The following is a 44,337-nucleotide window of genomic DNA, read 5'->3' as shown; positions in this document are numbered from 1 at the left end:
GGACCAATTGGCGTTGGAACTTTATTAACCGTTTGTTTAGGGGACTGATACTTAATTGCTTTATGTCATTTACTAAAAAAGTGTTGGACCGCATATTAGCACACTCCAGTACCTCACCAAATTATGATGAAAAGAAAAAGTATTCTATATAGAATGTTTTTCTTTTTCAGCTAATGCTGCCCCTATTGTTTTAAAAAATCCTGCAAAAACAGGATTTTAGATACACTGTTAAACGAGAATAGATAGATGTGTTAAGTCTCAATAAAGTTATTTAACTTTTATTCAAAAAATATAGTAGCCTTCTGTCTATTTGAATGACAGAAGGCTTTTAAAGTTATTTAAAAATCTAGTTGTATGATAGAAAATATATTTCATAGTGGATAATAAAGTTGTTTACTTCTTCTTCAACTAAGGTACTCGTTACTTTAAGTACATTATTTTACAATCTATTAGTAGGACACTCTAAAACACTATCTAAAGAAATTTTTAATTGCATCCATGCGTATTTTATGACTACAATCTTCGCAACAAAAAAACCTAGTCCTTCTTTCCTTAAATTGTTTAAATTTTAATGAACCTTCGTATACCTTGAATTTTCTTTTACAACTATAACAAAGTACCTCATAGTGAAACATTGTTATCCTCCTAAGTGACACATTACTCATGTATTTATTTTAGTACAAACGATTCAAACCAAAAAACCATTTTGATGAAGATTCTCTAAATAGTTTATGAATACCTTTATACTGTGAAATAACAATAAAGTTATTTAATTTTAAAAGCTCAAACAAGCATAACCCCGTTCAAAATTTAGGACGGGGTTAAAAATATAGTTGTTTAATTTTTGATGTAAGATACTTCACTATACTAAAAAGTATAACAATAAAGTCGTTTAAAAATCTAAGTTTTATTCAACAATCGCGCCCTTTTCTTGAATAAGTAATCTGGATTATTCTACCTTTACGATATGGTGGTCTAATTTAATTGCTTACATCGCTCTTACTCCAGACTATCAACAGATTTAGGTCACTATCTTAAAGATGAAACGAAAACTGTACCGTCTCCGAATCATCCCCACCAATTTTATTGTAGAATTCAATAGCATGTTGGTCTTCCACATCAGCTTGAACAAATAAACCCTTTATATCTTTTGATCTGCAATAATCCATTAATTCACCAACTAAATTACTTCCAATTCCACGACGCTGATAGTTCTTATCGACCGCCAAGTCATATAAATACATCGAAGAACCCTCCTGGTCATACATCAGTAATTCGTAACCAGTTAAACCACCAACAACTTCATCACCAATAAAAGCAACAAAACAAATAAAATCGGGTTTAGCTATAAGATTTCTTATGTTCTTATCGTTTACGTAGTTCAAATCTTGTGACTCAAATTCTTTGTTAAACAATAATACTAATTTAGAAAAACTACTCTTATCACCGATTGCTAGTTTTCTATATTCGACTACTTTTTCCACTCTATTTTTTCTCCGATCTAGTCAGGTGTATAGATGGTTAATTTTCACAATAACTGTTCTGCAGGTATTTCTTATAATATTTCTACATTCACTATACAGCACCAATAACCTAATAAATCTCGCCCCGATCATCACGATGACAAGCACAAGAGACGTACCTACTACGATACGACGCCACCGATAGCCAGCAATCAGCACGAGAGCTGCCCTAAAAAACAATAATTTGGCCCGTTAATGGAATAAAATGATTGAAACAACTTAATTGTCAAACAACATGGTCAATCTAATTGTATTAAACTCTTTTATAAATTATCGGACTTTATTCCAAATGATCATTCTTTATTATAAATTATCGAACTTTATTTCAAAGCTACAATTTGAGCTATATATCTTTATTTAAAATATTGTAAAATTTCCCCTTTACCGCTATCCGATTCAACTTCGGCATGCGCTCCATTTATTAATGTCATTTGTGGTGGAACATGACCACAATCAATGTCATATATAATAGGTATTTGAAGTTCTTCAGAAAGCTCTCTATAAACATCTTCAACTGTATAATTTCTAACAGGTGTATTAGCCGGACTTCTCCCGAACATAACACCTGAACAATTTTCAAACCATCCAGCCAATTTCATTTGCACGAGGGAACGACGCAAAGCGGTAGTGGATAACTCACAATTTTCGAAAAACCATATAACAGATTCACCTTTTATGTAATATTCTTTAAATTTTTTCACTTCCCCAAATGTTGTCCCAATTAAATGTCTGATAGTATCAATACATCCGCCAAGTAAACGACCCTGTATTTTAATTCTGTTATTTGAAATTGATTTCCATTCTGTTTTTTCTGTAAAATTAAAAACATATGGAGTTGGTTTATCAAACTGCCATTCCTTTTGATATTTGTCTGATGAACATTGTAGTATTGATTCACCCTTTTTTAGGGATAAAACTTTCTGCCACATTGCTGTCGTATCATCAGAATACTCTCCTCTTAAATCTACTAAATTCGTTCCATGTGCAGTAGCTATACCTGTTTTTAATGTGATAGCCAATAATAAAAGACTAATATCTGAGTAACCTAATACCCATTTGGTTTGGATATTTTCAAAGTCAATATATTCAAGCGTTTCAATAAGTAGTTCTCCACCCCAAGGCGGAATAATGATATGTATATCTTCATCGAGCATCATTTTATTAAACTCTTCTGCACGCTTCTTAGCAGATGCAGACCTTGCCTTGTCTTGAGTCCAAGCAGTATCACCACAGATGACCTTATAACCCTTCGTTTCCATACGACTACATGCAGCTTTCAACAATTCATGTAGTTCAGTGGGTACGCCAGATGAAGGCGCTGTAACTCCTATCGTCGTCCCTTTTTCTAAAAACGGATATTTTATCATGTGCAGCCCCCTTGCTTTTGTATTATTTTAACATAAATATCCATTTTTCAAAGAGGTTACTCAACAATCTGGCCCATTTGTTGAATAGGATGACTCACATTTTTTAAACAACTTTATTATTATTTAAACGACTTTATTGTAAATTAAATAAATTTATTATCTCTGTACAAGATGACAGGTTTTCTATGCTTTCCGTTAATACATATCGTCAAAAGCAATATAACAATACAGATAGCAGAAGCATACAAAACAATCAGAATAAAATTCAAAAAGAATCCTACAAGATGTAGCTTTGAAATAAAGTTTAATAAAAGTGAGGTCATAAACCTATATTTAACAACTACAAAAACTCCATTTTGAAAAAAGACTGATCAAAATGGAGGCGTTCTCTGTAGATACGTATGGGATTTTAAAAACAGTCGAAACTTTATTCGAATTTACAGTCGTTACCATCTTAACGAAGGAAACTTTATTGAGGCCCGTGTTGCTTATAGAATAGTGATTGGATGAAACTTCACTTTATATTGTATTTATTTCAATTTTACCGCTTCACCATCTGTCAGTGTTATCCCGTGGCATTTTATTAACAGTTCTTTTAATGAATCTGGTGTTCTCCCAGCATTATACGCACATACCGAAATAATCCCTTTTTCATTTGTTATTTTATCCACTTCTTTTTCATATTCCTCTATACATTGGTGAATTTCTTTATCTTCTCCCCATTCGATAAGTCCCCAAGTACAAATTGAAGCCCCTTCTTTTAGGAACGGTTCTATGTTTTCTAAGAAATGATTGACAATCGTATGAGGATTAAAATTCTTATTAAAATAGTAAAAATCATAATTATTCATAACATGCAAGAAGGTCCATTCTTTCTTACTCAGCACTTTTTCTAACCGCTTGTTTATAAGAAGAATATTTCTATCATTTTCGACAAGTAAAATGTGGTCACCGTTCCTAATCCCTGTAGCTATAAAGGAAACGACATTATTTATGTAAGTTATTTCATTACTATAGAAATAACAAATATGTCCCCTTTTCACTTTTTTCAAATCTTTGATTACTTCTATAATCGAGTTTTTCATTATAATCCCTCTATGTGTATTATTATTCATTGTAGCATTTTTACCTATTTATACAAAAATTCTATATCATATGTAAAGAGATAATAAAGTGATTTAATCTTGATATAAAAATATAAGAGCCATGTTACATTTTATGGGGACCGTCCCATCCCGCATCAAATTAATATTTATAGAGTCATAAATCGAATTATCATGTGGAATATAACCATGCAGCTCTTTTGATGTACTAATTAATTATCTTTTAAAACTTGATATCTTAAGGAATTGAAAAATTTCAAGAAATGCATGTAACCTTAAAGAAGTGAATACAAATATTAAAACTCTCTGCACTTCAAACAATTAGCCCCAATTTACAGTATTGAACCACGTTTACACCTAAGAATTTCATTTGTTTTTTACATCCCTGACATAATGCTGTCAGGGCACTTCTGTATAATACCCTTTATATATTAGCTTTACGGGAGTGGTTAATATGACTGAAAATCAATTTATTAAACTTGTTGGCTTAAGGGAAAATAACTTAAAAAATATAACACTAAATATTCCAAAAAGGAAAATCACTGTATTTACAGGGGTTTCTGGATCTGGAAAATCATCAATTGTATTCGACACAATAAGTAAGGAAGCCCAACGCCAGTTGAATCAGACTTTTACAACGTATATGCAAAACCGATTACCAACATACAGTCAACCAGATGCATTGTCCATTGAGAATCTTTCCCCCTCTGTGGTGATTGATCAAAGACGCTTAGGAGGAAATGTACGTTCAACGCTTGGTACGGTCACAGATATTTATTCATTATTGCGATTACTATTTTCTCGTATTGGAAAGCCCTTTATTGGCGAATCTGATGTTTTTTCTTTCAACAATCCGAAAGGGATGTGTCCGAAGTGTCAGGGAATTGGACGAAATATAGAGCCGAATATAGAGAAGTTATTCGATAGGACGAAATCGCTTAATGAAGGAGCCGTTTTGTTTTCCACTTTCGCTGCTGGTACTTGGTATTGGCAGAAACACTTGGTCTCAGGTATATTTGATCCGGATAAAAAGTTAATAAATTACACGGATACAGAGTGGCAAACGTTATTACATGGTAAGGACCAGAACCTCGTATTGCCCTTGAAAAATGAACCTATCAAGTATTTTGAAGGGGTTGTAGATAGGTTTAAGCGTATTTACTTAGAAAAAGAAACCAACCAATTATCAAATAATGTTAAGAATTTTATTACCTTAAAAGATTGTTTTGTATGCAACGGAACCCGGTTAAGTCAAGAAGTATTAAATTGCAAAATTAATGGTTATAACATTGCTCAATTTGCAGCGATGGAAGTAAGTGAATTGATGAAAATAATAGAAATGATCAAGAATCCAATTGTAGAACCAATCATTTCAAATATGGCAAGAAGGTTGAAATCTCTCGTGGACATGGGGATCGATTATCTTACGCTAAATCGTGAAACATCGACCTTGTCTGGGGAGAATCACAACGTGTAAAGATGATACGACATCTTAATAGCAGTTTAACGGATATGATGTATATTTTTGATGAACCAAGCACTGGATTACACCCCCGTGATGTACACAAACTCAATCGGATGCTGCAAAAACTCCGAGACAAAGGAAACACTGTTATAGTGGTTGAACATGACAAAGATGTTATTAAAATTGCTGATCATATTGTCGATGTTGGACCGGGTGCAGGTACAAATGGCGGTGAAATTGTCTATGAAGGAAATCTTCTTGGATTATACGACGCTGATACACTAACTGGAAGATATATGAGGACTAAACAATCATTTAAAAAAGAAACCCGTAATTTTAACGGATACCTTTCCGTAGTCGAAGCCTCCAAACATAACCTAAAGAATGTTACTGTTCATATTCCTTGTGGTGTTCTTACTGTAATCACTGGCGTAGCTGGATCAGGGAAAAGTACATTGATTTTTGACGAACTTTTAGAACAGCATCCAGATGCTATTGTTATCGACCAAAAGTCAGTGAGCACCTCGATTCGGTCTACTCCAGCGACTTATACGGGTATGATGGATGCAATTCGAAATTCCTTTGCATCTGCTAACAAAGTAAGTAAGTCACTTTTTAGTTTTAACTCGACAGGTGCCTGCTCCGAATGCCAAGGAAGCGGATTTATTAATACAGACCTTGCATTTCTTGAGAGTATTAGAACGACTTGTGAAACATGTAATGGGAAACGGTTCAAAGATGAAGTTCTTCAGTATAAGTTAGATGGGAAATCTATTTCAGATGTATTAGACATGACAGTATTAGAGGCACTTCAATTTTTTAGGGGGAAAGAAGTGGTTTCCACTTTAAAAGTATTATCAGAAGTAGGATTAGACTATATAACATTAGGTCAGCCGTTAAATACATTATCGGGTGGGGAATGTCAAAGAATTAAATTAGCTGGCGAGCTGCACCGATCTGGTAACATTTATGTTCTGGACGAGCCGACAACTGGACTTCACATGTCCGATGTTAGACATTTATCATCTCTCCTAAATCGTTTGGTTGATAACGGTAGCACTGTGATTGTAATTGAACACAATCTAGATATAATGAAACAAGCAGACTGGATTATTGATCTTGGACCTGGCGGCGGAAAAAAAGGAGGAGATATTATGTTCGCAGGTATACCACATGATTTTGTAACGAGTAGTAACTCCCTAACCGCACAATATCTACGAAACGATATACAGGAGGATGAACCTTGAAAATCGACCGGTTATTAGGGATCATTGTATTACTGATTCATAGGAAAAGAATAAAGGCCGTTGAATTATCGAGGTACTTTGAAGTATCGGAGAGAACGATATATAGAGATATCGATTCTCTTAATCGTGCAGGCATTCCCATTGTATCGCTTCCTGGACAAGAAGGCGGTTATGAATTAATGGATGGTTTCAAACTGGATAAAAAGTATCTAACTTTAGATGAATTACTTTCCATACAGTGGGCGTTGAAAAGCATTGAAAAGGCTACTGGATTTGAAGATATCAATGAATTGATTTCGAAAATAAATTATTTAATTGACTCAGTACCTACGCAAGATAAAAACATCCAGTTACAAATTTCACATTCGAATAATAGTTCGCAGCATATTCAAACAATATACAAGTCAATTCAAAATTGTAATGTAATTAAGATTCGCTATGTAGACCATAAAGGAAATGAAACAGAACGAGATATTGAACCGATGGGAGTTTTTTTAAAAGATTATCATTGGTACACTTGGGCTTATTGTTTATTACGAAATGAACTTAGAGTATTTAAATTAACTCGGATAATTGAAACATATAACATAAATCAATATTTTACCAGGCGTCCATATACGATTGAAAATATATACGAAAAAGAAGATGATAAACTTGGAAGTGGTATAAGGCCATTCACGGTTTGTCTCCAATTTAGCCGGGAGATGAGGGCACAGGTACTAGATAACTTTCAGGAAGATGAAACAGTCAATAATCCAGATGGAACAATCATCGTAAAAAAAGATTATTACACCATTGATCAAGCTATAGCACAAATTATGAGTTTTGGAAATAAGGTCCGTATTATCTATCCTAAAGAGTTAATTCTAAAATTTATTAAGTGTTTGGATGACACAAAAAAATTATACAAAGATTACAGGTGAAGAACGAAATAAGCAAAGTTTTATATTTTAAAACCAGTGGAATTGTAAGTGAATTTTTTAGTACCTTCATATTACCCTTTTTTGTACAGGGGTACCATCAGCAAAACGCAGATTTACAATGTTAAGGAAATTCCAATACTAAAAAGCCCAACTTCTCGTAAAATTATTGCCTTAAAATAAAGTTTGATCAAAAACATCTTACACCCCGTATTTTATGGTAAATAAGAAGAATCCATTTTGAAAAAAATTGATCAGATTCGATTCGTTTCTTTTTGAATGATCCTTTAGTTTTATAAAGAAGTTTGATTAAAACGTATTTAAAATTCTTTGGTTGAAGAGATAAAGCGTCGTGACTTTCTTTAAAACTTCAGGTCTTTCTTATAAACATCGTGATTTTATTTCAAATCCATATTTGCTTAACAGTAAACAAAAATCCATGTGTACAACGGTTTAACTTTCTTCAAAACAGTACAACTTTCTTTTAAATTTACAAAAGCTGCTGGATTTGAGTCAATAATTTGGACACAAAAAAGTTAAGTCTTAAGCTGTTCTTCTAATTTGATCCTCAATGGCTTGAGGTGTTTGATAGCCAATACCGCTGTGAATTCTCTTTCGGTTATACCAGCCTTCTATAAACTGAAATATGGCCAGCTTTGCAGCTAGATAGTCCGTGTATTGCGTATGATAAACTTCTTCTTTCTTTAATATAGCGTGAAATGACTCTATACAGACATTATCATAAGGACAGCCTTTCTGGCTGAAAGATTGCTTGATTCCTTGTTTTTGAACATGCTGAGTAAACTCACTGCTGGTATATTGCGAGCCAAGATCGGTATGAAGAATTAAGCCCTTTCGGGGCTTTTGAGAAAAACAGGCATTTTGAAGTGCTTCGATCACCAATTCGAACGTCATAGAATGAGAAAAAGAATAGCCAACGATTTTTTTCGGGTGCAGATCCAATACAGAGGCCAAATAGCACCCGCCATCTCTTGCCGTAGGGATATAGGTAATATCCGCCACCCATTTTTCATTGATTGTGCAGGTAGAGAAGTCTCGCTTTAAAAGATTGTCCAGCTGCACAACCTTTTCCTTTGAGGGATAGGGACGATACTTCTTCTTGGTAATTGAACGGATGTCGGCCTTTTTCATTAGGCGCTGGACGCGCTTTAGGTTTAGGAAAAACCCTCTGTTTAATAAGGTTTTATGAATTTTTGGAGCGCCATAACGAGCCTTACTTTCCAGGTGAATCCGTTGGATTTCCTTCGTGAGTTCCCGGTTTTCTATTTCACGTTTTGAGGTCGTTTTTTCAAGAGAATCATAGTAGCTACTTCTTGGCACGGCCAGTACTTCGCACATTTTCTGGATAGGGTATTGATCTTTGTGTTCCTCAATAAAATCGTTAAGCTCTGCTTCGGTTACTTTTTCGCGAATATGGCCATAGCCTTTTTTAAGATTCCTACTTCCTGTTTTAACCGAAGGTTTTCTTTCTGAATATCTGCTAACTCTTTCGGTGTCGGGGCCTCTTTCTCCGAACTGATAGGGGTAAAGTCTTTCACCCATTTATAAATCGTTACTTCTGATACGCCATATTCGCTGCTTAATTCTTTAACTGAGCTGCCGGAATGATATAAATCCAAAATCGTTTTCTTAAAGTCATCATTATATTTTTTGCCTGTAGGCTTACGTTCCAATTCGGACACATCCTCTCAAAATAATTGTAAGGACTTAATTAAACTGTGTCCATGAAACTATACTAACTCCAGATTAATGATAGCTTAGGGTCTCGAATGAGCGAGAAGGATATACAAAATACTAAAAGGCTTGTTGAATAAGGCGGCTAATACTGATTGCTTTATTCTATTAAAGGACGCTATTCCGAAGTAATGATAAAAGTCCAATTTCTCAATTTTAATGTTGAGAGATTGGGCTTTTTAGATTTACTAATAGTGCAAAATAGCACTTAAAATAGGCGCAAAATAACTCCTAAAGTGACATGTATTTTTCAGCTAAAGTAATCATTAGCCCCATAAACGGCCGTTTATGGTACTGTTTTTGTTGATCTATCGTACAGGAAAATTGATGGGTGCTCTTTTATTTCTGTTCCGCAATCGGGCCTTTAATTGAATAAGACTTTCAAACAAATACTGGATATTTGTGCTGATATGGGTATTGTGCAGGATTGTACTTAAAGTAACGAGGCAGTTTTATTATAGGAGGAAAATCTTGGTTATATATAGAAATTAGGTATATGTCTATTTTTATAAAGGAGATAACAAATTGTTGAAATATAAAGTGAAAACATATGAGGAAGCCATAGATGTAATAGGAGAGATTGGTTTACTTCCTCTAACCCCATTAATACCTGATTTCCCTTCTTTAAATACCATTACTTTATCAGAGTATTGGCATTCAGAAACAGAGTTTGATCCTTGGATTTGGAGGACAAAATTTTCAACTGACGGGGTTGCGGGATATGGTAAATTCATTAGGAAAAAATCGGTATTGGTTTCCCGTCAGCTTCTTCCATATGTAAAAAGGGTTTTAGGCTATGCTGAGTCCGTTGAGGAACGCTATTTTAACGGAAACGTATCGAAAGAAGCATTTGATATTTACAAAATAATTAGCCAAGAGGAAGGGATAGACACAAGGGCATTAAGAATAAAGGCAAGACTAAAGGAAAGTGATAAAAAAAGGATATTTGAGAACGCATTATTAGAATTACAAGGATCAATGGATATTGTAATTTCAGGCATACAGGAGAAAAAAAATGACGACAGTGAAAAGAACGGTTGGAGCAGTACAGCATTTGAGACTCATGATTCTTGGGCAAGGAGAAATAAAATTAACACTTTTAAGACAGATAAAGAAGAAGCAAAGAAATTTCTTATAGCTCATTTTTCAAATTTATGCAGTAATGAATCGGTAAAGAAACTTGAAAAAATATTTAAGTGAAGAATGAAATGGAGTGAATCGCTTGGAGCTAACACACACACGTTTATTAGTAGACAATTATAAAGAATGTTTCTTATTTTATAGAGATATTTTAGGTTTCGAAGTATCGTGGGGAGACGAAGAAACTTTATATGCAGATTTCAAGTTCAGTGGTTGTACTTTAGGGCTATTTGAACGAAAACAAATGCTTAAAGCTATAGGTGCAGAGAGTGTATCTTATATTCATAAGTCTGATAGAATTGCTTTAATTTTCAAGGTCGATAATGTTGAAGAAAAATATAAGGAATTAAAAGAAAAAGTGGAATTCATAACAAAGCCTACTGCACAAGAAGGATGGGGAATTAAAGTAGCTCATTTTAGAGATCCTGATGGTTCACTAATTGAAATCTATGAGAGTATTGGATAATTTTATTTTCACATCTAAGTGTTTATTGCAAAACCCAGCTAATATCATGGCGAGATATTAGCTGAGTTTTACAATGAATATCTAATCTCGAAAAGATCTTTACTTCGGAAAAGCGCCCGTTTCTGGAATAACATGAATGCCGTTTTAAACACTTTCATCTAAATTAATCGATCGTTTTTCATAAGGATTTTGAGAGACAGTGCTGTGAAGCATCCCTACTCGATTTCGCTTCCCCTTTTTGTGATGTAATAGATCCTGCAACGGTATACCAAAATAAAAATATTTACCGTCGATAATACGACAAGCCATATAATGAGCGATGGCATAGTAGTCCATATCCCATGCCAAGGCAAAACACGCTCGCCTCCAATAAAAGACATTATTGGCGATAGAAATACAAGAATCAGGATGGAAAGCAATGTCCTGATCGCTGCGAAGATCAGTTTTCTCGGAAATGCCATGGTACAATGATTACTCCTTTTCAGCCGGAAAAGTGAATACCCACCCCAAAGGATTGTTCCAAAAATCAACAAAATCACAACTGTTTCCACGCTTCTGCTGTTCACAACAGATAGTTCAGCCTTTCCTCCATTCATAATCTGGGTAATTTCCCTTATGAAAGCGGAATAATCAACAAAGGCGTTTAAACCTGTGTCAAACATTATCGCAATGCCAAGCTGTTGATCCAAATAGATGGTTTCTTCGGCCTTATAGGTCCAGAAAATCCCCCCATGGGAGATAGTCCTCCCCTCATTATCGTCGGACTCGGCCGACCATCCCATTCCATATGATCCATTCTGCCCGGCTGCATGGTATTGCTCCAGAAGATTTTGGGGCAAAAGCTGAGCGCTATACTGCGCGATCATCCATTTTGCCATATCTTCTGCAGTTGAAATAATACCGGCAGGCCCATCAACAAACCAAGCTGGTTCGACTTTTTCCACAGGCTTGCCCAATAACAGATAATGTCCCTGTGGAATGGCAGCATTCTTATTAATTTCTTCTATGTTACTGACGTTATACGTATCGTTCATTCCCAAAGGCGTAAATATATGCTCCCGAAGGTAATCCGAAAAACTTTGTCCGCTGATTTGCTCAACAAGCAGGGCTAAAAATTGATAATTGGGATTGTGATAGCTATATTTTTCACCGGGATCATTTGCAGGCTTTACTATGGCCAGAGAGTTGTTTATTTCCTGTAACGATTTAAATTGAGCGGATTTTGTCATGTCGGGATTCACCTTGTCATTAAGCCCGCTTGTTTGATTCAGCAAATGCCGGATCGTAATGTGGCTGACACGGTCATCCTCAGGAGCGATGTCAGGAAAATATGATGTGTATGGCGCGTCAAGGTCGATTAATCCCTTTTCTGCCAGTTGTAAAACAGCCAGCGCTGTAAAGGATTTGCTTAAAGAAGCAATCGGGAAGGGTGTTCTGCTGGTTATATCGCTACCATCGGAAAATTCACCGTACCCTTGTGTATAATACACATCTTCACCATAGGCTATGGCAAGAGCTGCGCCGGTAATGTTGTTGATTCTCATATTTTCAGCAACATATTTATCAATTTCAGCCACTATCTCTTCCTTGCTTTGGAATTTAATAGCAGAAGCAGGAATGGCGGTAATCAACATAATCGCAAACAGATAAAGCAAGCAATTGGATATGATCTTTGTCGTAGCAGTCATTTATAGTAGTCTCCTTATCTTTATGATAAGAAGATGTTAACGGATAAATTTCAACTATTTATCAACTCTGCATAAAAAGCTCGCCGTTACTTTCCCGCCGCCATCGGTATCGTTCTCTACATATAAGCTGCCCTGATGCTTTTCGCACAGAACTTTGCAAATATAAAGCCCTAGTCCATGGTGTTCGCTCCCATCCAACGCCTCTCCGCAATAAAAAGGAAGAACAGCCTTGCTGAGATCCACATCAGTAAACCCGGAGCCATCATCTGTGACCGTGATTAAAAAATGGCTATTGGATACAGCATAATGGGTGTTCACTTTACTGAAAGCATAGCGCACTCCGTTTGCGATCATATTTTCAAAAACCTGCATAACCAGATTGATATCGACAAAAATCTTCGCCGAATGAGCAGCTTGACACGAGCCGAATGTCTTGCCGCTTTGACCAGTTACATGCCGGGCAATGTCTTCTATCAGGGGAATTAGGGCATCCATTTCAACCTCCTGCTTATGGACCGGTATTTCCTCCAGCTTTTGAATCGAGTTCATTGCCTCAACATAGCTTTCAAGGCGTAAAATATGAACCTTCATTGTTTGTATCGTATCCAGCAACTTTTCCTCCGATATGTTTTTTGCGGCAGATAGGTTGTTAAAAGCTCGGAATAACCTTTCAGGACAGATAAGGGTGTCCTTAGATCATGGGCAAAAATGGCATTGATCTGCTTTCGTTCCTCGACCGAGCGCCAAAGGATTTTGTAATTCCCCTCCAATTGACTGCGCATCTTTTCAAATGCGCCACAAAGCTCGCTCATCTCATCCCTGCCATCATAATAAATATGAAACTCCAAATCATTGACTGATATTTTCTCCGATGCACGTCTAAGAAGCTCAAGCGGTTTTTTCAATTTCAGTTTATAAAAGAGGCTTGCCATAACGACTATAGCACCCCGACGGTCAACAGTACCATTACAATCAAAAAAGTTTGAACCAAATCGTTCACCGAAGGATGGCCGTCAAAGTGGCGCCGCATCCTTTCAGCCCATTCGAACTCCAATACTATCGCTGTAAAAACAACAACCAGAGAAATGCAGTTTAAAAAGATAAAGGATTGAGGTATGGTCATATTTTTAAGTCTAAGTCGGTCTATTATTTTCTCCATTTGTAACCAACACCCCATACGGTTTCTATACTATTCTCGCAACCATGCTCTTTCAATTTTACACGAATACGTCTTATATGTTCGGCTATTACAGAGCTGTCACCTTCTTTATTAAGCCCCCATAACCTTTCATAAATGCGCTCCTTATCAAAAACCATACCGGGATGTGTTGACAAAAGCGCTATAATATCAAATTCCTTTTTTGCTAAAGAAATTGGCATGTCATTGTAGTAAAGTGCCCGTTCTGAATAATCAATGATCAAATCGTTACTAAACTTAACCAAAGATTTTTTTGATTTCTCATTTCCCTCCGTAAATGAGCCTCTACCCTAGCGCCCAGTTCATGGATGCTAAACGGCTTTTGAATGTAATCATCTCCTCCGGCCTGAAATCCGGTTATTTTATCTGCATCCTCTATTCGTGCGGTGAGGAATAAAATAGGGCAGGACACAAAACTCCGGGCTTTCCTGCATACGTCAAGACCGTTAATGTCAGGTATATTGATATCCAATAAAACAATATCAGGTTGATTTTCTATTTGCCGCAATGCCTCTTTTCCGTTTTTTGCCGTCAAAACTATGTATCCATTTATTTCAAAATAATCCTTTAGCAGTTTTCGAATGTCTGCTTCATCATCTATTATCAATATCTTTTTCATAAACCCTCCCACTTCCCTAGGTTGGACTGAAGCTGTAACATTTAGCCGCCAGCTTAATTCATGGATATTATACTCTTCCAGTAGTTTGAAAATGGAAGCAGGTTTTCTGTTTATCGACCGCAATCCTCGGCAATTAGAGAGAACGCTTACTTCTCTCTGTTCGAGAAATAGCCGCTCTTTTCCAGTCCCTCGGAAAAAATCATCTTTTTTTAAATTCAAAAAAATGAAATCTTATCAACCTTAAATTAGCATTCATACTCTTCCTTACCTGATTTCTCAATAATATGCCCCTTTTCTGGAATAAGCAGATATAGGAAATCTCCTATTTAACATTATAATACAGAATTGTGATTACACTTTATTTTTAACGTCTAATTTACAAACAGAAATACTCATTATCAAAAACGATGGTTTTTGAGAGAGGTAAAATTTCAGTGGAAATCTCTTGGAATTTGAGGAATTTTTATATCAAAACTTATATCAAAATCTACATGCCTTAAAGGGTGTTATTGATAGAATAGAAGGAAAGAAAGTGGATTAAGGGAGAAAAATTTATGTAATTGGGTATGTAAGAGTCAATGCAGTTACTTAGTCATGAGATTTACAATTAGACGCTAAATAATCTAGCCAGGTTCACAAAAGCGCCATATCGCTATACTATCTCAAGCAGGAGAAAGTGCAGTTGATATAGCGAAGGAATTTACTGTTGGGCATAGTAGGGTTTATAAAATTCGATATAATATAATGAAAAATCTCGCCAATCAAAAAAGTGACTGACGAGATCTCTCTATCGCATCCCCTCTCAAAAAGGTGAATGGGGATAATGAGTATACGTTTATTCTGTTATTAATCTTTTTTCATTTTTACTTTGAATTCATTGTAACATAAAGATAGATTTCAATAAGTTATTGGATGTAGAAAAGTGAACACGGTTTTATTACAGAAAAGGAAATAAAAATCCGCCATTTTTGAACTGAAACAGTTGTGTTTAGAAAAGGACGAGTTTTGTTACATATATCTAGCTTGTAAAATATTAACATGTTATCATTTTGCTTAAAGGGCGCTTTTTAATTTTGTTCCACAATCAGGCTACCTTTATTTAATGGAATAACACTACTAAACAAAATGGTAATTTATGTTGGTGTAGGTTACATGTACTTCAGCTAATGTAAGCAGGTTTGTGGAAGAACTTTAATATATATGAGTGACATTAGGAAATGAATTCAGGGCTAAGCAATTCATATATTGCAGTGAGGATAGATGAAATAGTTGATGCATCCTATGTTTTTAGTAAAATTCATGAAAGTACAGGTATATTTATGGATATAAAAACATTATGGGGTTTAAGGGTTCAGGAATATTATAGAAAAATGTTCAGGTACTATTCAATAATTGGTGTGAATGTTGTTTATTTTTCTCTAATCATTAGCAGTATTTTTATATATTATTTTAATTTATTTCTTCAGTGGATACCTCCTCAAATATCTGTTGAAGTAATCCTATCACTATTTGTAACCTACATTTTAATACAGACAAAAGTTCGTACATTTACTAAAAGGGCAGATATAATGTTTTTGTTGCCATTAGAATGGGAATTAAAGCCGTATTTTATTAAATCACTTATATATAATTTTGTTATTGATGTTATTAAATTGGTAAGTTTCATAACTTTTTTTATCCCTATTTTTGCACACAACTAATATAAATCTTCCCTTTCTTTTTTTATAGTGGGGATTGCTGCTTATAACATTTTAATGAAGTGGGATGAACAATGGTTAGAGAACCATGTACAATTTGTGTTACATAGGTTAAATAGGTTTTTTTCAATATATTTAATGTGTTATTTTTTGTTAAAAAATGACTGGATTTTTGCACTTGTTTTAATGAGTGTAAATTTCGTCTATTTAATTTGTTTTATAGGAAAAAAAAGAAATCTGAATTGGCAGTGGCTGATAGATGAAGAAGAAAGTGCATTATTACAAAACTTTAAATTTATTAATTTTTTTATGGATGTCCCCAATCTTAAACGTTCTTTTAGGAATAGACGTTTGCTTACTTTGATTCTGAAAAGGTGTATCCCATATAGTCAAAGCAGCACATCCGTATATTTATACTCACACTTGTTTGTAAGATACAATGATTACTTTTACCTTTATTTGAGACTGACTTTAATTGGAATACTTGTTAATTATGCTATACCAACAAGTGGTTGGATTTTTAATCTCCTAATTTTATTTATTACTGGACTTCAAGTAATTCCTTTACAACATGAAATTAAACAAAGTGCATTACTTTACCCTATTTCTAAATCCCAGATAAATAACTCTTTCTTAGTGTTTGTCTTGGTTATATTATATGCACAATTATTTATTCTGTATTTCGCTATGCTTACTCATACTTCTACTGCTAAAATTTACTATCTTTTAATTGGAAGTTTATTTGTTTATGTATTCGTGTATTTCTTTGCATCAAAGAGAGTCAACGTCTCAGGAAGTACCTTAAAAGAATAGCGTGGTATTCAACTATCGGGCGCGTTTGTGAAGTAAGCAACTGGTCCAATTTCTTAATTTTAATGTTGAGAAATTGGACCTTTTATATTGATTTATAGTGCAAAATAGCACTTCTTTTAAGTATCATTTTGCACTATAGATAGACATAAAAAAGCTATCATGGAATTGATAGCCTTTTTATAACTAAGTATGATTATTTTAATACTCTTTATCCCACTAAATTTTCAATGTTAGTTTGTGTTTCATACATACTAATAAAACCTTGTTAAAACTTTACAAGACAAACTGAATAGAATTTGTCATGTCTGGAGGAGAAATAAGCCTCCTTAAAATAGGAATTATCTTATTGATGCTTGTATTCATCATCGGTCTCAAAATAACAAGCGAGGGGGAGAAAGATAACCTATTTAATAATCTCATATTAATTGGTGGATTTATCATAAGCTTCTCCCTCTTATCAAGTGCCATGAAAACCATTGATTTGTCCGTTGCCTATTCTGTATGGACGGGAATTGGAACAGTAGGAGCTGCTACTGTCGGAGTCATCCTTTACAAAGAAAGAATGAACTTATATCGTGTCTCATGTGTTTTTGGAATTATTGCTTGTGTCTTAGCATGGAGACTTTTGGCTTAATACGATAACAAGCTTCTAACCAAACATCCGCATTGTGCTTAAAACAATGCGGATTTCATACAGTAATAGATGAATACAAGAAAGTTATTTTATGTGGGTTGTGAAATGGAGCAGATAAAAATCACATTGTAGACCTACCACAATCGGGCGCAATTCTGGAACAAGGAAGCTACGCACCATTTTGCAGAATCGTACCATTTTGTGGAAGAAATTTTTCATCTTGACTCGGAGGACATTTATTTTAATATACCTTTCCAGAACACTTTCCAAGTAGATTTTAACCTGCTTTCATATTCTTCATAAGAATAATTCATTAGATAGAACAACATTCCATCTAAGAGACAAATAAAAGATGTTGCAATTGTATCTTTATCAATAAACTGACTATCGTCTGATTCAACATCTAAAATAGTATAAAGTAATTTTCTAATTTCATTTTCAATACTACTGTTTTTTGAGAAATAAGTTCTTTAAATCTTTCAGGTGGGAAAACGCCATACCTTTTAAGAAAAACCCCTCTGTCATTCATATAATAGTATTCATTTAATTCTCCTAACAAATTATATAATTTATCTCTAATGGAAAGCGAACCCATAGTAGATGCTTGATAATCAATAAATTTTACATAGTCATCTATAACAAAATCTACTATTTTTTCAAAGAGTTCATCTTTACTTGAAAAATAAGCATAAATGGAAGGTGTCTTAATGTTGACTTTAGACGCTATATCCTTAAGAGAAGTTTCCTCATACCCTTTTAAGGAAAATAATCTTAATCCATGTTCTAGAATGTTTTGTTTAGTTTCTTCTCCCTTTTTCATTTCCTCACCTCAATTTAAAAATATATACAAATTAGGACACAAGCTTAAGGCCTACGATACTAATTATAATACCGCCAACTAACATTAACTTTTTTATACTTTTAGGCTCATTAAAGATAAACATACCAAGTAACACACTTCCTGCTGCCCCAATACCTGTCCACAGACCATAGCCAATACTAATAGGAATTTCTTTTAATGATACTGAAAGAAAGAAAAAGCTCAATCCCATACACATGATCAAAAATATTGTAGGTTTAAGTTTTGTAAATCCTTCAGATAATTTAAGGTTAATAATGCCTCCAACTTCAAACAACCCTGCCATTACTATAAAAAGCCAACCCATATTTTAATCACCACTTTCCGTTTCTGTTTCATTTGATACTAATTTTAAACCGATAATGCAGCTGATTAATACTAATACTAAAACAACTTTTGTAAAGCTCATTGGATCACCTAACAAAGTCATACCTACTATAGCTGTTCCAAATGCCCCTAGTCCTGTAAACACAGCATAAGCAGTTGATACAGGAAGAATTACTAATGTTTTAGAAAAACACCAAAAACTTAATACCAATAACAACACAGTAGGGATTAAAACACTTATATTAGTAAAGCCATCAGAATACTTCAAACCAAGTGCCCAGCCGACTTCAAATATTCCTCCAAGAATAAGATAAAACCAAGCCATTAGAATCTCTCCTTCTTCCAAATATATTTAGTTACGTGAAATTAACTAATGTTCGTTAGATTTTACAGCGGAAAAAATTATGACTTTATCCCTTCATTAAGGTCCCTCCTTCAAATAACTCAATTAATAAATACAAAAGCTTCTAAATTAGACTTTATAATAATGCTTATAAAATTTACCTAATGTTAGTTAGATTTTATAATAAGAAACTTAAAAATACAACCCCTATATCTTGATAGGGATATAGGAGACAAACTAAGTTCTCCTTTTAGTGTTAGTACATTTGATCACAATATATAGGAATAGGAGATTACTTTACTCAACATTCTGACCCGATTGTGGAGCAAGGAAAAATCCTGTATATCAAAAGCAGGATTTTTAATTTAACTTTTTATTAACGTCATAACTTTATTTTAAACTTCGCATTTTTTAAACAGGACTTGATTAAACTTTGTCCATGAAACTATACTAACTCCAGAAATTAGAGATTCATATCACCTTTTTATGTTGCTTGTATAGCATATCCTTAATTGATAGAATCATTAGCATATTGCAAAATGAAAGAGGTAAAAATAATGGAGACTTGTGCTGATGTTTTAATCGTTATAGATATACAAAATGGTGTTTGTTACAGTGGAGATCATTTATTCGATTTACAAAATTTGCTTAATAAAGTAAATGATAGAATCGCTTTATATAGAGAATTACATAAACCAATCATTTTTGTTCAACACTGTGATGAAGAATTAGTACCTGAAGAAGAACCATGGACTATTCATGCCAATCTAGATGTTCAAGAACAAGATTTTTTTGTAAGGAAAATACATGCGAATTCTTTTTACAAAACAAACTTAAAAAGTCTTTTAGACCAATTAACTGTACAGAGTATTGAATTTTGCGGTGCTCAAACAGAATACTGTATGGATGCTACGATTAAATTTGCTCATGGATTAGGATACGAAAATTTCATGGTACAGAAAGCAACCTCTACTTTGAATAATCCATTTATGTCTGCAAAAGAGACGATTGATTTTTATGAAAATATATGGAACCATAGATTTTTAAAATTTATAGGAGATAAATGAACGATTATAGAAAATCCTAAAATGAGGATTCATCAGCGAAAAACAACTTTATTGTACCTTTAAATAAAAGACTATAACAAACTTTTCAGCAACTCCTGGGAACCATCCAACAAGCAGCTCAAATGCTGCAAGGTGTGGGGCAAAACCTCCAATCATTTAATGTCCTTAATCAAATGACTCAACAGATTGACCAATCTCAGCAGCGACTAAAACAATTAAGTTCCCAGCAATCTCAGCAAAACCAACAGAATCAGCAAACAACTTCGTTTAATCAACACTGATCTCTGAAATCATAAAGAAAGATAGGAATATTGTTTAATTACGAAAAGCCCTGTTCACACGGAGCAGGGCTTTTACGCTTTATGGAATCTTATTTATAAAATGAATGAAAAGAACTCTCCTAATTTATTCAGTGATCAAGCCGAATTCTTGAATAAGTACTCGGTTTAGTTGCTTATCCTTTCATGATGTTCTTTTTGAAATAGCGGAGGCTAAAAGTTCAATGAGTGAAACTAACTTCAAAGATCTTTGATCTCCAGCAAACGGACGTTATTGCATGCTGAGAGGATTTTCTTGCAGATCTATCATTATCTGATGTGAAAGCCGTATCCATTTTTGGATACGGCTGCTTTATTTCCTTTTTAAGAAAGGATAGGATAATGCTAATCCGAATACATATAAAATGACTAAAAAGTAAACGGGAAGTAAATGTATAAAGGTTGTATATCCAATATATATATGGGTTCCAATCCCCGCTATAAACGCAGGTAATGCCCCGGCAGCAAGGGTATTCCAAACCCATTGTTCCCCTTCTCTAAACCCCCATAAGGAAAGCATTAGAACAAGCAAACCAACACTTACAAGGGCACTGCCAAATCCTGCTCGGTCATGTGCAATAAGGGGAATCAAATTGTTACTAATACGATCTAACATCTGAGATGACATGCACAAGAAGCTTAGATCTGTTGGCACAAAAACTTTGGATGCACCTATTGTAGAGATCACTATACCGCCTGCTAATATTAAAAATCCTAGTGTAATAAACATGAGTTGTCCATAAAGGCCGTATTGCCACTCTTTATCATTCTTTCCATGAATGGAGGACGGGGTACCTGTGACTCTTTTTCCTTCCCTAAAACTAAAATAATATATCGGCAATAAGAACAGCCAAAATAAACCGTGTAACCAATCAAAGTAACCGAAGCCGATAAAAAGAAAAATACCAAGAAATCCTACGATTGCTGCACTATGAAAAGCAATCCTTGCCCAATGCATGTTATATTTAATTCCATGTCGGGCAAGCTGGATATACAATATTCCTCCAGATATCATTGTTCCAGCCAGCGCTATTCTGTCATGGGACATAAATGATAAGATGAGAGGATTTATTTGAAAGATATCTGCTTTTGACAGTCCGATAAACGATTCATCATAAGGGAGGACAATACTTGTGAATGCAATATATAAGGCGATGATTCCTCCAACTAATATGGAGAGACCAAATAGAAATGACCAGTACCAGTTTGGATTTTTAATAGGTTGGACTTTTTCATATAACAATCGTTCATGAATTCGCTTCGGTAACCCTGGCCCAGCTTTTACATATCCATCTGTTAGCATTAACAGATCTGCACCAGCACCAACTAAAGCACAGGCCTCCTCCGGTGTCTCCACTCCACCAGAAGTTATGATCATTAGCTTGGGATGTAAATCTTTAACCTGTTTTACCAATTTAGCTAGGCATTCATTTGCATTTGCAACTTCGCGCCAATAGCTGCCCTCAATTCGACGAGGAGCCTCTATGACAATACCCCCAATACTTGTATGCTGTATTAATGTCCCTATTTCTGATTTTTTTTCGTTCATTTCATCAGCAGAAAAAGATACATAAAAAGAATGCTCTAAACATATTAAACTTTCCTCTACGTATGGGATAATCTGCTCACTTGTTCCGACAAAAGCATCTACAAAAGGTGTTAAATGTTGTACAATTATGTCCCATTCATTTCTTTTTACTTGTGCATCTATCTTGGCGAATACGGGAATTCGAATATTCAATCTTGTTAGTTTTTTGATTGCCAGTTTGAGAGGAACTTTCTCTTGATGATTAGAAAACAAAATATGACTATTTTCTCTTCTTGGTTTTATTTGATTTTTAGGTTCGTTTAATACAATTGGCCCTATTTCTACAAACCCAAACCCTAATTCTTGGAAGGCTTTAATACCTGACAAATTAGGATCAATATGGCCACTTAATCCAATAGGAGAAGGAAATCTAGTATGATAAATTTCCTTCTGAAATTCCCTTGGGGGTTCATATGCCCTAAAAACCCAATAAGACCTCGACCGCCAGGAGTAGATGCTATTGTACTCATAGATTTATGAAGAAACTCTCTGCTTGTTTTCGGGCTTATTTTATCCAGTAAAAATTTTTTCAATGGATGATAAGACCAGTCTGGCATAAACAACACCTTCTAAACTTTAATTTGGGCTACTCTCTTTACCACTCCGATCTTAAGTCCCTCAATTATTTTTCTTTCTTTAATTCTAGCATGTACAATTACATAGCATAAAGTATCCTTCTCTATTATTTAATGTACTGCTGCCGAAGTTCAATAAATGTACCACATCTTTAATGGCCTTTGATCTTCTACAGTGGAGTGGAGTGTAATTACTTAACAATAAGCAGCCGCCTTTTTGCTAGGTAGATCTAAATAGTTCTAAAAATGATTAAATGTAAATAATTTAGCACTCAAGCTTCAAAGTTGGGTATGCAAAATAGCACTTAACAGAAAGGGAATCTCTAATGAAAGCGTTGCTTTAAAGTAAGTTTGATCAAAACTGCCCTATAAGCCAGCATTTTGCTAGAAATAAAAAAGAATCGATTTTGAAAAAAGAGGAATCAAAAATCGATTCTTATCCAGCAGATTTAACGTTGGTTTTTATAAAAAAGATTGATCATTTTCTACCTATGATATTTATGATATAGACTAATTTATATATATAATGCTGTTCATAAATGACTTGAGAGAAGTAGAATCATCATTAGTTAATCCTACTCCGTTTTATTTTTCAATATATTCAAATAGAAACGACTGTCCATCACGGTAAAAACGTGGATCGTATAATCCCAACACCTTCCCATCATCTACTAAAGCAACAAAAGGTGACCATTCATAGAGTGTTTTGGCTTCAGGACGTTGAGAGAATAAATAGTCAAGAGCCGCATCTTTATTAGAAAATAAAACAGATTGTTCTTTCTCTTCCTGAAATAGATTATCCTGAAAAATAGTCACGGTATCATTTTGTTTAACAATGACTGAATATGTCCAAGGGACAAAATCAGCAGAAAGAGCGACCTGATCATATTTTCATCATATTGGTTATAAATGAGGAACCCTTGAGTACTTTGAATAATAAGATGAAGACTCATAAATGCCCAAGCCATTTTAAAATAATAAGGCGACTTTTGTTTGTTTTTTTTTCGATAAAATAAAAGCAACCCCTATGATGATCCAGAATACAAAATCAATAATGGGAATGGTTCCGAAGGTAATTCGATTATTTGAAAAAGGTTCCAAATAACCTGTCCCCCAAGCATTAAACAGATCACTAGTGTCATGAATAAACACAGCCAACCATCCAAGTAAAAATAGCTTTTTATCTTTTATCTTGAAAATAGCAGCACAAATCAAAAAGAATAAGACTGCCCATAGTGGTGTTAGGAAAATAGAATGCGTGATACCTCTATGCCACATCTGATATTGCCCTGAAGTATCCCACAAACGAGAAATAACATCTATATCGGGAATTAAGCTTGCCCCTACCGTTGTCACCAAATAAGCACGTTTATGATTTTTATCCAAGTTTCTTTTATCAACTGCTCCGTACAATGTTAGTCCGAATAAGGTATGAGTCATCGAATCCAAACTACTACCTCCAATATTTTACTTATTCTTATATAGATAAATTGTACTGTGAACAGTCAAACAGGAGATTGAAAAAATAGCCCCTATCCTTTTTCAGAATTGCGCCTTTTGCTTAATTCTTTTTAGCCTTTTTCAAATTAACAACCAGCCATACAATCTGTATACTTAGTGGAATTATAAACGCAATCAATAATACTATAAAAGCTACTAGTTTTAGCTCAGGTGTTTGAGTAACACCAGCGCCATCAATCTCTCTTGTCCAAACAACCACTGTTCCTGCTGCAAAAAGGACAATCCAAATAATGTTGGCAATCCACCAAGAAGCCCATCGTTTTTTCACATTATCATTCCTCATTTCTTAAACAATTTGGCTCAGTTGTAGAACACAAGTATAAATAACTATATTATTTTTTAAATGACTTTATTGTAAATTAAAGAACTTTATTATCTCTGCACATCTATGACTTGCCTCTTACGAACTGATCTTCTCTGTTAATTCAATAAACACATAGTAAAATAGCTTAGACTTTATCATTTCGAGTACAACACGATCATCATTATGTGGCATTAGATCTTATTGCACAAATGTATAAACTCTATATTTTGTTGTATACATGGCACTTTCGACAACCAAGTCTTTATTATTTTTGGTAAAAAAGAGAGAGGCTCCCGCTTGGTCTTTAAATCTCCACTCTTTTGAATCCATAAAATCAATAAATCGTTGATCTCCTTCAGAAGTAACTCTTATCAAATAACGCTTGGTCTCACCTGGGATTCCTACAACACTCTCATCAGTGATTTGTAACTTTGCCATGCCAATAGCAAGTGGAACAGGGTTTCCTTCCTGAAATATAATCGGTGAACTTATGAGAAGTAAAAGAACAAGTACTGTGATAAAAATCAAAAGCATTCTTTTTATCAAAAAACCCCTCCATGCCCTTCTTCATTAACTAAAAACCGTTTATGTATATAGAAACCGGATATTTTTTAATTCCTCTTATTTTTTCTTAAAAACAAAGGTGTAAAATAAGTGAGCATAGCTAGTAGTAAGCCAAAGCACAACGATATACTACCAATAATTACAAAGTTATTTATATATGTCTTAATAATCATGTTGTATTGATGAGTATCAGCCATCCCTTCGTTTTGCTTCATAAGCCATGAATCGCCTAAAGAGGTTCCAAAAGAAATACTTGAAAACATTAGAATGAAACCTCCTACTACTAATAAAATTGAAAGAAAAATTAACCCTTTTATATTATCCCTCGACAAATGAATTCCTCCTAATTATCCCACAACCACCGCAACCCACATATTACCACAATACCCTCATTTAGTTAATTATTGAAGTTCTTTTCTGCCCTTGCACGAATGATTATTGATTTTCCAAATACATGAGCAAGCGAGAAAACTCATAAGAATTCTCATGAGAAAAGTGGAGGTTATCCCTTATATTTGCTAGAATAAAACAACATAAAAAAGTGGGGAATTGGTTAACAACCAGACGGTATATGAATAAGCATTCCCCTCATCTTCTCATGAAAAAAATACAACTCCTACCTTGTTTCAGATGAATCCATAGAGATTATCCAAAAAATTAGGAACTTGTATTCAGAGGGCAAGAATGTTGAAGAAGTAGATAATGCTTTGTCGAGTCTAAGAGTACCCATAAGTATAACTGTAGAAGAGAATGAGAAACAGGTGAACATAAATCTATCAGAAGTCATACAAAAGCAAGGAGAAGCCTTTGTACAACTTCGAAAAGAGATGAGAAAAGAATGAGAAATGAATGAGAACTTGCTTGAACAGATGAAAAAGCAACAAGAATACAGAGACCATAAACTAGAGGCTCGAGATCAGAAGCTTATGGACGCATTAAACCAGAGTTTAGAGATAAGAAAAAAGCTGGAAGTAATTGATTTTCCTAACAGCTGGAACTCTAGTAGACATTGAGATAGCTGTTTCTAATACTTTAACTATGCTCGTTAATCTAACAGTTTAGTGAGAAGGATTTCATCGTGAACTGGGATACCGTCATTACCCAGGTCAGGAATTTCAGGCTTTAGTTTTCTCGCCTCAACAACAGCACCTCTATAAAGTTCTGTTAAATAATAGCCTCGTTTTTGATAAAATTTTAACGCATGTAAATTATCATTCGTGGTGATCAGTTTTATCATATTGCAGCCTTCTTCTTTTGCCGTCTGTTCCACCTTTTGAAGTAAAGTCGATCCAATCCCTTTCCCCTCTTCAATGCTATCTAAAGAAATTATTTCACACTCATTCGAGCCAATAACGTATGTTATGTATCCAACTATTACTTCTTTTTCGTTTACTACGGCAAACCCTTTTAATTTTGTACAATCAAATATCCCGCTCGAAATGACCATTTCCGGGCTTCCCCAATGCTCAATAAAAAAATCATTGACCTTGTTTTCTTGTAGCTGATTGGCTGATAAAATTCGCATTTTCATTTCCTTTCTTGCTTAATAAGGCATGAAAAATCTTCTGTTACAAATATACACTTAAGTTGTATTCAATTAAATGGCCCATTTGCGGAATAAGAAAAAAACCTGCATTTCAATACAGGATTTTTGATCAAACTTTATTATAAACGATCAGACTTTTTTATAAATGATCGAACTTTATTTCAATTCAAAGTCACATCACAACAGACCTGAGCCTTTTCGCCTCAGTTGCTTAGGCATACTGAAAGGTTTTTTGCGCAAAAGTATACTTTTACGAACGTAACCTTATCCTTACAGCGAAAGATTTGTTAAACGATGGTGTTGATTTTGGGGCAAACAAAAAGAACCCTGTCCTGTAGAGTCCTTCTAGTATTCCTTCTTTAACTAAAGCCCCCGTTAGTTTAAGTGCTGGAGTTAGTATAGTTTTGTGGTCACAGTTTAATTAAGCCCTTACAATCATTTTGAGAGAATGTGTCCGAATTGGAACGTAAGTCTACAGGCAAAAAATATAATGATGACTTTAAGAAAACAATTGTGGATTTATATCCTTCCGGCAGCTCATTTAAAGAACTAAGCAGCGAATATGGCGGATCAGAAGTAACGATTTATAAATGGGGAAAGACTTTAACCCCATCAATTCGGAGAAAGAGGCCCCGACACCGAAAGAGTTAGCAGATGTTCAGAAAGAAAACCTTCGGTTAAAACAGGAAGTAGGAATCTTAAAAAAGGCTATGGCCATACTTTTTTAGATGTCCAAAATGTAAGGAGTTATTTGAGAATAGTCCAGATAACTGGATGATTTATGAATGTGAAGTTGATAAATCTAAATGGATTGTCTGTAAAAGCAATTGTTCTTTAAGGGGTACTATCAGGAAAATGTGAATTTACAACGTTAACAAAGTTCTATATTAAAAAAACCCAATTTCTCAGCGTTTACATTGAGAAATTAGGCTTTTTTCTTTCTCCGATAAAGTGCCCGGTTCTTGAATTAATTTATAAAAATTATATTTTTTTCGGAATAACAAGTCCTTTATATAAATGAACTGTAATAAGATAATAAGCTGTGTAAACGGTCAAAAAAATAACAATTGGTAGCCAGATGCGATAATAAGGATCAATTAAGATAAATCCAAAAATGTTCATTCCTATTAATACATGAGTCATGCCTATAATTGCTGGAACTAAAAATACGATGAATAACTCTTTGTAGATGGACTTAATTAATAACTCCCGACGGACTCCGATTTTACGAAGCATTTCATACCGGGTAATATCTGATGTTGCCCCAGATAGGATTTTAAACATTAAACAACTCGCCATCATCGCTAGGAATGCAAACCCTAAAAAGAACCCCATAAATACTGTTCCACTTGCGACTGTGTAGAATTCATTATAGATTTTATATTTACTTAGCATATCACCTGCTTTAACATCCTTATTTTTTGCCAACTGCAATTCATCAAGCTGTTTCCACTTTTTTGTATGTGCAATAAACTCATCTGTTTTGCCAGTAAAAATGATACCTGTTTTGCCTGGTAATTCATGATACATTTTTAGATCTACAATTTTTATTGGCTTATTAAGATCCTCTATATAGATAGGTTGTATATTTGTTAAAGCATCTTCCCATTCATCCGGAATTATCTTAGTATTTTGCTGGTTTTCTTGACTGTAAACTGAAGTAGAGCCCACAGGAAGATCTTCAGAAACACGTTTTAGTTTAGACATATTTTCCTCACCGCTTCTAACATGGATTAATGGCGGATATTTCTCCAGATCTTCTTTAACATAATAAAAGAATTGATCGTCCACTTTATAACGATATTCTCCTTTTTCTTTAAATGGAATATCATCTAGGATTTTCATTTCTTCAGGAGTTGGGTTGTTAATTACTGAATCATATATTTCGAAACGATCAGCGGATGTCATCACATTATTTTTAAAGGCCCATCCGCCTGAAATGGCGCCTGCCCCAAGAGCAATTAGCATGGCTACCGTAGATAATACTTTTGTTAAACCGTTGATTCTGAAATTTAATTGTGCAAATGTAAAGGCATTAAGACCTTTTTCGTTACATGCTTTATTTGCTCTTAGCTTTTTAACAAACAGCGGAAAAAGGGCTTCAAAAAACAAATACGTACCTGCTGTTGTCGAAAGCATGGCGATCATAACTCTAGATTCCTTCAAATTTTCCAAATAGACCATGGATGCATAGCCCATTCCTAACAAGATCAGCGAGAAAAGAGCAACTATACCAGTCATTTTTCCTTTAATAATAATAGAATCAGCGTAAGTATCTCCGTGAACAAGCTGCAGAATTGAAATTCGCGATAATTTAATACTATTCATAATGGCGGATAGAATAAATAACAAAAAGAAGAAGATACAAGTAACGGTCATCGATGGAACGTATATTGCCTGATAACCATTCGCAGTAAAATCAAGCTGCTTCATAAGCAGCTTGCCAATTCCTTGTGCAAGCCCTGAGCCGACTGAAATCCCAATCACCAGTGATACTGTCCCGATAATGATTGTTTCTATAAACATTAGAAGTGTAATCTTATTTTTTTTCGCTCCTAATGTCATGTACATTCCAAACTCTTTCCGTCGAAGGGACATCAAGAAAGAATTTGCATAAAAGATATAGAAAAATGTTATAATGGCAAGTAAGACGGAGCCTGTTTGAAAAACATAGCCGATTGACTTAATCGTTGCGTTTGCTTCAAGAAATGCTTTATTTAGAGCTAATGTTTGAAACATATAGAAAATGGCAATTGACATAACCAGACCAACAAGCAAAACAATGTAATCTTTTAACTTACTTTTTAGTCCTGATATGGAAAGTTTAAATAACATCATGAACCACCTTCCGCTGTTTGAGTACCTAAGTCTGCAAGTGCATCTAAAATTTCTTTATAAAACGCTTCACGTGAACCACTGCGATGAATTTCTTTGTATAATTCCCCATCACGGATAAATAAAATACGCCGACAATAACTTGCACTAAACGAGTCATGGGTAACCATTAGGATTGATACACTTTGCTCTCCATTTAAATTCTCCATCGACCGTAAAAGGCTTATTGCGTTTTTTGAATCAAGCGCCCCAGTTGGCTCATCTGCTAAAATAATTGCTGGCTCATGGACAATTGCACGCGCTGCTGCTGTACGTTGCTTTTGCCCTCCGGAAACCTCTGCTGGATATTTAGCAAGAATCGCTGCTATCCCTAACGCCTCCGCTACCTTTTCCACTTTCGGACCAATCTTTCCCGAAGAGACACCTTGAAGTGAGAGTGGCAATGCAATATTTTCATAAATCGTTAAATTCTCAAGTAAGTTGAAGTCTTGAAAAATAAACCCTAACTTTTGAGATCGGAAGTCAGTGAGTTCACTTTGTTTCATCTTCGTGATATCCATGCCGTCAATTTTAACGGTACCATTTGTAGCTTTATCCAGTGTTGAAATGACATTTAGTAATGTTGTTTTTCCAGAACCGGATGGTCCCATAATTCCAATGAATTCACCATCTTGAATGGAGAAGGATAATCCTTTTAATGCATGTGATTGGTTTTCTCCTTTTTTGCTATATACTTTTTGTACATTTTTAACTTCAACAATTGGTTTCTTCATATTTCCTGCCTCCACTAAGTTATCTTTTCTTTAGCGTTTCTCTTACCTTTTCAGGCACGTCCTTCTCTGCTACTATCTCGTATTCATAAACATATTTTCCTTTTACATGGGCTTTCAAATAACTATTTTTGGAGAAATTTTTAACGGAAGACGTTACTTTAATTTCTCCTACCTCTCCTGACTCATCAACCCCATCTAACATGAACATATATCTATGCTTAAAATTAGGGTCGGTTTTTCCTTCTTTATTTACAAGTACATACACATCTTTTTCTTTAATAAATGGATTAAACCTATCCCGATTTTCCTCTCCAATAAGGGATAATACGCCAATCCCCATAATAATCACTACGAGTGCTCCAAGTAACCATTTCTTCATCTTTTATTTCCACCTTTCTTTGCCTATTAAAATTTTGGGCTATCTTTGAAACAACATAAGATAATCCAAAGTATAAAATGCATTCCTTAATAAAAGATGAAGAAACTTCTTAAGCTTTTCTTAACAAATGAAAGAAATAACCATTTCTTTTGCAAAAAAAGAACCCTTGCAATGTAAGGGTCCTTGAAAAAACATGCTTTGTTTTGGATGATTCTACTTTAAGGTAACAATTATTGTTCAGGTGACATTGGCAATAAAATAATAAATTGGACAACTCCATTTTCATATTCCGCCTTAATCTCTCCTCCTTGCAGTTCTACAATGCTTTTTGCGATTGCAAGGCCAAGTCCAGAACCTTCAGCCACTCTACTTCTTGAATGATCTCTTTTGTAAAAACGTTCAAATAAGTTTTCTAACTCTTCTTTGGTAAATTCATCGCTTTGGTTGGAGATGGAGACTTCAAGATAATGCTGATGTCTTTGAAGAAAAACCTGAATATCTCCGTTATCTTTGCTATATTTAATGGCATTCATTAGTAAGTTGTCAAACAGTCGTACCGTTTGTTCGGAATCGACAACAGCATATAAAAGCTCGTCAGGAAATCTTTTCACAATTGACAAGCCGTGATTTTCTGCTTGCGGTGTGATCTCGTCGATTAATTGGCCTAGGAGTTTATTGATGCATACATCATGTCGAGCTAAGGACATATTTCCATCTATAAGCTTTGTGTACTCAAACAAATCCTCGATTAAATTTTCCAATTGCTGCGATTTTGAAAAGGCAATTTTTATATATTCATTACCTTTTTCTTTATTTTCAAATCTTCCATCACGCAGCAAGCGCAGATAACCCATGATGGAGGTCAGCGGTGTTCTTAAATCATGTGATACATTTGTAATCAATTCATTTTTTTGCTTCTCCAATCTCCGTTCTTTTTCCATTTTGTTCATAAGTTCTTCAGCCATATGATTGATGTGTTCCGTTAATGAGGCAATTTCATCTTGCCCTTTTTGTTCAATACGGTAAGCCAAGTTTCCTTTTGCAATCTCTTTTACACCATGTGCCATTGCTTCAATCTGTTTCATCTTTCTCTTCGTTATAATAAAGAAAGAAAAAATAAAAACAAACATCCCAATAAAAAATGGAAAAGGGCCTTCTTTTGTACTATAGGTTACCTCTCCTTCTGGAATTCCGCTTACAAACATATATAAGTTCTTATCCTTAATTGTAAGTGGGTAAAACGCAATGAACTCTTTACGCGATTCCCATACTGGTTCCTCCCCACTTGTATACGTTGGGTGGTTTATAGCAAAGGACATAACATTACTAATGGTATCATGCAGATTAATTTGAATTTCCTGTGCTTGTTGTGTTTTATACAATACTTTTCCAGTCTCATCCGTAACAAGCACTTTTAAAACGTTTCTATTTTGTTGTAATAATTCATTTTGTTCATTGATAAATTTTTTTATGGCTCCCATTGTATTTTCTTTAACTGTTGTTTCTGCTGTAATTTTGGCTTGCCAATTAATGCTTTGCATATCACGTCTATAATCAATCGTGGCCTCTTTATTTATGTTTTCAAAAACTGGCGCTGCTATTCTTGATGCAAAAAAACCCAATAATGCACAAACAATAAACGTAGTTATTAACTGAATCCTAATACTCCGGCTTATAGTGGTTATCAGCTTTTCAGTAAGGCGTTTTATAAAATGAATGGGATTAATTTTCTTTTTCAATTTTATATCCCACTCCCCAAACCGTTTTGATATACCTTGGTTTTCTTGGGTTTTCTTCAACCTTTTCACGGATTTTTCGAATATGCACCATGATTGTATTGTCTGATTGAAAAGACGGTTCTTTCCACACTGTTTCATAAATTTGGTCCACACTAAATACGATGCCACGATTCCGGGCAAGAAGTTCTAGGATTGAGAACTCTCTTGGCGTTAGTTTTACTTCCTGATTCCCAACCATTACTTCATGTGTCGATACACTTATTACCATCTCTCCAATTACAATTTCATTGTCCTTCTGAGCCATGCCGCCACTCATCTTCATATACCTGCGAAGCTGTGATTTAATTCGGGCTACCAATTCTAGCGGATTAAAAGGTTTCGTTACATAGTCGTCTGCTCCTGTTGTTAATCCCATAATCTTATCCATATCCTGAGTCTTCGCAGATAGCATAATAATCGGCATTTCAGCTATTTGTCTTACTTTTATACACATATGAATACCATCTATTTTAGGCATCATTATATCAAGTATAATTAAATGCACTTCATTATTTCTCAAAATATCTAGGCCTTCTTCACCATCGCTAGCCAGTAATACTTCGTATCCTTCATTCTTTAAGTAGATTTCTATAAGATCTCTGATTTCCTTTTCATCATCCACTACAAGTATTGTTTCTTTACCCATGAGAAATCCCCCAATTGTCAAAAATACCTTCAAGTGTAAGTTTAAATGGAATTTCTTAAAAAAATAGAAGTAGAATTCTGAAGTATTTCTTAAGATAATAATATGTTGTGCATAAAATATATTTTAAGTTTTATACTTCTTCCACAATCCTGCTCTTAATGGAATGAGGTATAACTATTTGTTCCCTTCCGAAAGCTTTCTGTATAACGAAATCCTAGATACATTTGTAATTTCACAAATTCGTTTTACAGTCATGCCTCCTTCGATATAGAGTTTTATAGCATAATTCATTCCTGCATGGTTTTTATGATATTTCTTTAGCCGGCCTTTAAACTTACTTCTTTCTTAGCCAGATCAATTCCTTCGCGTTTCCCTATGCGGATAAGATCACGCTCTAATTGACTAACACCAGCCATTACTGTAATTAAGAATTGACTGTATAGATTATCCTCTGATAAATCCTTGAGTGATTTTAAGCTGGCCTTTTTATCTCGTATTCATTCAGTCAATTCAAATAAATCTTGTGTGCTTCTAGTGATTTGAGTTAAGTCTGTAACATAAATAATGTCCCCTTCCTGTAAATCCCCTAACATTTTTTGAAGCTGCTTACGATCCTTTGTCGCTCCAGAAACTTTTTCATCAAAAATAATATCCATTCCGATTTCGTATAGTTGCTGAAAATGCCTTGCTTTAGCTTTAAAATAAAGTTTAATTGAAATAATGTTATTAACCTTGATAAACGAACAAAAGAGAAGAGCATATTTTAAAAAAGATTAATCAAAACATGCTCTTCTTGTGTTAAATTGAATGATTCTTTTATAAAAAAGTTTGATTATTTTTGTTCCTTCTTCCACAAAAGACAACTACAATATGGATTTGGTAATAGTTCAGTTATTGAGAATAAAGTACAGGTTCATAAAAATAAACCTACTTATATCGCATTTCCTTCAAATACTTTAAAAGAAATGTACAGTAATTCCAACAGACAATTTATAATGCTATTGAATAATCGTGATAAAGAAATAATTACTGACTTAAAAGTTCTAAATGAAGACAAAAAGCCCTTTTCAACAATATATACTGGTCTAATTGAATTTTATAAAAGTAAATAAATACTATGTATGTAAAAGTAGTAGTAAATGATTCCCTATTATAGGGAACTACAACTTCTTTGAAAAAAGCAAAGGTCGCCTTAAGATGACCTTTGCTTTCAACGAGCTGTTTTGCCTCACTAATCATATATAAATATTGCTCTAAACCAGATTATATCTAAAAAATTTTAGGAACTAGTATGGATGGCACTTATTTTTTATATTATCTCTAAATGCAACAAAATAGCCATTATGTTGCGTTGCTCCCTAAGATAGTAAATCAATAGCTTTTTTAAAAGAACGAGATCTTTAATTATTTCTTCTTTAACCCGTGTATCTTTACAGCGTTCGCACTCGTCATATAAACCAATAAGCTCTCTCATAAAGATAAATCGCTCTTTATTGGCACTCATAACGGTGTGTACCTTCCCATTCTGCAGCCCGGCAAATCAACAAAGTATAAAATCGTGCATACTATTTTTTTAAGGAAGTTAAGGAAACAAGCTGTATCAAGGGATTTTTGATATTACTAATTAACATAATTTTATATTATAAGTAGTAAAAGTTATTCGTTGACTAATACCAACTGCTAATAGTAGCTGTACCATCACAATCTGCACCTGGATTAGCGTCACATTGTACACGAAGATACCAATATTTCCCACGAATGTTATGACTTAATCTCTGGTTGAGAATCTCTCCTCTGGAAATGGTGGTATCTGCTAATCTATAGTCCCAAACACTACCGTCTATGTTAACAAGAGATATCTTAAGGTTTGCAGTCCCATCCCACCTGCTATTGTTATTTTGAGAATAAACACCAACTTGCCCACCTTTAGGAACCCATACTTTTCTAGTTGTTTTGACTGTTTTATTTGGAGTGTTATTAAAAGTAATTGTGCTTTTGTCTCGAAGGCTTATAGCAGAAGCTTCAGATTGAGGAAAAATTGTAAAAACCATTGAAAAACATAAAACAAACAGTAATACCCATTTCTTTGTAATACCTTGAGATAATGTCATGGAATCATCTCCTTTATAAATGTTATTTTTAAAATACCAACTAGTCGGTATTAATAAATTTATTATATAATGGGACATGTGCTGCAATCAATAATAATATTCAGATTTTTCTAAAAGGAGTTTATTATGTTAAACCGTCACCAGAAACAATCAGAAGATACAATTAACAAATTAATGAAATCAGGAATTGAATTGTTTTCTAAACAAAGTTATTCTAGTACAAGCGTTGATCAGATTGTAAAACACGCTGGTTATTCTAAAGGTGCTTTCTATGCTCATTTTCCTACCAAAGAGGAGTTCTTACTGAGGTTGATAAAAGAGGGTATTGATTTCTATTTTGAGGACTTAAAGGAAGCTCTTACTCAAAAAGATTGTGATTTACTAAATACATTTAAAGAACACTCTATGCGTTTAGTGATTGAGGCTTATGAAAAAGGATCTTCTCCTATGCTTCTCCAAGGATGTATGGTTTCGAATGAATTACCTCAGATAAAAGAAAAGCTTATTCTTCAAATGGAGGAATGGCGGTCATTCCTTACACGTTTATTTCAGAAAATGAAGGACGAAGGTATTGTTGAAAGTCCATTAGATGCTAGAACTTTAGCAACAACAGCCATGGCTCTTTTTAATGGATTTAATTTGCAACATTTTGTCGACAATCGAATTCAAATACAGGACGTAGTAAGTGTTTTTGTTGAATTGCTTCAAATTCACGAACCTAATAAAAAAGATTAATAGGAGCATTATTTCTGAACAATAACTTATGTATACTCTATACAAATCTAGTTAACATAATCACTGAATTCCAGCGTAAGATGCTCAAGGCTATTAAACTTCATTTGGCTGACAAACTCTGTTTTGATGATTTTAAATGTGGCTTCCGCCACGGCATTATCGTATGGACAACCTTTCATGCTTAAAGAGCGGCCAATCTGGAAGGCCGCTAACGTTTCATCGATGAGCTGGTTTTTGAACTCGCTGCCACGGTCGGTATGGAACATCTGGATGTCCCGCAGATCACCCTGAATCGAAGAAAAAGCCCATGCGACAAGGTTTGCATCTTTGTTTGGTCCCGTGCTGAAGCCAATAATTTCGCGGTTGAAGAGATCGACAAAGATACATACGTAATGCCATTTGTTTTTGACTTTGACGTATGTTAAATCACTGACGACTACTTTTTTGGCTTCTGTCTGCTGAAACTTGCGTTTCAATTCATTCGCCTGGGATGACTCATTACACGGAGCTTTTTGTGGCTTGAACTGTGCCGCTGTATAGGAAGAAACAAGCCCCTGCTCCTTCATGATGCGTCCAATACGTCTTCTGGAGACTGTCAGTCCACGCTTGTGCAGTTCGACTTTGATCTTGCGCGTGCCGTAGGCACTTCGGTTTTGTTCAAAAATCTCTATCACAGCGCCTGTTACATCGTCTTCTGCCTGACGTTCTTTGGCATCATAATAGTAGGTACTACGTGAGATTTGCAGGACGCTGCACATTGCTGATACCGGGTATTTGTCTTTATTTCGCTTAATGACATTTACTTTCGTCCCATGATCGGCGCGGCTTGCTTTAAAATATCATTCTCCATTCTAAGCTGCTTTAGTTCCTTGCGGAGTTCCAAAAGCTCCTGCTGTTCAGGAGAACGATTGTCTTTCTCTTTAAAAGAACCGGAGGTTTCATCCTGATTGATCCACCGGTCAAGAGATGACGGAGTCAGATCATATTCATCAATAATAGCTCGCTTCGTTTTTCCATTCTGGTACAGCTGCACCATTTGCTTTTTGAACTCGGGCGTGAAGGTGCGGCGTTCTCGCTTTGTCATAGTTGGAGCTCCTCATCTGTTTTAGGTCAAGTGTACGTGACCTTAATTTTTCTGTCCAGATAAGTGTAGACGCTCCACTTTTTCCTTAATGATGCATCAATTTAAAAGACCTCAAAAAATTACTTCTTTAGGGTTTAAACCTCATCCTCTTCTGTCATCATTTTAATAAATTGATTCATCTGTTCCATTGACTCATAACACTGCTGCATCATTAAAATATTTTTCCAGATCAAACTTTCCAAGTATGATTCTCTTCTTGATTGTTCTTGAAAAATAGCCAGTGTTTCAATCTGGCCTTTCAAAAATTTCTGCTATCACACAAGATGATAGGTCAGGCAAAGCCTGACGAAATGGTGATATCAAGAAAAGCTCGCTAATGTAGACATAGTAAGCACATAAAAACGGCTCATTGTAGACCTGGTGATAACATGGAATTAACGACAGTTCTGTTGCTTATAACCAAGATGTTTTTTACTCAATTAGCTGTGCTTAGTGTTGAAGGTCCTGAAAATTCTTTAGAGGAAGGATATCGAACAATAAAAAAAGAGCAGACGTGATCGAAAAGAAAATAGAAAAATAAGGAACGACTTTATGTCAGCCCCTTTATTTTTTAGCAAGACATAAAAAATTCATGTTATCACTGAGTCTACAGTAAGTGATTTTTAGGTTATCACTAGGTCTACAGTAAAGAGCTTTTCTTGACCCAACAACTATGTTGGGGGCAAAAACCCCTTATGCTCTTAACAAAAAAGATGTTCAGAGTGACAGTTCCTGAACGTCTTTTTTGTTAAGCTAAATCATTCATTTTAAAAACTATTTTCATTCTTTTAACCACTGCTTCACTTTCTTTTCCATCTCTTTTTGCATATCTTCCACATTTCCGGCATCTTGATATATCAACTTCAAGTATTCTTTGGGAAACATTTTTTTTAAAGAAGACTGATATAAACTGCCATCTTGGGGTTCTATATATTCAACAACAGAATAACGCTCTGCATCTTTCTTTAATCGAATGACAGCAGGTAAAGAGTGGCCCGCTTGATTTTCTATGCCAGTGGATTTATTGAAGCCACCGTAATAAGACCACATATAGACACTGAGTATTCCATTTAACTCGCTCGTTCCATACACTTTATGGACTTCAAATTGCTTTTCTATTTCAAGATGATAAGATGAGTATTTTTGAATAATATAATTAGAAATTGTTTCATCCATCTCTTTGGTAATGTGTTTATCTCCGTTTCTAAGTGTCCTTTCATTGCAACCTGTCAATAACAGTGCTGCGGATAATAAAAATAAAAGATTTAATCTTAATGTATTTATCAAAAGATTTAGCTCCTTTATAAACATCCTAAATAACAAGATACCTTTTGATTTACATAACACTCGATACAGGAAGTTAAAAAGGGATCTCCACTCGAAGATCTTCTTAATACTGTTTATTTAATTAAAGCTATTAAACCCAGGATAAAAAAGCTCCATCATTATTTATTAATATCATAAACTAATGTGTCAAATAACTTTCCATCAGTATAAAGCAAGATTGCCCATTCTCCTGCCTTTGGAATATTCACGCTTGAAGGTGCATGAGCATCTGCTCCATTATTCTCTCCTCCAAGACCTATCGTCCAACCAGTTGTTATAATTTGATGAACAGTCTTCGTTTCTCTGTGAAAACCAACGACCGTTAGTTTAGTTTCCTTTGAACTTTCAATCCCCCAAAGGTGCCACATCCACTTTTGGTTGACATTTATACTTGGCATGTCAGCACCAATAACACCAGATTTGTTTTTGTTACCAATAATATTTCCATTGAACCTTACTGCTTTTTTATCCCAATCTACTTTTTCAAAATCACTTTCTTTAACAAAGTTTGGTATATCTTCAGGCAAGACTGACTGACTTTCAACTGTTTTACTTTTAGAGCAACCTGCAACCAAAAAAATCATACTTAAGAAAACAAATGCCATAGATTTCAATTTCAAAAAACTCTCCCCCTAAAAACAAAGTAAAATCCCCTTATAATGTTAACTATACCAGTTTTTCAGTATACTTTTAACCAGTCTGCACTTTAATTAAAAAAGTCACAAAGAATCGATTGAATACCCTATACACCCTTAGTTCACATAACACCACAAGAAGGAAGTTCAAATGAAACATATACCTTTATATACCATTTATTCTTTTATATGGTATCATATCAGAAGCGAAAAATAAGTAGATGCGGATATGGTGTGCTTACTCATTTTCACTTAATTTTTTAATTGGAAGGAAGAATGTTGTGAAAAAACTGATCAAGCTAGTGCTCCTATTCTTTGTAGCTATAATTGTTTCTTTACCTGTAATCTGGATCAATTGGCAGCACATATTTGGCACAAATCGCCCTATTGAGAATCTGAAAGCTGTTTATCAAATAGAATTTCAAGATAAACAAATATCTAGTACGAAAAATGTTTACGATAAAGAATACTATGTCGTACCCGAAAAGAAACTTGAATCATTTATCAGCTTGATGGATAAAAAAGGATATAACTTGGCAGAACATGATTCATTAAATAACAAGATGCTGTTTGAGAAAGGTAACGGAAGTTATTCCGTCTCCTACAAGCCTTTTATGAAGAAGTATACAAAAGTAGAAAGTCCGGAATAACAAAAGTATTTGTTCCCTTGTTTTTATATCTAACCTACGGTGGTGTATCCAATGAATGGTTCGAGAAAGAAAAAAAGAAAAAGAAGATTATATAGTTATATTGAACTTTGCATTGTATGTATTTTGGGTATTGTTTTAACCTTTATTTTTAACTGGCCGCGTTATCCCACCCTTACTGTAATAGGAGGAGGATTCTTAATTCAGATGTTATCCATTGAAATAAAAAATAGAGATTGAGATGATGCAAGCGTCTAATAATAAAAAGTATCAGATGCCCTATCAGTTATTAATCCAAAGCTAGCTGAAGCAACAACAATTATCCCCAAAATGATTCTAAGTAATTTCAACAAACTATAAATCTCCTGTCTTACTAGATTTCTTTTGCAGATTTTAAAGGGTTGAATTAGGACTTATTTTTACTTGTACGTTAGGTTACCTTAAAGGCTAATGATCTTTTAAACAGACAGCGAGTGATGGTTCAATATAGGAGAATCAAGACTCCAGACATTCCTTGAATTGAGCGAACATAGGGTGATTATTTGTGATTTCTCTTCGTTTTTCGATAACCATCATGTTTCGCAGCGTTCCAAAGAAATAGGCATGAAAAGAGCCTTTAATACGTCTGTGTTTATGAGAAAAAATTGATTCTTTAAAAGCTTGAACGACTACCTCTGTTAATTCCTCCAAAGGCGTGTCTAAACGAGCGATACGATAAGCCAGCATGGCTTTTCCCCATAGCTTGTAAATTTCCTTTGCTTGTCCAAAGAACGGTTTAACGGCCAAAATAAAGCTTTTTGGAATATGAGAAGGCGTAAAGCTTTCATCTAAAACTGGTTCTTCCTTACGTACGTATTTATTAAAAGATTTTTTTAATGGTAATGAATAGGTAGAAACTTTTTTTGACTCTTCTCCCTTAGAGCCACAAGGGATTTCAGCGTTTTCTGCTTGGAAATCACTTAAATTTAGCAGTTCTTCCCAGTACGAAAAATACGGGTGGTCCACAAATAAATGGACCGGGGCACTCCGTCCATTTTGCTTCGTGGATCTCCGATACATGGTAAACAGTACACCATGTTCACGCAGCTTCTTTGCTACGTTACGGATGGTTCTGTCAGATATATCGTGTCGATCAGCTAAATAGTCGTCTTTTGCGAAGAAAAAGCCACGCTCTGAAGACAGCCAGCACATCATGTCGATGGCCTGGCGTGTTTCTTTCTTTAATCGATAATACGAATCGCCGTACACCTCTTCTACGACTTTCAATAATTTTAATTTCATAGATTGTTGCTCTTTTTGATTATTGGCATATGGCTTGTAGCTCATCATTTGTAATGTTGAAGAGGTAGATAGTTTTTTGTCCAGTCTGGGAGTGCCTATAATTATAACTATAGAAGATGATGAGAAACAGGTGAGCATAAATCTCACAGAAGTCATACAAAAGCACAGAGAGTTAAATGAAAGATTGCTTGAACAGATGAAAAAGCAGCAAGAATATATAGACCAGAAACTAGAAGCCAGAGATCAGAAACTCATAGAAGCATTGAATCAGAGTTTGGAGATAAGAAAAGAACTTACTATCAGTAAACAGGCAGAGAAAAATAAAAAAAGTTTTCGGGCCACGCTGTTTGGGAATTAAAAAGCTCTGTATCAATATCAGCTAAATATAGCTAGTCTGAAACTAACAATCATTTCAAGTATGAAATTTTGGAAAAATGAGTACTTAAAATGATTAGGTTGTAGGAAGGATTCTATCAAGACAAAAACGAAGTTTTTGAGGAGTATGGTCACACGCCCGTAGTTTGTGCCTCTATTCTGTTCTATAAGTTTAAACTTTAAAAATTACGTGTGAAATTATGAGCCATGAAGGCTAAAAAAGCCAGCCTTTAAGACCATTCTGTCTCTAAAGAAAATTGTATAAAACTCCACTTTTTTATGCAGACAAGAGGCTTTTTTGAAAACGAGAAATCTTGTGAAATTAACGATGTATAAAATCTTGCATAGAGAAAAATTCGAGTAAGAAAGAAGAACCCATAGCCCGTAAGGGATTATAACTGACGGCTACTTCCTACATTCGAGCGTTATGTAAATTAAGCGATCTATTAATATACACAGAAAAGGCATCTGGTCAGTCTTCCTAAAACTGAAGTGACCAGATGCCTTTTTATAATTTACGCGCCTTAGAGGATTCGAACCTCTGACCGACGGCTTAGAAGGCCGTTGCTCTATCCTGCTGAGCTAAAGGCGCATCTATATATGGCGGAGAAGGAGGGATTTGAACCCTCGCGCCGCTTACGCGACCTACACCCTTAGCAGGGGCGCCTCTTCAGCCTCTTGAGTACTTCCCCAGAAAAAATAAAAACTCCGCAGGCAAGATTCGAACTTGCGACCGATCGGTTAACAGCCGATTGCTCTACCACTGAGCTACTGCGGAACAAAGTGGGCCTGAATGGACTCGAACCATCGACCTCACGCTTATCAGGCGTGCGCTCTAACCAACTGAGCTACAGGCCCATTTATGTAAATGGAGCGGGTGATGAGAATCGAACTCACGACATCAGCTTGGAAGGCTGAGGTTTTACCATTAAACTACACCCGCATTAAAAACTGGCTGGGCTAGCTGGATTCGAACCAACGAATGACGGAGTCAAAGTCCGTTGCCTTACCGCTTGGCTATAGCCCATTAATAATATGTATGGGGCGATCGATGGGAATCGAACCCACGAGTGTCGGAGCCACAATCCGATGCGTTAACCACTTCGCCACGACCGCCATTCTCACTGGTGGAGGGGGACGGATTCGAACCGCCGAACCCGGAGGGAGCGGATTTACAGTCCGCCGCGTTTAGCCACTTCGCTACCCCTCCATCTTAAAATAGAGACAGTTTTTTAGACAATGAAAAAATGGTGGCTCAGGACGGAATCGAACCGCCGACACATGGATTTTCAGTCCATTGCTCTACCGACTGAGCTACTGAGCCACACAAGAATATTATATATCAACAGCAAGACACTCCTTGCTGGAAGAAATATGGCGGTCCGGACGGGACTCGAACCCGCGACCTCCTGCGTGACAGGCAGGCATTCTAACCAACTGAACTACCGGACCAGATTGCGGGGACAGGATTTGAACCTGCGACCTTCGGGTTATGAGCCCGACGAGCTACCAGACTGCTCCACCCCGCGACGATAACATATAAAAATAATTATGGCGGAGGAAGAGGGATTCGAACCCCCGCGCGGTTTAACCCGCCTGTCGGTTTTCAAGACCGATCCCTTCAGCCAGACTTGGGTATTCCTCCATATAGCGGCGGAGGGGATCGAACCCCCGACCTTGCGGGTATGAACCGCACGCTCTAGCCAGCTGAGCTACACCGCCAAACTAAATATAAAATCAATGGAGCCTAGCGGGATCGAACCGCTGACCTCCTGCGTGCAAAGCAGGCGCTCTCCCAGCTGAGCTAAGGCCCCACGTTACAATTTTACGAGCAATAACTGGTCGGGAAGACAGGATTCGAACCTGCGACCCCTTGGTCCCAAACCAAGTGCTCTACCAAGCTGAGCTACTTCCCGCAAAAACGGTTAAATGGCGCGCCCGAGAGGAGTCGAACCCCTAACCTTTTGATCCGTAGTCAAACGCTCTATCCAATTGAGCTACGGGCGCATTGCTTTATAAATGGTGCCGAGGACCGGAATCGAACCGGTACGGTAGTCACCTACCGCAGGATTTTAAGTCCTGTGCGTCTGCCAGTTCCGCCACCCCGGCATGATATGGAGCGGAAGACGGGATTCGAACCCGCGACCCCCACCTTGGCAAGGTGGTGTTCTACCACTGAACTACTTCCGCATTTCCGCAGAATGTTCTGCCTTTTCACTAAAAAAGATTTAAGAGAAAAAACGATGCGGGTGAAGGGAGTCGAACCCCCACGCCTTGCGGCGCCAGATCCTAAGTCTGGTGCGTCTGCCAATTCCGCCACACCCGCATATAAATGGTGAGCCATGAAGGACTCGAACCTTCGACCCTCTGATTAAAAGTCAGATGCTCTACCAACTGAGCTAATGGCTCGTTCTGAAAAAAGTTGAAAGGGAAATGGTGCCGGCAAGAGGACTTGAACCCCCAACCTACTGATTACAAGTCAGTTGCTCTACCAATTGAGCTACACCGGCTTACTAAGTAGAAAGAGAAAATGGAGGATGACGGGATCGAACCGCCGACCCCCTGCTTGTAAGGCAGGTGCTCTCCCAGCTGAGCTAATCCTCCAAATGGTGACCCCTACGGGATTCGAACCCGTGTTACCGCCGTGAAAGGGCGGTGTCTTAACCGCTTGACCAAGGGGCCTTCTATGTATGTAAAGGAAGCCAAAAGAAAAACCCCGATTAGGGGGCTTGCCTGGCAGCGTCCTACTCTCACAGGGGGAATCCCCCAACTACCATCGGCGCTGAAGAGCTTAACTTCCGTGTTCGGGATGGGAACGGGTGTGACCTCTTCGCTATCGCCACCAGACTGTATAAAGTTGAAAGAGTTTGTTCTTTCAAAACTGGATAATATGTTCAAGTAACCGGCAACACTGTGCCATTTCATGTGTGACGCCGTTAGGCGTATCATTTAGGATAAGTCCTCGATCGATTAGTATTCGTCAGCTCCACGTGTCGCCACGCTTCCACCTCGAACCTATCTACCTGATCATCTTTCAGGGATCTTAC

At 35.6% G+C, this 44,337-nt stretch carries 38 protein-coding genes, 23 tRNA genes, 2 rRNA genes and 5 pseudogenes (1 of these 68 only partly in view); 11 read left to right on the top strand and 57 right to left on the bottom strand.

From position 1 onward, the window contains the following. Positions 1-152, top strand: a pseudogene (locus tag CJ483_RS25390) (YitT family protein); the annotation flags it as partial. A 318-nt stretch (positions 153-470) separates the two neighbouring features. Here CJ483_RS25390 and CJ483_RS24200 read toward each other — a convergent pair. The 4 genes from CJ483_RS24200 to CJ483_RS24180 all read right to left on the bottom strand — a co-directional run bounded on the left by CJ483_RS24200 (position 471) and on the right by CJ483_RS24180 (position 3,975). After that, the gene (locus CJ483_RS24200; protein ID WP_120038754.1) at positions 471-635 is read right to left on the bottom strand and encodes a DUF2197 domain-containing protein; all 165 of its coding nucleotides are present in this window, start codon (positions 633-635) and stop codon (positions 471-473) included. Between the two features lie 399 nt (positions 636-1,034). Then, entirely contained in the window at positions 1,035-1,484 is a 450-nt protein-coding gene (locus CJ483_RS24195) for a GNAT family N-acetyltransferase (protein WP_120038752.1), read from the bottom strand. A gap of 392 nt (positions 1,485-1,876) precedes the next feature. Continuing rightward, positions 1,877-2,890 (bottom strand): S66 family peptidase, encoded by a 1,014-nt coding sequence (locus CJ483_RS24185; protein ID WP_120038750.1) that lies wholly within the window; start codon positions 2,888-2,890, stop codon positions 1,877-1,879. Between the two features lie 530 nt (positions 2,891-3,420). Further along, a complete protein-coding gene (locus CJ483_RS24180; protein WP_182917207.1) occupies positions 3,421-3,975 on the bottom strand; it encodes an MEDS domain-containing protein in 555 nt (184 codons plus the stop codon). A 472-nt stretch (positions 3,976-4,447) separates the two neighbouring features. On the opposite strand from CJ483_RS24180, the pseudogene CJ483_RS24175 reads away from it, so the two are divergent. Beyond that, a pseudogene (locus CJ483_RS24175) lies at positions 4,448-6,705 on the top strand (ATP-binding cassette domain-containing protein). Beyond that, a complete protein-coding gene (locus tag CJ483_RS24170; RefSeq protein WP_120038746.1) occupies positions 6,702-7,628 on the top strand; it encodes a helix-turn-helix transcriptional regulator in 927 nt (308 codons plus the stop codon). Before CJ483_RS24175 ends, CJ483_RS24170 begins: the two are co-directional and overlap by 4 nt. A gap of 540 nt (positions 7,629-8,168) precedes the next feature. Here CJ483_RS24170 and CJ483_RS24165 read toward each other — a convergent pair. Continuing rightward, positions 8,169-9,319, bottom strand: a protein-coding gene (locus CJ483_RS24165; RefSeq protein WP_120038744.1) for an IS3 family transposase whose coding sequence is annotated in 2 segments (ribosomal slippage) — positions 8,169-9,088 and positions 9,088-9,319 — 1,152 coding nt in all. Because the reading frame shifts where the segments join, the coding sequence is not laid out codon by codon here. A 586-nt stretch (positions 9,320-9,905) separates the two neighbouring features. Between CJ483_RS24165 and CJ483_RS24160 the strand changes: the two genes are divergently transcribed. Further along, a complete protein-coding gene (locus CJ483_RS24160) occupies positions 9,906-10,580 on the top strand; it encodes an AlkZ-related protein (RefSeq protein WP_120038742.1) in 675 nt (224 codons plus the stop codon). Positions 10,581-10,602: 22 nt separating this feature from the next. Further along, positions 10,603-10,986: a VOC family protein gene (locus CJ483_RS24155; protein WP_120038740.1), complete on the top strand. Its 384-nt coding sequence runs from the start codon at positions 10,603-10,605 to the stop codon at positions 10,984-10,986. A gap of 215 nt (positions 10,987-11,201) precedes the next feature. Here the strand turns inward: CJ483_RS24155 and CJ483_RS24150 are convergent, their stop codons facing one another. From CJ483_RS24150 to CJ483_RS25935, 5 genes are all read right to left on the bottom strand, one after another. Continuing rightward, entirely contained in the window at positions 11,202-12,674 is a 1,473-nt protein-coding gene (locus CJ483_RS24150; RefSeq protein ID WP_120038738.1) for a serine hydrolase domain-containing protein, read from the bottom strand. A gap of 54 nt (positions 12,675-12,728) precedes the next feature. Then, positions 12,729-13,286, bottom strand: coding sequence for a sensor histidine kinase (locus CJ483_RS25385; protein ID WP_259455859.1), 558 nt, complete (start codon positions 13,284-13,286; stop codon positions 12,729-12,731). After that, complete coding sequence (locus CJ483_RS25380; RefSeq protein WP_259455858.1) at positions 13,262-13,606, bottom strand: HAMP domain-containing protein; 345 nt, start codon at positions 13,604-13,606, stop codon at positions 13,262-13,264. The genes CJ483_RS25385 and CJ483_RS25380 overlap by 25 nt, the downstream gene beginning before the upstream one ends. 214 nt (positions 13,607-13,820) lie before the next feature. Then, complete coding sequence (locus CJ483_RS25940; RefSeq protein WP_259455857.1) at positions 13,821-14,117, bottom strand: winged helix-turn-helix domain-containing protein; 297 nt, start codon at positions 14,115-14,117, stop codon at positions 13,821-13,823. Next, complete coding sequence (locus CJ483_RS25935; RefSeq protein WP_259455856.1) at positions 14,093-14,491, bottom strand: response regulator transcription factor; 399 nt, start codon at positions 14,489-14,491, stop codon at positions 14,093-14,095. The genes CJ483_RS25940 and CJ483_RS25935 overlap by 25 nt, the downstream gene beginning before the upstream one ends. A 1,217-nt stretch (positions 14,492-15,708) precedes the next feature. Here CJ483_RS25935 and CJ483_RS25365 point away from each other — a divergent pair. Continuing rightward, positions 15,709-17,001 (top strand): annotated as a pseudogene (locus CJ483_RS25365) (ABC transporter permease). 349 nt (positions 17,002-17,350) lie between these two features. After that, on the top strand, positions 17,351-17,635 hold the full coding sequence (locus tag CJ483_RS24125) for a DMT family transporter (protein WP_220702356.1): 285 nt from the start codon (positions 17,351-17,353) through the stop codon (positions 17,633-17,635). Positions 17,636-18,038: 403 nt separating this feature from the next. Here CJ483_RS24125 and CJ483_RS24120 read toward each other — a convergent pair whose 3' ends face one another. Genes CJ483_RS24120 through CJ483_RS24110 form a run of 3 tightly spaced genes read right to left on the bottom strand, consistent with a single transcriptional unit; the run spans position 18,039 to position 19,146 of the window. Further along, positions 18,039-18,455, bottom strand: a complete 417-nt coding sequence (locus CJ483_RS24120) for a TetR/AcrR family transcriptional regulator (RefSeq protein WP_120038730.1) — start codon at positions 18,453-18,455, stop codon at positions 18,039-18,041. Positions 18,456-18,486: 31 nt separating this feature from the next. After that, positions 18,487-18,801, bottom strand: coding sequence for a DMT family transporter (locus tag CJ483_RS24115; protein ID WP_120038728.1), 315 nt, complete (start codon positions 18,799-18,801; stop codon positions 18,487-18,489). A 3-nt stretch (positions 18,802-18,804) separates the two neighbouring features. After that, entirely contained in the window at positions 18,805-19,146 is a 342-nt protein-coding gene (locus CJ483_RS24110; RefSeq protein ID WP_120038726.1) for a DMT family transporter, read from the bottom strand. Positions 19,147-19,721: 575 nt separating this feature from the next. Here CJ483_RS24110 and CJ483_RS24105 point away from each other — a divergent pair. Beyond that, a complete protein-coding gene (locus tag CJ483_RS24105) occupies positions 19,722-20,231 on the top strand; it encodes a cysteine hydrolase family protein (protein ID WP_120038724.1) in 510 nt (169 codons plus the stop codon). A gap of 630 nt (positions 20,232-20,861) precedes the next feature. On the opposite strand, the gene CJ483_RS24100 is transcribed toward CJ483_RS24105, so the two are convergent. The 14 genes and pseudogenes from CJ483_RS24100 to CJ483_RS24030 all read right to left on the bottom strand — a co-directional run bounded on the left by CJ483_RS24100 (position 20,862) and on the right by CJ483_RS24030 (position 35,168). Then, positions 20,862-22,463: a dihydroorotate dehydrogenase gene (locus CJ483_RS24100; protein WP_120038722.1), complete on the bottom strand. Its 1,602-nt coding sequence runs from the start codon at positions 22,461-22,463 to the stop codon at positions 20,862-20,864. 833 nt (positions 22,464-23,296) lie between these two features. Continuing rightward, positions 23,297-23,527 carry a hypothetical protein gene (locus CJ483_RS25580; protein ID WP_342754682.1) on the bottom strand — a complete coding sequence of 77 codons (231 nt, stop codon included), beginning with the start codon at positions 23,525-23,527 and terminating at the stop codon, positions 23,297-23,299. 153 nt (positions 23,528-23,680) lie between these two features. Continuing rightward, positions 23,681-24,151 carry a metal-dependent hydrolase gene (locus CJ483_RS25575; protein ID WP_342754693.1) on the bottom strand — a complete coding sequence of 157 codons (471 nt, stop codon included), beginning with the start codon at positions 24,149-24,151 and terminating at the stop codon, positions 23,681-23,683. Between the two features lie 121 nt (positions 24,152-24,272). Next, positions 24,273-24,500 carry a DUF3923 family protein gene (locus CJ483_RS24085; protein ID WP_120038718.1) on the bottom strand — a complete coding sequence of 76 codons (228 nt, stop codon included), beginning with the start codon at positions 24,498-24,500 and terminating at the stop codon, positions 24,273-24,275. A gap of 234 nt (positions 24,501-24,734) precedes the next feature. Continuing rightward, positions 24,735-25,082: a hypothetical protein gene (locus CJ483_RS24080; protein ID WP_120038716.1), complete on the bottom strand. Its 348-nt coding sequence runs from the start codon at positions 25,080-25,082 to the stop codon at positions 24,735-24,737. A 65-nt stretch (positions 25,083-25,147) separates the two neighbouring features. Beyond that, positions 25,148-25,432 carry a hypothetical protein gene (locus tag CJ483_RS24075; protein WP_120038714.1) on the bottom strand — a complete coding sequence of 95 codons (285 nt, stop codon included), beginning with the start codon at positions 25,430-25,432 and terminating at the stop codon, positions 25,148-25,150. A gap of 713 nt (positions 25,433-26,145) precedes the next feature. Next, a complete protein-coding gene (locus CJ483_RS24070; protein WP_120038712.1) occupies positions 26,146-26,625 on the bottom strand; it encodes a GNAT family N-acetyltransferase in 480 nt (159 codons plus the stop codon). A gap of 1,002 nt (positions 26,626-27,627) precedes the next feature. Next, positions 27,628-29,481 (bottom strand): ABC transporter permease, encoded by a 1,854-nt coding sequence (locus CJ483_RS24065; protein ID WP_120038710.1) that lies wholly within the window; start codon positions 29,479-29,481, stop codon positions 27,628-27,630. Further along, on the bottom strand, positions 29,481-30,254 hold the full coding sequence (locus CJ483_RS24060) for an ABC transporter ATP-binding protein (protein WP_120038708.1): 774 nt from the start codon (positions 30,252-30,254) through the stop codon (positions 29,481-29,483). The genes CJ483_RS24065 and CJ483_RS24060 overlap by 1 nt, the downstream gene beginning before the upstream one ends. 19 nt (positions 30,255-30,273) lie before the next feature. Beyond that, a complete protein-coding gene (locus tag CJ483_RS24055; protein ID WP_120038705.1) occupies positions 30,274-30,633 on the bottom strand; it encodes a YxeA family protein in 360 nt (119 codons plus the stop codon). Positions 30,634-30,863: 230 nt separating this feature from the next. Further along, a complete protein-coding gene (locus CJ483_RS24050; protein ID WP_120038703.1) occupies positions 30,864-32,372 on the bottom strand; it encodes a sensor histidine kinase in 1,509 nt (502 codons plus the stop codon). Continuing rightward, a complete protein-coding gene (locus CJ483_RS24045; RefSeq protein ID WP_120038701.1) occupies positions 32,356-33,057 on the bottom strand; it encodes a response regulator transcription factor in 702 nt (233 codons plus the stop codon). Before CJ483_RS24045 ends, CJ483_RS24050 begins: the two co-directional genes overlap by 17 nt. A gap of 174 nt (positions 33,058-33,231) precedes the next feature. Then, positions 33,232-33,794, bottom strand: a pseudogene (locus CJ483_RS24040) (recombinase family protein). Between the two features lie 930 nt (positions 33,795-34,724). Next, positions 34,725-35,168, bottom strand: coding sequence for a hypothetical protein (locus CJ483_RS24030; protein ID WP_120038697.1), 444 nt, complete (start codon positions 35,166-35,168; stop codon positions 34,725-34,727). A 126-nt stretch (positions 35,169-35,294) separates the two neighbouring features. Here CJ483_RS24030 and CJ483_RS24025 point away from each other — a divergent pair, with 126 nt between their 5' ends. Then, positions 35,295-35,903: a TetR/AcrR family transcriptional regulator gene (locus tag CJ483_RS24025; protein WP_120038695.1), complete on the top strand. Its 609-nt coding sequence runs from the start codon at positions 35,295-35,297 to the stop codon at positions 35,901-35,903. Positions 35,904-35,953: 50 nt separating this feature from the next. On the opposite strand, the pseudogene CJ483_RS24020 reads toward CJ483_RS24025, so the two are convergent. The 4 genes and pseudogenes from CJ483_RS24020 to CJ483_RS24010 form a co-directional block, all read right to left on the bottom strand. After that, positions 35,954-36,987 (bottom strand): annotated as a pseudogene (locus CJ483_RS24020) (IS3 family transposase); the annotation flags it as partial. Between the two features lie 134 nt (positions 36,988-37,121). Beyond that, on the bottom strand, positions 37,122-37,289 hold the full coding sequence (locus CJ483_RS24735; RefSeq protein ID WP_182917205.1) for a hypothetical protein: 168 nt from the start codon (positions 37,287-37,289) through the stop codon (positions 37,122-37,124). Between the two features lie 517 nt (positions 37,290-37,806). After that, complete coding sequence (locus CJ483_RS24015) at positions 37,807-38,313, bottom strand: hypothetical protein (protein WP_120038693.1); 507 nt, start codon at positions 38,311-38,313, stop codon at positions 37,807-37,809. Between the two features lie 158 nt (positions 38,314-38,471). Then, positions 38,472-38,972, bottom strand: coding sequence for a hypothetical protein (locus CJ483_RS24010; protein WP_342754681.1), 501 nt, complete (start codon positions 38,970-38,972; stop codon positions 38,472-38,474). 296 nt (positions 38,973-39,268) lie between these two features. Here CJ483_RS24010 and CJ483_RS24005 point away from each other — a divergent pair, with 296 nt between their 5' ends. Then, positions 39,269-39,637: a hypothetical protein gene (locus tag CJ483_RS24005; protein ID WP_120038691.1), complete on the top strand. Its 369-nt coding sequence runs from the start codon at positions 39,269-39,271 to the stop codon at positions 39,635-39,637. Positions 39,638-40,129: 492 nt separating this feature from the next. On the opposite strand, the gene CJ483_RS23995 is transcribed toward CJ483_RS24005, so the two are convergent. Continuing rightward, complete coding sequence (locus CJ483_RS23995; protein WP_120038687.1) at positions 40,130-40,915, bottom strand: transcriptional regulator; 786 nt, start codon at positions 40,913-40,915, stop codon at positions 40,130-40,132. 76 nt (positions 40,916-40,991) lie between these two features. Here CJ483_RS23995 and CJ483_RS23990 point away from each other — a divergent pair, with 76 nt between their 5' ends. Further along, on the top strand, positions 40,992-41,273 hold the full coding sequence (locus tag CJ483_RS23990; RefSeq protein ID WP_120038685.1) for a hypothetical protein: 282 nt from the start codon (positions 40,992-40,994) through the stop codon (positions 41,271-41,273). 535 nt (positions 41,274-41,808) lie between these two features. Here CJ483_RS23990 and CJ483_RS23985 read toward each other — a convergent pair. From CJ483_RS23985 to CJ483_RS23865, 25 genes are all read right to left on the bottom strand, one after another. Then, positions 41,809-41,882: transfer RNA gene (locus tag CJ483_RS23985), tRNA-Arg, on the bottom strand. 9 nt (positions 41,883-41,891) lie between these two features. Further along, a tRNA-Ser gene (locus CJ483_RS23980) sits at positions 41,892-41,982 on the bottom strand. A gap of 14 nt (positions 41,983-41,996) precedes the next feature. Next, positions 41,997-42,068 (bottom strand) — tRNA-Asn (locus CJ483_RS23975). A gap of 6 nt (positions 42,069-42,074) precedes the next feature. After that, a tRNA-Ile gene (locus CJ483_RS23970) sits at positions 42,075-42,148 on the bottom strand. An 11-nt stretch (positions 42,149-42,159) separates the two neighbouring features. Next, a tRNA-Gly gene (locus CJ483_RS23965) sits at positions 42,160-42,233 on the bottom strand. A 9-nt stretch (positions 42,234-42,242) separates the two neighbouring features. After that, positions 42,243-42,317 (bottom strand) — tRNA-Gln (locus CJ483_RS23960). A 13-nt stretch (positions 42,318-42,330) separates the two neighbouring features. Then, positions 42,331-42,406 (bottom strand) — tRNA-His (locus CJ483_RS23955). 9 nt (positions 42,407-42,415) lie between these two features. After that, a tRNA-Tyr gene (locus CJ483_RS23950) sits at positions 42,416-42,500 on the bottom strand. A 38-nt stretch (positions 42,501-42,538) separates the two neighbouring features. Continuing rightward, positions 42,539-42,614: transfer RNA gene (locus CJ483_RS23945), tRNA-Phe, on the bottom strand. A 51-nt stretch (positions 42,615-42,665) separates the two neighbouring features. Continuing rightward, positions 42,666-42,742 (bottom strand) — tRNA-Asp (locus CJ483_RS23940). A 3-nt stretch (positions 42,743-42,745) separates the two neighbouring features. Then, positions 42,746-42,819 (bottom strand) — tRNA-Met (locus CJ483_RS23935). 23 nt (positions 42,820-42,842) lie between these two features. After that, positions 42,843-42,935: transfer RNA gene (locus CJ483_RS23930), tRNA-Ser, on the bottom strand. Between the two features lie 3 nt (positions 42,936-42,938). Further along, positions 42,939-43,012, bottom strand: a tRNA-Met gene (locus CJ483_RS23925). A gap of 19 nt (positions 43,013-43,031) precedes the next feature. After that, a tRNA-Ala gene (locus tag CJ483_RS23920) sits at positions 43,032-43,104 on the bottom strand. Between the two features lie 25 nt (positions 43,105-43,129). After that, a tRNA-Pro gene (locus CJ483_RS23915) sits at positions 43,130-43,206 on the bottom strand. 14 nt (positions 43,207-43,220) lie between these two features. Then, positions 43,221-43,297: transfer RNA gene (locus CJ483_RS23910), tRNA-Arg, on the bottom strand. A 13-nt stretch (positions 43,298-43,310) separates the two neighbouring features. Next, positions 43,311-43,399: transfer RNA gene (locus CJ483_RS23905), tRNA-Leu, on the bottom strand. 6 nt (positions 43,400-43,405) lie between these two features. Next, positions 43,406-43,480 (bottom strand) — tRNA-Gly (locus tag CJ483_RS23900). Between the two features lie 54 nt (positions 43,481-43,534). Then, a tRNA-Leu gene (locus CJ483_RS23895) sits at positions 43,535-43,616 on the bottom strand. A gap of 7 nt (positions 43,617-43,623) precedes the next feature. After that, positions 43,624-43,699 (bottom strand) — tRNA-Lys (locus CJ483_RS23890). Positions 43,700-43,724: 25 nt separating this feature from the next. After that, positions 43,725-43,800, bottom strand: a tRNA-Thr gene (locus CJ483_RS23885). Positions 43,801-43,821: 21 nt separating this feature from the next. After that, positions 43,822-43,894, bottom strand: a tRNA-Val gene (locus CJ483_RS23880). A gap of 3 nt (positions 43,895-43,897) precedes the next feature. Beyond that, positions 43,898-43,972, bottom strand: a tRNA-Glu gene (locus CJ483_RS23875). A gap of 49 nt (positions 43,973-44,021) precedes the next feature. Then, a 5S ribosomal RNA gene (rrf, locus tag CJ483_RS23870) occupies positions 44,022-44,137 on the bottom strand. 103 nt (positions 44,138-44,240) lie between these two features. Further along, positions 44,241-44,337 (bottom strand): 23S ribosomal RNA (locus CJ483_RS23865) (it continues 2,835 nt past the right edge of the window).

This window comes from Bacillus sp. PK3_68 (assembly GCF_003600835.1).
Classification (GTDB): Bacteria; Bacillota; Bacilli; order Bacillales; family Domibacillaceae; genus Pseudobacillus.
The sequence above is the reverse complement of the archived record's forward strand: the minus strand, read 5'-3'. Positions and strand labels throughout refer to the sequence as shown.

Coding starts and splice junctions, on each gene's coding strand:
- CJ483_RS24180 (WP_182917207.1), bottom strand. CDS start 3,975: ATGAAAAACTCGATTATAGAAGTAATCAAAGATTTGAAAAAAGTGAAA.
- CJ483_RS25935 (WP_259455856.1), bottom strand. CDS start 14,491: ATGAAAAAGATATTGATAATAGATGATGAAGCAGACATTCGAAAACTG.
- CJ483_RS24060 (WP_120038708.1), bottom strand. CDS start 30,254: ATGAAGAAACCAATTGTTGAAGTTAAAAATGTACAAAAAGTATATAGC.
- CJ483_RS24115 (WP_120038728.1), bottom strand. CDS start 18,801: ATGGGTTGGCTTTTTATAGTAATGGCAGGGTTGTTTGAAGTTGGAGGC.
- CJ483_RS24120 (WP_120038730.1), bottom strand. CDS start 18,455: ATGAAAAAGGGAGAAGAAACTAAACAAAACATTCTAGAACATGGATTA.
- CJ483_RS24070 (WP_120038712.1), bottom strand. CDS start 26,625: ATGCGAATTTTATCAGCCAATCAGCTACAAGAAAACAAGGTCAATGAT.
- CJ483_RS24105 (WP_120038724.1), top strand. CDS start 19,722: ATGGAGACTTGTGCTGATGTTTTAATCGTTATAGATATACAAAATGGT.
- CJ483_RS24045 (WP_120038701.1), bottom strand. CDS start 33,057: ATGGGTAAAGAAACAATACTTGTAGTGGATGATGAAAAGGAAATCAGA.
- CJ483_RS25575 (WP_342754693.1), bottom strand. CDS start 24,151: ATGACTCATACCTTATTCGGACTAACATTGTACGGAGCAGTTGATAAA.
- CJ483_RS24125 (WP_220702356.1), top strand. CDS start 17,351: ATGCTTGTATTCATCATCGGTCTCAAAATAACAAGCGAGGGGGAGAAA.
- CJ483_RS24185 (WP_120038750.1), bottom strand. CDS start 2,890: ATGATAAAATATCCGTTTTTAGAAAAAGGGACGACGATAGGAGTTACA.
- CJ483_RS24025 (WP_120038695.1), top strand. CDS start 35,295: ATGTTAAACCGTCACCAGAAACAATCAGAAGATACAATTAACAAATTA.
- CJ483_RS24065 (WP_120038710.1), bottom strand. CDS start 29,481: ATGTTATTTAAACTTTCCATATCAGGACTAAAAAGTAAGTTAAAAGAT.
- CJ483_RS24200 (WP_120038754.1), bottom strand. CDS start 635: ATGTTTCACTATGAGGTACTTTGTTATAGTTGTAAAAGAAAATTCAAG.
- CJ483_RS25380 (WP_259455858.1), bottom strand. CDS start 13,606: ATGGCAAGCCTCTTTTATAAACTGAAATTGAAAAAACCGCTTGAGCTT.
- CJ483_RS24110 (WP_120038726.1), bottom strand. CDS start 19,146: ATGGCTTGGTTTTATCTTATTCTTGGAGGAATATTTGAAGTCGGCTGG.
- CJ483_RS24150 (WP_120038738.1), bottom strand. CDS start 12,674: ATGACTGCTACGACAAAGATCATATCCAATTGCTTGCTTTATCTGTTT.
- CJ483_RS24030 (WP_120038697.1), bottom strand. CDS start 35,168: ATGACATTATCTCAAGGTATTACAAAGAAATGGGTATTACTGTTTGTT.
- CJ483_RS23995 (WP_120038687.1), bottom strand. CDS start 40,915: ATGAAATTAAAATTATTGAAAGTCGTAGAAGAGGTGTACGGCGATTCG.
- CJ483_RS24055 (WP_120038705.1), bottom strand. CDS start 30,633: ATGAAGAAATGGTTACTTGGAGCACTCGTAGTGATTATTATGGGGATT.